The sequence below is a fragment of the Spirillospora sp. NPDC052269 genome, assembly GCF_040679435.1.
Lineage (GTDB): Bacteria > Actinomycetota > Actinomycetes > Streptosporangiales > Streptosporangiaceae > Spirillospora.
This window is the reverse complement of sequence record NZ_JBFAUU010000007.1, coordinates 365,642-423,312: the sequence shown is the minus strand read 5'-3', so window position 1 is coordinate 423,312 and position 57,671 is coordinate 365,642. Positions and strand designations below refer to the sequence as shown.

Below are 57,671 nucleotides of genomic sequence, written 5' to 3'. Positions count from 1 at the left end.
AACTGGTCCTGAGCTCGGCGACGGCCCGGACGCACGTCAGCCGGGCCATGATCAAGCTGGGCGCGCGTGACCGTGCCCAGCTCGTCGTCTTCGCCTACCAGTCGGGACTGGTGCGTCCACCGCGGTGACGCGACGTGCCGCTGCGCGCTGCTACGTGCCGCCGCATGCCGCTGCGGGAGTCACATCGGGGCCGGTCGCCATGGCGCTTTTCCTCCGGTCCTACGACGAGGGACGTAGCCGATTGTGTCGATCCGTGACGGATGACGCCCCGGCGCCCGCGTGGCCAAGCTGAATGCACTCGGCCCCGCTGACGGGAATCACGGGCCCCTTCTCAAGGAGCACGCGACGTGACGTCCCGCGGCAGGTCGCAGCAGCATCGACGCCCTGGCCCCGCCACCGACAGGCACGACCACCTTCACCTCGGACGCCTCCGGGCCGGGGGCCGTCGCGGACGACGTCGCCTCCCAGTTCGACCGACACCACCGGCACAAGGAGGGCTGTCTCGTGACAGCGCGCACACCATCCCAGGATCACCCGTTGCCGGACTCCGCCACTTCACCCCGACGCGGCAGGGCCGCCTGGACCGCGATCGGACGGGCCCGCGGCCCACACCGGACCTTCTTGATCGCCACCTGCGGAGCCCTGGTTCTGGCCGCCATCGGCGACGAAGCCACCGGCTACGACGGGCCCGGACCCTTCATCGACCTCGCCTTCGCCGCGACGGCGGCACTGGTCCGGTGGCGGTTCACCCCGCTGCTCATCGTCGCCGTGAGCGCATTCCTCCTTTTCGGAGGACTCGCCACACCGGAGTTCACGCGCCACCTGATCCACCCTGACCACGCACTGGACTTCACCGCCGGCTGGCTGCAGATGCTCGGCTTCGTCGCCGCTGCCATCTTCGCCGTGACCTCGGCCGTCCAGGCCCACCGCACATCCCGTTGACCCCAGAGCGAAGGAGTCGATCATGCTTCGTCCGCCTCGTCCGAGCCGTAGCACCCTCATCACGTTCGCCGGTCTGCTCGTCGGTATCGCGGGCCTGGTCGTCCAGGCGATCGCCGACCCATCGAAGTTCACCGTGGCCGAAGGCTCCTACGGCATCGTCTTCCCGCCCGGGATCCTGTTCGTCGCCGCGGCCGGTCTGGCGATGCTGTTCACCGCCCGCTGGTGGTGGCACGCCGTCTTCGGGGTGTTCACGGCGTTCTGGATCGTCGGCGTCGGCACCCTGGCCGACAAGCTGACGCCCAACCTGACCTCCCACAACCCTGGAACCGTTGCCGGTAACGCCCTCATGGCCGCCAGCCTCGTACTCGCCTTCATCGCCGGCGTCCACAGCATGATCACCGCGCGGCGCACCCGACGGACCGCCCGGAGCAACCCGGACCTGGCCCGTCAGCGGTGACACCGGGCGTTCCCCACGCATCATCCCCGGATCCGCCCCCGGTCCCCCAAAGTGAGTGCCTCTGACGCCACATTTGGGGGAAGTGCCCGCCGGGCGCGGGCGGCCAGGGTGGACGCATGATTCGACGTTTGGTCCTCGGTGGCGCGGCGGCGTCCGTCCTGCTCACGGGGTGCGGTGGCGGCTCCGGCAACAGCGCCTCATCGAACGCTCCCACCGGCTCGACGCGGTCAGGGCACGAGCCGATCCAGCTCCAGGTCTCCAAGTGCTTCCGTGCGCACGGCCAGCCGAGCTTCCCCGACCCGACCCAGGATCCGAGCGGCAACTGGGCGATCCCCAACACCGGCGGCGGTGAGCCGAAGGTGCCGCCGCCCTGCGATTCGCTGGTCAGGCAGATGAAGCGGCAGGGCGGTGCGACCGGCAGCACCAACCAACCGCTCCCCGCCGGCGAGATCGTCAAGGCGCGCGACTTCGCCAAGTGCATGCGGGAAAAGGGGGTCACGGACTGGCCGGACCCCAACGCCAACGGCTACTTCGTTCTACCTCCCCGGCTGGGCCCGCCGAACGGCAAGCGGCTCTTCAAGCAGCAGATGGTGGCCTGCAAGCCGTACGAGCCCACCGGCGGCGCGCACATGGTTCTGCAGTAGCCCAGGCGGTATGGCGCTCCCAGGCAGGCCGGACGGTCTGGGCACACGCGACGTTCCACAAGGCGGAAGGCAGGGTTTTCGGTGCCCGTTCTTGAGCTGCACGATGTCCACAAGACCTATCCGGGTGAGCCACCGGTCAGGTCGGTGCGCGGGGTGAGCCTGAAGGTCGAGGCCGGGGACATGCTCGCCGTCCGCGGCGCGTCGGGTTCCGGAAAGTCGACTCTGCTGAACCTGATGGCTGCCCTGGACCGGCCCACCAGCGGTTCGGTCCTGCTGGACGGGCGGCCCGTCGAGAAGCTGGACGACCGGGCACTGGCCGGGTTGCGCGCGCACCGCGTCGGCGTCGTGTTCCAGCAGTTCTTCCTGCTGGAGTCGCTCACCGCGATCGACAACGTCGCCACCGGCCTGCTGTACCGGGGAGTGTCCAGGGACGTCCGCCGCACGGCCGCGGCCGAGGCGCTGGAGCGGGTCGGTCTCGGGCACCGGGTGCGGCACAAGGTCACGAAACTGTCGGGTGGGGAACGCCAGCGGGTGGCCATCGCCCGGGCCCTGGTCGGCCGGCCCGCGATCGTGTTCGCGGACGAGCCCACCGGCAACCTCGACTCGACGAACGGCGCGGAGATCCTCAAGCTGATCCGCGAGCTCAACGACGAGGGCACGACGCTGGTCATCGTCACCCACGAGGAGGCCGTGGCCGACGCCTGCCGCTCGCGCATCGTCATGAGCGACGGTCAGGTCGTCGGCTGAAGCGGGTGTCACTCCTCCTGCTGCAGGGCGTCGCCCAAGGGGACCAGTCCCTGCTGCAGCCCGAAGATGGCGGCCTGGGTGCGGTCCTGCAGCCCGAGCTTGGCCAGGATGCTGGACACATAGGACTTGACCGTCTGCTCGCCGAGGGACAGCGTCCGGGCGATCTCCCGGTTGGAGCGGCCCCGCGACAGGACCGCGAGCACCTCCCGTTCCCGCAGGGACAGCCTGCCCAGCGGGCCGTCGTCCTTGTTCTCCCGGACCTGGCGCACCAGGAGCGCGGTCACCCCCGGATCCAGCACGCTGCCGCCGGCCACGGCGGCCCGCACCGCCTCCACCACGCGTTCGGTGCCGGTCGTCTTCGACACATACGACGAGGCGCCGGCGCGCACCGCCTCCAGCGCGCCGTCCTCACCTGGCGTGGAGGACAGGATGATCATCGCGGGCGTGTCGTCCCGCCCGCGCAGCGCGTGCAGGACGCCCATCCCGTCGAGCCCCGGCATGATCAGGTCCAGCATGACCACGTCCGGGTGGACGTCCCCGATCGCCGCGAGCGCCGCGTTCCCGTCCGCGCACTCGCCGACGACCTCCAGGTCGGGTTCCTGCTCCAGGACGAACCGCAGTCCCTGCCGGACGACCTCGTGGTCGTCGACGATCAGGATCCGGATCACTTCGTTCCCCCCGGCAGCAGCACCCGCACCGTCGTGCCCCGCGCCGGAGCACTCACCAGCTCGAAGACGCCCCCGAGCTCACCGACCCGCTCACGCATCAGTTCCAGACCCATTCCATGTCGCCCCGCCACCAGATGAGGATCGAAGCCGCGCCCCTCATCGCGCACCATCACCACGACCTGACCGCCGGTCTCGTTCACGCTGAGCTCGATCTTCTCGGACTCCCCGTGCCGGACCGCGTTGCCCAGCGCCTCCTGGACCACGCGCAGCACCGCGTGCTCGATCTGCGGCTCCAGCCTGAGTTCACCGAGGTCGGTGGAGATCGAGATGCCCAGTCTGGCCTCGTAGGCCTGGCACAACTCGGTCAGCGCCGCCACCAGGCCCGAGTCCTCCAGCTTGATCGGCCGCAGCTCCAGCAGCATCGCCCGCATCTCCCGCATCGTCCGTTCCAGGGCCGTCTCCATCGACTCGGCCTGGTGGCGCAGCTGCGAGCCGTCGGGCAGCGCCTTGCGCAGGCCGCCCGCCAGCAGGCTCGCGGAGAACAGATCCTGGGAGATCGAGTCGTGCAGCTCGCGCGTGATCCTGGACCGCTCCGCCCGCCGCGCCGCCGCCCCCGCCGCGGCACGCTCCCTGCGGACCGCGGACTCGAGCCGCTCGGCCATCGAGTTGAACGACTGCTCCAACCGGCCGACCTCGTCGCGGCCCGACACCGGGATCCTGGACCGCAGATCGCCCTCGGCCATCCTCGCGGTGCCGAGCGACAGGAGCCGGATGCGCCGGATCAGCCGGCCCGTGCTGAACAGGCCGAACAGGGCGCCGACGGGCACCAGCAGGATGAGGATCACCAGGCCGGGCAGCAGCACCGATCCGAACCCGTGGACGATCTGGCCGGTGCCCGTGGCCTTCTCCGAAGCGCCCGGCGCGACGGAGCCGGGTCGCGACAGCTGCCGGTAGGCGATCCCGATCGTCCGCCGCCCGGCCGGAGACCTGTCCACGATCTCCACCGGATGCGAGGCCCATCCGACCGACTGGCCGTCCACCGTGGTCATCCCGTTGCCGATCCGTGGATCGAACGCCGCCGCGGGCACGTCGGCGGCGTCCATGCCCACGACCGCCACCACATGGCCGTCCAGCGTGGCCAGCGCTTTGACCGCGTTGGACGGAGGCTGCCCCGGCGAGCCGAGCGTGTCCTCATTGAACCCGTGCTTGGCCGCGAAGGCGAGCATGGCGCGGTCGCTGAGCCCGGGCCGCGCCGAGGACGCGAGGCTGGCCGAGGTGCCCGTCGCGGAGGCGGTCTCCAGCGCCAGCGTCGCCACCTTCGACTGGAGGTTCCGCGCGTCGGCCGCCGCCGCCCGCTGCCGGGCCTCCCGCAGACTGTCGTCGGCGGACCGGATCCGCGGCAGGAAAAGGGCGAGCAGAACCGCCTCGACCAGCACCACCGCCGACGCCGAGACGATCACATAGGAGACCGCCATACGAGAACGCAGGCCAAGACGTGAGAACATCGGCCGACCCCACCAACAAAAGCCGCGAAGTTGTGGAATCACAGTACCCGACGATCCTCGTTCGCGCCTGCGTCACCGATCAACGACCACTGCCGAGTTCACATCTTCCGCATCACTGATCCCTCTTCGAGAAATACGTTGCCCTGGATGGAGAAAGGCTTGACGTAGAGGCTGTCGAGCGTCATCGACTTCGCATGCGCCCGTCTCTTCGACGATCTCCTCCTCGCTGAGGGCGAGGAGGCCGCCTGGACCTTCGAGAAATTGTGTGAGATAAGCAGCGCGTTCTTCTTCTCGTGCAGAACACGCGCGCGCTCGAAGAGGGATTTCTCAGGCTGCACGTCCAGCGAGGCGGTCGAGCTCGTCAAGGACGATCACCGGGACGCTCCGGAAGAACACCCTGGTCAGAACCATCGGCTGCCACTGCTTGAGGAGGCATGGCGAATGAAGTCCCGGTAGAGCAGGACGGCCGAATCCGGCCAGGCGTTGAGACTCATCTCCGCGGAGTCGCCACGGTCGATCCTGATGGCCCCTTCGCGCCGAATGCAGAGGACCGCAACCAGCTTGGCGGGCGCGGTCTTCTTGGATTCCTCTCACTCACGGAACGCGACGACTTCACTGGGGTAGATGGTCAGCGAAAGATGCTCGATAGCCCGCTTCCCGGCATCACGATGGTCTGAGGATATGCCGTCCAGCACGATCTGATCGAAGCCGCCTTCGAGGACGACGACGCTGGATCTGTGCTGGACCAGGGAGGGTTCCAGCGCGAGATAGTCGTTCACATCGTTGGCGGCCGGCGGCGTCGATTCGGGTGGCCCGCGATCCATCGGGCATCCCCCCAAATTGGGTACCGGGCCGGGCACATTTGGGGGAGGTGCGGGCGTCCGGCGAACGTGAGTCTGGGCCCATGACCGATTGCATGGATGCGCCGACCGGGTCGGACCGCCGTCTCCGGATCGCGGCGCGCGGTGGCAGGCGACATGAGCCGTAAGCGCAAGATCGTCGTAGCGGGCGTCACGCTGACCACGGTGGCCGGCGCCGTCGGCATCGCGGTGGCGAACGGCCAGGCCGACTCGGGCAGGGCCCCGGTAGTCGGCGTGACGACGGGTACCGCGGAGGTGACCAGCACCGAGGTCGCCGAACGCCAGCAGGTCAACGGCACCCTCGGGCACGCCGGGACCTTCGACGTGGTCTCCTCGGGACAGGGCGCGCTGACCCGGCTGCCCAAGGTCGGCCAGGTGGTGGAGCGCGGCGACGCCGCGTTCGAGGTCAACGGCGTCCCGGTGACGCTGCTGTACGGCAGCCGCCCCGCGTGGCGGGGTTTCGAACTCGGCATGACCAGCGGCAGCGACGTCCAGGAGCTGGAGGCCAATCTCCAGGCCCTGGGCTACGGCGACGACCTGACCGTGGACAAGCACTTCACCTCGGCGACCTCCTGGGCGATCCGGCGGTGGCAGACCGACACGCACGTGCCCGTGACGGGAACCCTGCCGCTCGGGCAGGTCGTCTTCATGCCCTCCTCCGTCCGCATCAGCGGCGACGACGTGAAGCTGGGCGTCCAGGTGCAACGCGGCACCCTCGTCGCCCACGGGACGAGCGAGGAACCGGCCATCACGGTGCAACTCTCCCCCGCGCAGCTCCCCACCGTCCGGGTCGGGGACTCGGTCGTGGTGACCCTGCCCGACGGACGGACGCGCACGGGGTGGATCACCGCGATCGGCGGGGTGGCGTCGACGCCCTCGGCCGGCGGCTCCGGCTCCGGCTCCGGCTCGTCCAACCAGCCGGGAGCCGGCCCGTCGTCCGCGACCCAGTCGACGGCGCCGGTCACCATCAAGGTCAAGGACCGCATCCGCGGCTTCCTCGACCAGGCTCAGGTGCAGGTCGCGATCACGGTGGAGGCGCACAAGAACGTCCTGGCGGTGCCGACCACGGCGCTGCGGGCGCTCCCCGGCAACAAGTACGAGGTCGTCGTGATCGAAGGCACGGCCAAGCGGCACGTGGTCGTCCAGACCGGGCTGTTCGACGAGACGACCGGGCTGGCGGAGGTCAGCGGCCAGGGCCTCGCCCAGGGGCAGAAGGTCGAGGTGCCCCGTGACAACTCCTGACCGCCGCGGCGGCGCACCCGACGGACAGGTCCGCCCATGACGAACACGACCACCAAGCCCGGGCAGAGAAGCGTGCTGCGCGCCGCCGACCTACTGCCGACCGGGACGCTCGGGCTGCGGTTCCGCAAGGTCCGCGCGCTGCTGTCAGGACTCGGCATCGCCATCGGCATCGCGTCCATCGTGGCGGTGCTCGGTGTCACCCGCTCCAGCGAGTCCCACCTGCTCGCCCAGATCGACCTGCTGGGCACCAACATGCTGACGGTCGTCAACGGGCAGGACCAGTCGGGGACGGAGGCCGAACTGCCCGTCGCCACCGCGCCGATGGTCCGCCAGGTGCCCCATGTGGAGGCCGTGGCGCCGACCGCCCAGATCGCCACCGCCAACGTCTACCGCAACGACCACATCGCGGGCGGGCAGACCGGCGGAAGGGCCGTCCGGGCGTGCGACGCCACCCTGATCAGCACTCTCGACGGCCGGCTCCTGACCGGACGCTTCCTCGACCCGGGCCCCTACCCGGTGACCGTCCTCGGATACGACGCGGCCACCAGCCTCGGAGTGTCCCAGGCCGGGACGGACGAGAGGGTGTGGCTGGGCGACCACTGGTTCACCGTCGTCGGCATCCTCAAGCCGTTCCCCCTCGCCCCCGAGATCGACCGGTCCGCGCTCGTGTCGTTCGCCTCCGCCACCCGGCTGCTCGGGTACACCGGCCATCCGAGCCGCGTCTACCTCCGTGCCGACAAGGACCATGTCAAGGACGTGGCGGCCCTGCTGGCCGCGACCGCCAACCCGCCGGACCCGTCCCAGGTCTCGGTCAGCCGTCCGTCCGACGCCCTCACCGCACAGCTCGCGGTCAAGGAGAACGGCAGCTCGCTCATTCTCGGGCTCGGCGCCATCGCCCTCCTGGTCGGCGCCATCGGCATCGCCAACGTCATGGTGATCTCCGTGCTGGAGCGGCGGACCGAGATCGGGCTCCGCCGGGCTCTCGGAGCGACCCGCAAGCACGTCGCCGCGCAGTTCCTCACCGAGGCGCTGGTCCTGGCGACCCTCGGCGGTGCGGCGGGGGTCGCCATCGGGGTCGGCGTCACCGCCGGAATGGCCTACTTCCGAGGGTGGGCCGTGCTGATCCCGCCGCAGGCACTGTGGGGTGGCATGCTGGTCGCCGTCGCAGCCGGAGCCGTCGCGGGCCTCTACCCCGCGCTCCGCGCCGCCCACATTCCGCCGACCGACGCTCTCCGCACCTCCTGAAACGCACAGCCCGCGCGGTGTTGTCACTCACGTGAGCTGAGCCGCTCTTCCGGCAGGGCCTCACCCAGGCCCTGCCGGTATTTGGACGCGGGTGTGGGGCGGGTCAGGTGCTGCCGCGGAAGCCGGTTGCCGCGGTGATGGCTCCTAGACCGGCTAGGACGCCGATGGCGGCGAAGGCTGTGTGGAAGCCGTCCAGGCCGGTCCCGCGAGGACGGCGGTCAGCCGTTGCGGCAAGAGCCCCGCCAGCGTCCGCAGCGTCAGGGCCGCCTTCCGGGCCTTCTCCATCCGGCCGATCGCGCGGGGTGGGTTCCGGACTCAGGACAGTCTGGCGCTCGGGGCGAAGGCGGGGAGCTTCTCGAGGCTGGTGCGCACGGCCTCGGCGCCGTACTCGAACATCTGCCGCTCGTAGTCGTCGACCGCGCTGAGCAGATCCTGGCGGCCTTCGTCGGCCTCGATCAGGCGGCGGCGCAGCAGGTCGGCGTCGCGCAGCGCGGTGCTCGCACCGTTGCCGCCGGTCGGGGAGGTGGCATGGATGGCGTCACCGAGCAGCGTGACCGGGCCGGACGTCCAGCGCTCCCCGGGCTTGACCACCCGGATGGACAGCAGCGTGCTGTTGTCCGGATCGGCCTGCTCGACCAGCGCACGCAGCTCCGGGTGCCAGCCTTCCGTCCTGGACAGCACGGCGTCCTGCGCGGTCAGGCCCTCCGGCGAGCCGTCCGGCGGCAGGATCATGGCCCAGCGTACGTAGTCACCGATGTCGGGCAGCGTGACTTCGGGGGCCAGTCGCTCAGCGGCCCGCTTCGGCGGGGTGCGGAAGCGCATCGCGCCGAGCAGCAGGCTGACGCCGTCGCCCGTGATCTTCGAGCCGTAGGCCTTGGACAGGCCGGAGAACTCGTCGGTCAGTGGAGTGCGGCCGATGACGAACCGGACGCCGGTGTCGGTCGGGGTGGTCCGCGGCGACAAGGCGCCGCGGACCGTGGAGGTGACGCCGTCCGCGCCGACGAGCAGGTCGGCGGTGGCCGGGGCGCGCCGGGCGAACCGGGCTTGGGCACGGCCGTCGGCCAGCACGTCGTATCCGGTCAACGCGGCGTCGGTGTGCACGGTGAGGCCGGTCAGCAGCAGGTGTCGCAGCACCTGCCGGTCGACCACGATGCCGGTCCGGCCCGCGCCGAGCCTGCCGATCTCGTTCAGCCGCGGGTCCAGGATCAGCTGCTCGGCGGAGGCGTCCATGGCGATCTCGTCCAGCAGCGGGTGCCAGCGCGTCGGCAGGCAGTCGCGCAACGCCTGGAAACCGATCGGGTTCAGCACGAGCCGGTAGCCCTGAAACCGCGCGGCGATCCCGGGGTCGCGCTCGAACACGTCGACGTCGATACCGGCGCCACGCAGGCCCTGCGCGAGAGCCAGACCTCCCAGTCCGGCTCCGGCAATGGAAACTCGCATCACACACCCCCAGGACATCGATACGAACTTAGATCGTGTTGACGATCTAAGTTCTACTCAACGAACTTAGATCGTGTCAACGCTAGAGTGGCCGGCATGTCCGCCGATCCCCGTCAACGCCGCGCAGCCCGCCACGCCCAACCCACGGAGGAGGCCACCGCGCCGGCACCACGCAAGAAGCCGATCACCGTCGAACGGATCACCGACGCCGCCCTGGAGGTCGTCGCCACCGAGGGGTATGACGCGCTGACCATCCGACGGGTCGCCGCCGTGCTCGGCACCGGCCCGTCGTCGCTGTACGCGCACATCGTCAACAAGGCCGACATCGACGACCTGCTGATCGGGAGACTGTGCTCGGAGCTGGTGATGCCCGAGCCCGATCCGGCGCGGTGGCGTGAGCAGATCCGGGACGTGTGCGCCCAGATCCGCGACCGGTACCTGAAGTACCCGGGCATCTCCCGGGCCGCGCTCGCGATGGTCCCGACCAACCTGGAAACCCTGCGGGTGAACGAGGGGATGCTCGCGATCCTGCTCACCGGGGGCGTCCAGCCGCAGACCGCGGCGTGGGCCATCGACGCCCTCTCGCTCTACGTCGCCGGCTACGCACTGGAGACCTCCATGGTCCAGCAGCGGCAGAAGGGCCCGGACGCGACCTGGGTCCTGACCCGGGACCAAGTGGTCGACCGCTTCAACGCCCTGCCTCCGGCCGCCTTCCCCAACACCAGGCGGTACGCGACCGAACTCACCTCCGGCACCGGACACCAGCGCTTCGACTTCGCCCTCGGGCTACTCATCGACAACCTCGCCACGCAGGAACCACCCGCCTGATCACGACGAGCGGGTCCACCGACGGGCAACGAGAGCAGCCCCCACCCCGCGCCCCAGCGGCGTATCGCGGCGGGGCAACCCAAAGGCGTCCAGGGCAGCATGTTGCGACGCCGCCATCCACAAAGCGGAACAAGTGGCTTGCTCGGGCGCTTGTCGGGCAGGTGTCAGTGGGGGCTGAGATCGTGCCTCCGTGGGTGAACTGGTTGAGCATGTCGATGAGCATGACCGCGTGCTGGGAGTCGTCGACCGGGATGAGGCGGTGCGTGAGAGCTGGCCGCATCGCATTGCAACGACGATCTGCCGCGATCGCGATGGACGGATCCTGGTGCTGCGACGGGCCGAGACGATGCCCCGGTTCCCGGGCTACTACGACGTGATGGTCGGCGGTGCCGTGAACGTGGGCGAGTCGTATGAGCAGGCGGCACTCCGCGAGCTGACCGAAGAGCTGGGCGTTCGTGCGCCCGTGCGTTTCATGTTCAAGTTCCTTTGCCGGAAGGGGATCGGCCCCGTGTGGTTCGGGGTGCACGAGGCTGTCGTGGCGGACCCTTTGGTCCCGGACCCAGGTGAGATCGCCTGGCAGGACTGGATGGCAGTGGACGAACTGCGTGAAGTCGCTGACGAATGGCTCTTCGTTCCGGGAGGACGGGAAGCCCTCCGCCGATATCTGGAATCCGGATTCGGCAGCGGTGCGGGCAAGCCAGCAGCCGGTTGATCGGCGATACCTGGTCGCTGCGGGTTCAGTGCGAGCATCAGCCGCAGGAGCCGATGACGGGTCGGATTCATGAGACCAAGATGCCGACCAAGAATCCTTGAGGCGCACGTTTTGGGGCGCGGGTCTTTCGAGATGCCGTCTTGAAAGACCCGCGGACCATTTGTGGCGCCGCGTCGCCCACATCATCTCAACGTTGAGGTCGCGAGACTCGGCCGGCGCGCAGGGCGATCGTCTCGTGGTCGCGGTCGAAGGCGGGCCGGGAGCCGGGCGGGCCCGCTCACGCAGGGTCGTGGCCCGGGTCGGGCAGTGCTTCCGCGAGCTGCTGGCGGGAGGTGATGGCGAGCTTGGCGAACACCTTGCCCAGGTGGTACTCGACGGTGCGCGGGCTGAGGAAGAGCTGGGCGCCGATCTCCGGGTTCGACAGGCCCGTTCGGGCCAAGCGGGCGACCTGCCCCTCCTGAGGGGTGAGGCTGCGGACGGGGGTGCCGGGGGTGCGCTTGCGGACGGTCTCGCCGGTGGCCAGGAGTTCGCGTCGGGCGCGGTCGGCGAAGGCCGTGGCACCGAAGCCCTGCAGCATTCCGTAGGCGGTGCGCAGGTGTTCACGCGCGTCGAGCCGCCGGTTCTCGCGACGCAGCCACTCGCCGTACACCAGGTGGGCGCGGGCGAGGTACACGGCGGCCCGGGTGCGCTGAAGGCGCTCGATGGCCTCGCGGTACAGCGGCTCGGCGGCCTGGCCGTCGGAGAGCAGCGCCTTCGACCGGGCGAGCAGGCCGAGGGCCCAGTCGGTGCCGCTGGCGGTGGCGCGCTCGTCGAGCTGCCTCAGCGCGGCCGCGGCCGCTTCGGGCGTCTTGCCGTAGGCGGCCGCCTCGACCAGTTCGACGAGGGCGAACCCGGTGACCCCCAGATCGTCGTGTTCGCACGCCTGTTCCGCACGGGCCAGGGCCTCCTGGTACCGGCCGAGCGAGTTGTACACCAGTGCGCTCAGGTAAAGGCTCTGGTTGATCGCTCGCCCCTCACCCCAGGCGCCCGCCGACTCGGCGGCGGCCTCGAGCTGCGCCGGCGCCTCGTCCCCTCCACGCCAGCCCCGGAGCAGGTTGACGGCGAAGCCGAAGTAGGAGTTCCCGGTCACCTTCAAGATCGCGTCGGACTCCTCGACCAACGTGGCCGCCGCGTCGAACCGGCCGGCGTAGACGTGGACGGCGGCGCGGTAGGTGAGGGTTTGGGGAAGGAAGTTGAGGGCGCCGACCTCGCGAGCCGCCTGGACCGCGTACTCGGCCAGGTCATGCAGGGCCTCGTCGTCCCACATGTCCGCGGCGACCAGGTAGGTCAGCCAGAGCCGGCGCATGTTGTCGTCCGGATCGCTTCGGGCTCCCTCCCGGAACACCCGCAGCACGCTTTTCAACCGCGGCGCCGATTCGCCGAAGCCCTCGGTGAACCGTGCCACCAGCGCGTCGAGCAGTATGTCGGCCGGCCGCGCCGGCAGTGGCCCCGCGGGCGCCGTGCTCGCGGCCTCGGCCACCGTTCGCAGGAGGTCGGGTCGGCCCAGCCTGCTGGCGAAGACCGCCGATCCGATGGCGTCCACATAGGCCTCGCGCGCCTGTCCCGCGTCGACGTGGGACAGGCGATCGGCCGCCTCCAGCAGTGGCCGCAGGGCTTCACCGCCGCGCTTGCGCGCGAGGACGATCCGGGCCCGCAGCCAGGCCACCCGTCCGCTCTGGAGTTCGGTCAGCGGGCCCCTCTCCGCGGAGCCGAGCAGCTCCAGCGCCATGTCCGGGGCACCGGCGTCGAAGGCGGCCTGAGCCGCGGCCAGCGCTCTCGCCCCGCGTCTGGCCTGATCGGGCGTCAGCTCGGTCGCGCGCCTCAGGAACGCCGCCGCGGCGGCGATGCCGCCGCGCACCTGGGCCCGGTCGGCCAGCCGCTCCAGCTCCCCGGCCACGGACTCGTCCGGCTCCAGCGCCGCGAGCGCGCGATGCCAGGCCCTGCGTTCGGGGTCGGACGCGGGGTCGGTCGCCTCGGCCAGCGCGGCGTGCGCCGCCCGCCGCTCCGCCAGCGACGCGGCCGAGTACACCGCCGACCGCACCAGCGGATGCCGGAACCGCAGCCACGTCCCGATCTCCAGCAACCCGTCGGCCTGCGCGGGCTCCGCCGCGGACCCCGGGACGCCGAGCCGCCCGGCCGCGCACCGGATCAGGACAGGATCGCCGGTCGGCTCGGCCGCCGCGACCAGCATGAACGACCGGGTCTCGGCCGGCAGCGCCGCCAGCCGCCGGCGGAAGCCCTCTTCGACCCGCGCCGGGACCGCCTGGGCCTCCACCAACCCGAATCCGCCCGCCAGCTGGGCGGGGCTCAGCCCTCGCGGCAGTTCCAGCAGGGCCAGCGGGTTCCCGTTCGTCTCGGCCAGAATCCGGTCCCTGATCCGTTCGTCCAGCGGAAAGCGGACCACCGAGCGCAACAGCGCCTGCGCGTCCTGCCTGGCCAGGCCGCGCACCTCCAGGTCCACCAGCCCGCGGAACTGCCGGCCCGGCTCGCGCGCCGCGAAGATCAGCCCCACCGGCTCGGCCAGCAGCCGCCGGGCGACGAACGCCAGCACCTGGGCCGACGACTGGTCCAGCCACTGCGCGTCGTCGATCACGCAGAGCAGCGCGCGTTCCTCCGCCGCCTCCGCCAGCAGGGTCAGGACCGCCAACCCGACCATGAACCGGTCGGGCGCGTCCCCCTCGCGCAGCCCGAACGCGACCGCGAGCGCGTCGCGCTGCGGGCCGGGCAGCTTCTCGACCCGGTCCAGGAGCGGCGTGAGCAGGAGATGCAGGCCGGCGAACGCCAGCTCCATCTCTGATTCCGTCCCCACGGTGCGGACGACTCGCATATCGGCCGCCCGTCCGACCGTGTGGCGGAGCAGGGCCGACTTGCCCACGCCCGCCTCTCCACGCAGCATCAGGGCCCGCCCGCGTCCGGAGCGCACATCCCCGAGCAGGCCATCCAGCTCAGCACGCTCCCGATGCCGGTTCAGCAGCGGCATGCCCCCAGATAGCGTCCCCATGCCCGTCTACGCTCCCGTTCGGCGCCGGATCCGTCGGCGCGGCCAAGTCAGCGGCCATCGGGCAGTGCGTCGGGATGCCATGTCCGTCTGGTCCCGCTGAAGACCCGCCCGATATCGCCCTAACTGTATCGATACGGGCGCTCTCCGTTCCTCCACAGCGCCGCCGACGGCGGGCTGCGCCCAGGCGGCACGCGGGCGGGAACGCGCGCTGATCCGCTGCGGGGGTTCCGGGACACCCGATCAGGGAACACCCCTCACCAGGGCGAGGAATCGAACACCATGCGTTGGCAAAATCACAGCTCAGCGGCTGTTGTGGCGCTTCCGGGCATCGTCCTGAACACCTACGACGGCGCCCGCCGCCTCCCCCACTACGGCCATTGGGCCGCCGCCATCGGTCTCACGGTCATCGCCGTCATCATCATCTCGATGCTGATCGCCACCCTCCTCCGCGGCCGGCGACGGCGATGAGCCGCCCGTTGATGCCCGCGGCCCCGTAGCGGTCGGGGGGGCTTGGTCAGCGGGTCAGGACGCCGCGGCCGTCCCGGACTTCGAAGACCAGCTGGGTCTCGGTCTGCCTGACCATCGGGTGGACGGTCACGTGTTCGAGGATGAGGTCCCTGAGTTCCTGGGGGCTGGCCACGGCCACGTGCAGGAGGAAGTCGTCGTCGCCGGCGACGTGGAGGACCGTCAGGGCGCCCGGGACGTCGACCAGCCGGTCGTACAGGGTGCGGACGTGGTCGCGGCTGTGGCTGCCCAGGCGCACCTTGATGATGGCGTTGATGGGGTGGCCGAGGACGCCGAGGTCGAGTCGGGCGGTGATGCTCGTGATCACCCCGGAGTCCCGCAGGGCGCGGACGCGGTAGGCGCAGGTCGACTCGGCGATGCCCACCCGGGTCGCGAGCGCGGCGTTGGTCATCCGCCCGTCGTCCACGAGGGCGGCGAGGATCGCCAGGTCCGTGCCGTCGAGAGGGGCCGGAGTGGGTTGTGGTTTCTTCGGCTGCTGCCCGGCCACGCGTCCTCCTCTTGCGGAATCTGCACTGATATCCGTGCATAACCGATTTTTCATCAAGGAGTCTTGCAGATCACTGTGGATCAGCCCAGTCTTCCGTCATGACTTCGCCGCATCTGCAACTCGACTCGGTCGCCGTCCACGCGGGCCGCGAGGACCTGGCCGAGCTCGGCGTCCACGCGCTGCCGATCGACCTCTCCACGACCAACCCGCTCTCCAGCATCGAGGCGGGAGGCCTGTCCTACGAGGCCATGGCCGGTGGAGGGGAGCCGATTGCCGAGGGCGGATCCGTCTACGCGCGGCTCTGGAATCCGACGGTGGCACGGTTCGAGTCGGCGCTGGCGCGGTTGGAGCACGCCGAGGCCGCCGTGGCGTTCTCGTCCGGCATGGCGGCGGTGACCGCGGCGATCCTGGCGAGCTTGAACGAGAGCGGCCGCCGCCACGTCCTGGCGGTGCGTCCCCTCTACGGGGGGACCGACCACCTGCTCGCCTCGGGCCTCCTCGGAGCGGAGGTGACCTACTGCTCGGCGTCGCAGGTCGCCGCCGGGCTTCGCCCCGACACCGCGATGGTCGTGCTCGAGACGCCCGCCAACCCGACCCTGGACCTGGTCGACATCCGCGCCGTCGTCGAGGCCGCCCAGGGCGTCCCCGTCCTGGTCGACAACACCTTCGCCACCCCGGTCCTGCAGAATCCGATCGACCTCGGCGCCGCGATGGTCCTGCACAGCGCGACCAAGTACCTGGGCGGACACGGCGATGTCATCGGCGGCGTCATCGCCTGCGGCCGGGAGCAGGCGGCCGCCCTGCGCCGCGTGCGCGCCGTCACCGGCGGACTGCTCCACCCCCTGGGCGCCTACCTCCTGCATCGGGGACTCGCGACGCTGCCGGTGCGGGTGCGGGCCCAGCAGGCGAACGCCCAGCGCGTCGCCTCGTGGCTGGCGACCCATCCGAGCGTCGCGCGGGTCTACTACCCCGGCTTCGACGGGGACCCGCAGGGGCTGCTCGGGCGGCAGATGCACGGGACCGGCGCGATGCTCTCCATCGACCTCCACGGCGGATACGAGCAGGCCGAGCGCGTCACGGCGGCGACCGGGCTCTTCACCCACGCGGTCTCCCTCGGCGGTGTCGACTCGCTGATCCAGCACCCCGCGGCGCTGACCCACCGGCCCGTCGCCCCGGAGGCCCGTCCGGCCGCCAGCCTGGTCCGGCTCTCCGTCGGGCTGGAGGACGCCGAGGACCTCATCGCCGACCTTGACCAAGCCCTCGCCGCACCCCACTCGATATCCTTCTCCGCAACCGCTGCCCCCGCGCAGGCCACCCCAGAGACACGGCAGGAGTCGGACCGTCCCCTCGTGGAAGCCGCCGACCAGGCGGGCCGCTCGTAGCCACGGGGCACGCGCGGTTCCCCGCCCGGACCGGCCGCCACCGTCGGCGACCGGCCCGGGCCCGGCCTCGTTCTCGCCGTCCACCGCTGTGCCCGCACCAACGCCGCTCGGACCACCACCGTCAACGTCACCGCCGGGACCGTGCCATGACTGATCAGATCTCCACACCCGTGACCGACACCAGCCTGGACACCTTGCGCGAAGTGGAGCAGCGCGTGCTGTGGCTGTCCACCGCGATCGTCGACCACGCCAACCGCGTCCGCCCCAATCCCACCGGCCTCAAGGTGGGGGGACACCAGGCGTCCAGCGCCTCCATCACCAGCATCATGACGGCGCTGTGGTTCGAGCACCTGCGGCCGGACGACCGGGTGTCGGTCAAGCCGCACGCCTCGCCGGTCCTGCACGCCATCGAGTACCTGCTCGGCTCGCTGGACGAGCGGCATCTGACGACCCTGCGCGCCTTCGGCGGGCTGCAAAGCTATCCGTCCCGCACCAAGGACCCGGTTCCGGCCGACTACTCCACCGGCTCGGTCGGGATCGGCGCCACCGCTCCCATCTGGGGCGCGATCTCCCGCCGGTACGTCGGCGGCCACTTCGCCCCCCAGGCGTCCGGACGCCAGTACTCGCTGGTCGGGGACGCCGAACTCGACGAGGGCGCGGTCTGGGAGGCGGTCCTCGACCCGCGCGTCGCCGAGCTCGGCGAGCTCGTGTGGATCGTCGACTTCAACCGGCAGTCCCTGGACCGGGTCGTGCCCGTCGCGGGCGCGACCCGCATGGAGTCGATGTTCGCCGCGGCCGGCTGGCAGGTCATCACCGTCAAGTACGGCGCGGAGTTGGAGGAGCTGTTCCGGCGGCCGGGCGGCGACGCGCTGCGCGAGCGGATCGACACCATGACCAACCCGGAGTACCAGCGCCTGCTGCGCCACGCTCCGGACCGGCTGCGCGAGCTCCTCCCGGGCACGGGGCCCCAGGCGGGGGCCATCCGCGACCTGCTCGCCGGTGTCGACGACGATCGGCTGGCCGAGGCCGTCCGCGGCCTCGGCGGGCACGACCACGCCGCGCTGCGGCAGGCGTTCCGCGCCATCGACGACACCCGGCCGACCGTGATCATCGCCTACACGGTCAAGGGGTACGGCCTGCCCATCGAGGGCCACCCGCAGAACCACTCGGCGCTGCTGACCGGTCCCCAGGTCGAGGAGCTCGCCGCGCGTGCGGGGGTGTCCGCCGACGCGCCGTGGCAGCGGTTCGCGCCCGGGAGCGAGGCCGCCGTGCTGTGCGCCGGGGCCGCCGAACGGCTGCGCCGTCCGGTCACCGCGCCCGCCGCGCCGCCCGCCGTCCCCACCGACCTCGGGCGCACTCCGTCGGGAACCGCGACCACCCAGTCCGCGCTGGGACGCGCCCTGCTCGACCTGAACCGCGCCGCCCCGCAGGCCGGCGCGCGGGTCGTCACCGTGTCACCGGACGTCAGCTCCAGCACCAACCTGGGCGGCTGGGTCAACAAGGTGGGCGTGTGGTCGCCCCAGGAGCACCTCGACTGGTTCGCCGACGACCGCGAGACGATCCTGCACTGGCGGGAGGGGCCCGCCGGCCAGCACATCGAGCTCGGCATCGCCGAGGGCAACCTGGTCGGCCTGCTCGGCGAGCTGGGCGCGACCTGGAGCCGCTGGGGCGAGCCCCTGCTGCCGATCGGCGTGCTGTACGACCCCTTCGTCACCCGGGCGCTGGAGCCCTGGTCGTTCGGGATCTACGCGGGCGGCCAGTCGATCCTGGTCGGCACCCCGTCGGGCGTCACCCTCGCTCCGGAGGGCGGGGCCCACCAGTCGATCGTCACCCCGTCCATCGGCATCGAGCAGCCCGGATGCACCACCTGGGAGCCGGCGTTCGCCCTGGAGACCGAGTGGTGTCTGCTCGCGGCGCTGGGACAACTCGGGCGTCCCGGCGGATCCTCGGCCTACCTGCGGCTGTCGACGCGTCCGGTCGATCAGCGGCTGGCGGCGATCCCCGCCGACCCCGCCGCCCGCGAACGCCGCCGGCGCCAGGTGGTCGCCGGCGGCTACGCGCTGCGGCGCGCGTCCGGAGCCCCGGACGCCACCATCGTCGCCGTGGGCGCCCTCGTCCCCGAGGCCCTCGAGGCCGCGGAGCGCCTGGAGAAGCTCGGCACGGCCGTGGACGTGCTCTGCGTCGTCAGCCCCGACCTGCTCTTCCGCGCGGTCCAGGCGCGACGCGGCCTGGACGACGCGCCGACGTGGATCCTGGACACGCTCTTCCCCGCCGATCGCGCCGCGCCCCTGGTGACGGTGCTGGACGGGCACCCGCACACCCTGGCCTTCCTGGCCGGGGTGACCGGGACCCCGGCGACGCATCTGGGCGTCAGGGCGTTCGGCCAGTCCGGGGACATGGACAGCGTGCACCGCGCGCACGGGATCGACACCGACAGCATCGTCGCGGCGGTTCTCGACCACACGGACTGACCCAGCCACACGGACTGAATCAAAAGACCGGGTGCCCTCGGCATCGCCTCAGGCACCCGGTCATCGATCACGACTCAGCGGTCAGCGCTTGCCGTGGTAGCGGTCCCAGAGGGCCTTCATGTGGCCGGTGTACACCACGACGTTGCCGTCGTTCTGGACGGCGAGCCAGGTGCTCTTGTGCCAGGTGTGGGTGGACCAGAGCGCCTTCTTGGCCTTGCTGTACACGACCAGGTTCCCGTCGGTCTGCATCACCGTGTACGCGCCAGGGTGCCCCGACGTGCGGGTGTGCCACGCGAGCTTGCCGTACCGGTACAGCGCCAGGTCACCGTTCGGCTCCTGACGCAGCTGGTAGGCGCGGTTCTGCGAGACGACCTTCTGGTACGGGTAGAGCGTCACACCGTTCGACAGCGTCGAAATCCACTGGTAGCTCGACCACACCGCGGTCTTGCCCTTGTAGACAACGGCGTTCCCGTCGTTCTGCAGCGACAGGTAGGCGCCCTTGTCACCGTCGGTGTGGCTCCTCCAGTACGTACGGGTTCCCTTGGCGACCGCCAGGTCACCGTTGGTCCGCATCGTCGCAGCCGAACCCTTGACCCAGGTGTGGGAGCTCCAGATGGACTTGGAACCCTTGTAGACCACCAGGTTGCCGTCGGACTGCATGGCCAGCTTGTACCGGCCGTCAGGCGAACGCAGATACTGCCCCGCCTTGAGGGTCTGACCGGACTTGAGCACCGAACGCACCGCGCTCGCGTCGACCTTGGTGCCGGAGCTCGCGGCGCTCGCCTCGGCCTTGGTGCCGGACTGCGAGGCGAAGACGGGCACCGCGGCCGCCACGGCGGCCGTCGCCAGCGTGGCCGCGGCGACCGCGGCCAGCTTGATCTTCATCTGTGCTTCGAGGCCCTTCTGTCGTTGACGTCGCAAAAAGCGACATGGACGACATGGGAGCCTAGAGCCCGCGGGTGCTGCCGATGTGTGCGAAGCATGCGGTCCTGCTGTGCAATGCGTGCGCCGATGCCGCCGACGGCGGGCGCCGGTCAAGCGAACGACGGCCAAGCGGACGGCGGCGAAACCTGGCAAGAAACGCACTTTTGGCACGTCGGAGCCGTCTTGTACCGTGCACCGCGTGCACAACGGGGCGAATAACGCGTCGCTGGAACGGTGCGGCGGGGCGTTCGCAACCGACTCGGCGGCGAACGGGGTCGAATGGTTCACCGAAGCGGTGTCGCGCGCGTTGATGCCGTCGGAGTTCAGTCCGCTGGACTCGGATGGCAGGTTCCACGCCGAGGGAGCCCAGTTGGACCTTGGAGCGATCCAGGTGTCCTGGTTCGCCTACTCGCCGCTGCGCTCGCGCCGGACGATGAAACTGATCCGCGCCGGGGACCCGGAGCAGTACCAGCTGGGCATGGTCGTCAAAGGCAACGCGTGGTTCGCGCAGCACGGGGCCGAGGCGGATCTCCGTCCACGGGAGATGGCGCTCTGGGACACCTCCCGTCCCTATGAGTCCTGTTCGGGGCTGGACGGCCGCGACGTCGAGATCGTCGTCCTGCAGATCCCCAAGGCCATGATGCCGATGCCGTCCCAGCAGGTCACCCGGCTCCTCTCCCAGCGCATCCCCGCCGGGAAGGGGCTGCCCGCCGTCCTGTCGGACTTCATGCTCTCACTCACCGCCAACGCTCCCGACGCCTGTCCGGGCAGCCGGGCCGCCCTGGGGCACATGGCGGTGGAACTGACCGCCGCGTGCCTCGCCCAGCGGTTCGGAGGCCTCCGGGAGCTGTCCGCCGAGGTCCGCGCCCACGGGCTGCTCCGCCGGATCGACGCGTTCATCGACCAGAACCTCGGCGACCCCGCCCTGACTCCCCGCATGATCGCCGACCACCACCACATCTCGCTCCGGACGCTCTACACCCTCTTCGAGGGCGAGCCCGAGGGCGTCGCGGCGTCGATCCGCCGCCGCAGGCTCGAACGCTGCCGCGCCGACCTCTCCTCCCCCGAACTGCGGGAACGTCCCGTCCAGGCCATCGCCGCCCGCTGGGGCTTCACCAGCGCCGCCGCCTTCAGCCGCACGTTCCGCGCCGCCTTCGGCACCAGTCCCCATGATCATCGCCATCACGCCCTCGGCGCACAGAGGAAGGCCGCCGGCCCCACCGGCCCCGGAACCGCCAGGCCCGCCGCCACCGAGCCTGGTGCCGCCGAGGGCGTCAGCCGTCCCTGATCTCCTGGATAAACTTGCGGCATGCCGGATACGCAGTACGAAGACCTGCTCAGCCATGTGCTCGCCACGGGCGCCCGCAAGGAGGACCGCACGGGGACGGGGACGCGGTCGGTCTTCGGGCACCAGCTGCGCTACCGGCTGTCGGACGGCTTCCCGTTGATCACGACGAAGAAGGTCCACTTCCGCTCGATCGCCTACGAGCTGCTGTGGTTCCTGCGGGGCGAGTCGAACGTCACCTGGCTCCAGGAGAACGGCGTCACGATCTGGGACGAGTGGGCCGCCCCGGACGGCGAGCTCGGCCCGGTCTACGGCGTGCAGTGGCGGTCCTGGCCGACCCCGGACGGCGGGCACGTCGACCAGATCGGCGAGGTGCTGCGCACGCTGCGTGAGAACCCCGACTCCCGGCGGATCATCGTGTCGGCGTGGAACGTCGCCGACATCCCGCGGATGGCGCTGCCGCCCTGCCACGCGTTCTTCCAGTTCTACGTCGCGGACGGCGAGCTCTCCTGCCAGCTGTACCAGCGCAGCGCGGACCTGTTCCTCGGCGTGCCGTTCAACATCGCCAGCTACGCCCTGCTGACGCACATGATCGCCGAGCAGGTCGGGCTCGGCGTCGGCGACTTCATCTGGACCGGCGGCGACTGCCACATCTACGACAACCACCAGGACCAGGTCCGCACGCAGCTCGCCCGCGAGGCGCGGCCGTTCCCCACGCTGAGCCTGAAGCCGGCCGAGAGCCTGTTCGACTACACCTACGAGCACATCACGCTCGACGGGTACGACCCGCACCCCGGCATCAAGGCGCCGGTGGCGGTGTGATCGGGCTCGTCTGGGCGCAGTCGTCCAACGGCGTCATCGGCCGCGACGGCACGCTGCCGTGGCACCTGCCGGAGGACATGAAGCACTTCCGCGCCCTGACCGCGGGCGCGACCGTCCTCATGGGCCGCCGCACCTGGGAGTCGCTGCCGCCGCGGTTCCGGCCGCTGCCGAACCGGCGCAACCTCGTGCTGTCGCGCACACCCCAGGACGGCGTGGAGACCTTCCCCGACCTTCCGCGGGCGCTCGCCGCGGCGAGCGGGGACGTGTGGGTGATCGGCGGCGCGGCCGTGTACCGCGCGGCGCTGCCGCTGGCCGACCGGATCGTGGTCACCGAGATCCGCGAGTCGTTCGAAGGGGACACCTACGCCCCCGACACGGGCCGCTCACCGGACTCCGCCGAGCCGTGGCAGGAGTCCTCGACCGGCCTGCACTACCGCTTCCTGACCTGGAACTGAGACCACCGGACCGGCGGTCCCGGCCGCGACCCGGATCGCGGCCCCGGCCGTCCGGTGCGCTCACTCGGGGCCGGAGCGGACGTCGATCAGCGGGAGCCGCGTGAGGCGGGCCCGCTCCTCCGCGGCGATCTCGGCCTCGCGGTGGGCGCCCAGCTTGGTGTTCTGGACCTTGTCGTGCAGCTTGACGATGGCGTCGAGCAGCATCTCCGGGCGGGGCGGGCAGCCGGGCAGGTAGACGTCGACCGGGACGATGTGGTCGACGCCCTGCACGACGGCGTAGTTGTTGAACATGCCGCCGGACGACGCGCACACGCCCATCGCGATGACCCACTTGGGTGAGGCCATCTGGTCGTAGAGCCGCCGCAGCACCGGCGCCATCTTCTGGCTCACCCGTCCGGCCACGATCATCAGGTCGGCCTGCCGGGGCGTCGCCGAGGCGCGCTCCATGCCGAACCGGGCGAAGTCGTGGCGCGGGTCGCCGACCGCCATCAGCTCCATGCCGCAGCAGGCCAGCCCGAACGTCATCGGCCACATCGACGACCGGCGCGCCAGTCCGGCCATCTTCTCGACGGTCGTGAGCAGGAAGTCGCCGGGGAGGTGTTCCTCGAGTCCCATGTCCATCCAGGCTGGTCGAACGCGCGAGGGTGATCAATCGCCTATTCCGCCATGATCGTTTCGCCGCGCGCCACAATGGGCGCATGGAGATGCGCGAGATCGAGGCGTTCCTGGAGGTCGCCCGGGAGCTGCATTTCGGCCGCGCGGCGGAGCGGCTGCGCGTGTCGACCCCGCGGGTGAGCCAGGCGGTGCGCGCGCTGGAACGCCGGGTCGGCGCCCCGTTGTTCGAGCGGACGACCCGGCGGGTGCGGCTGACGCCTCTGGGCGAGCGGCTGCGCGCCGAACTCGCGCCCGCGCACGACCGGATGGAACGGGCGCTCACCGAGGCACGCGACAGCACCGGCACCGGGGTGCTGCGCGTGGGCGTCGCGACCAGCCTGCCCACCGCTGTGGTCGAGGCGAGGATCCAGGCGTTCGAAGGGACTCACCCGCGCTGCGCCGTGGTGCGCTCCGCACACCCCAACTCCGAACCGTCCCGGTGGGCGGACGAATGGCCGGTGGACGTCTTCGTCGGCTGGCTGCCCAGCGATCCCGCGTCGATCGAGGCCAGGGGCTACCGCCTGGGCCGGGCATGGCGTCGTGAGGACAGGGCGGCCCTGCTGGCGACCGGGCACCCGCTGGGACGGCACGTCACGATCGACGCCGAGGAGCTGGCCGACCACGACGTCCTGTACCCGAGCAGCATGCCGCCGGACCTGGCCGACCTGTGGGTGCCGCCCGCCACCCCCGGCGGCCTCCCGCTGCGCCGGGTGCCGCGGCACAGGTCCGCGTCGCTCGAGGAGGCGGTCGTCCTGGTCGCCCAGGGGGACGTGATCCACCTGACGGTCGCCTCGGTGCGTCCGGACAACCCTCATGTCGTCACGGTGCCGGTGTCCGGCCTACCCCCGGTGGTCTGCGCCCCGATCTGGCCCGCCGGCACGGAGAGCGCCCTGATCCGCGAGTTCGCCGGTGGCACCGCGCCCGACGCGCCCTAGCCGGGCCGGTGTCCCTCACCCCCGGCGGTCACGAAACGCCATTACATCGTTCCAATAGTGGCGGGCGAATGATACAGGCCATCAATGGCGGTGAGTGAATCCGATGTCGCTTTGGGCAACCCTGGAGGCGCACGCAATTCGGGGAGCCGTGGACGGTCATCGCGTGAACATTGAACGACAGTCACGGCACATGCGCGCTAAATAGGGCAATGGCTCTCCCAAGGGAGGAACCCCTACATGGACGCTGGACTATACGCCCATATCACCCCCATTACAAGCATGTGACCATCGGTGCATACGGCCTCGAATGCGGTGTCGTCGGACGTGGTGCCGCGCTCTGGAGCACTGCGCCCCAAGCTGATGGAGCGTCGGGCCACCAGAGCCGGGTCCGGATTCTGAGGGGGCTCAGAGAAATCTCTGAATGTGCAGCTCAGGCCGCACGGCTTGGCTTTCGAGGCCACAACGGGGGCCGGTGCGGGCCTGGACGTCCGCGCCCGTGCGTGCGCCCGTGAAGTCCTCGCCTTGAGCGTCCACTTTTGGCCAGAGATAAAAGATTCAACTCTTTCAGAGCGCATCTGACCAGGAACTTATCTCCACATTGGCCATAGCGTCTGGTGAGAGATTGTCGACAGCGGACACAGCGCTGTGATAGCACCAGTCTGCCGCACTCTGTTCACCCCTGCCCCGGCGCTCCCTTCTCTTTGCGATTCGAACGTCCACCCCAGGGCACCGCCATGCCCGAAGGCCCCCTTCCGAGGTTCGGATGAAAAAGACGCAGATGACGACTGACCTGCACGGCCGCGACCTGGTACTCGGCCTGACGCCCTTTCACGAGCCCAGCGCGCCGCTCACCGTGGCCGTCGGACGGGCCGGAGGGCTCGGTGTCCTGGACCTCGGCCGGGACGCCTCCCTGGCACGTGACCACCTCGAACGGGTCACGCGCCGCTGGGACGGCGCCTTCGGGGTGCGGGTGTCGGCTGGATGCCCGCTCTCAGCCGAGCACCTGCCTCCCCCGGTCGACCTCGTGGTCCTCGAAGCGGGACTGGACGTCCTGCCGTGGTGTGGCGAAGGCCGCCGGGTTCTCGTCGAGGTCGTCTCGGCGGCGGAGGCTCGCGCGGCCGTCACGCAGGGAGCGGCGGGAGTCATCGCCAAGGGCGCGGAGTCGGGCGGACGGGTCGGGGAGCCGAGCACGTTCGTCCTGCTCCAGCGGCTGGTCGCCGAGCTCGACGTCCCGGTCTGGGCGCAGGGCGGCATCGGCACGGCCACCGCCGCCGCGGCGGTGGCGGGCGGTGCCCGCGGCGTGGTGCTCGACTCCCAGCTGGCCCTGGCCGCCGAGATGGACCTCCCGGAGACGGTCGCAGCGGCGATCACCGCGATGGACGGCAGCGAGACGACGATCGTCGACGGCCATCGCGTCTACACACGTCCGGACCTGCCGATCTCTGAGCTGGCAGAGCGCGGCGTCCCAGACCGCCTCGGCGGCCGCGACCTGCGCGAGCAGTTGCTGCCCATCGGCCAGGAGGGTGCGTTCGCCGCCTCCCTGGCCCGGCGGCACAGGACCGCGGGCGGTGTCGTCCAGGCGATCCGCGCCGCGATCGGCGCCGGGATCGCCGCGGGCAGGGAGCAGGCCCCGCTGGCGCCGGGGCGGGGCATCGCGCGCGAACCGCGCGGTCCGCGCTACCCGATCGCGCAGGGCCCGATGACCCGCGTCAGCGACCGCGCCGCCTTCGCCGCGCGGGTGGCCGAGGGCGGCGGCCTGCCGTTCGTCGCGCTCGCCCTTCTCAACGGCGAGGACACGCGCCGGCTGCTGGACGAGACCGCCGAACTGCTCGGCGACCGGCCGTGGGGCGTCGGGGTCCTCGGCTTCGCCCCGGAGGAGATCCGGGCCGCTCAGCTCGACGCCGTCCGGGCGGTGCGTCCGCCGTACGCGCTGATCGCCGGAGGGCGTCCTGCCCAGGCCGCGGCGCTGGAGTCCGAGGGCGTCGCGACCTACCTGCACGTCCCCTCCCCCGGCCTGCTGGCGCGGTTCGTCAAGGAGGGCGCCCGCAGGTTCGTCTTCGAGGGGTCGGAGTGCGGCGGGCACATCGGCCCGCGCGCGAGCTTCCCGCTCTGGCAGGCCCAGATCGACTGCCTTCTCGAGCACGGCGACGCGCTGCCCGAGATGAGCGTGCTGTTCGCCGGGGGCGTCCATGACGCGCGATCGGGCGCGATGGTGTCGGCGCTCTGCGGTCCCCTCGCCGAGCGCGGCGCGGCGACGGGCGTGCTCATGGGCACGGCCTACCTGTTCACGCGGGAGGCGGTCGACTCCGGGGCGATCCTGGCCGGGTACCAGCGGACGGCCCTGGAGTGCCGGGACACGGCTCTGCTGGAGACCTCGCCCGGCCATGTGACCCGATGCGCGGACACCCCGTACGTGGCGGCGTTCGAGGAGACGCGGCAGCGCCTCCTCGACGGCGGCGCCACGGTCCAGGACGCCTGGGCGGAGTTGGAGGGGCTCAACCTCGGTCGGTTGCGCATCGCCTCGAAGGGCCTGCGGCGCACGGAGGACGGCCTGCGCACCGTGGACGGGCGGGAGCAGCTCGACGAGGGCATGTACATGCTCGGCCAGGTTGCCACGCTCCGTTCGGACGTCACGACCGTCGCCGAGTTGCACGAGGACGTCGCGGACGGATCGGCCCGTCTGCTCGCCTCGTTCGCGGAGCCGGACGCCGAGGAGCGGGAGACCCCGGCGACGCCGCTGGACATCGCCGTCGTAGGCATGGCCTGCGTGTATCCGGGCGCGAGCGACCTCGGCGAGTACTGGTCGAACATCGTCCACGGCGTCGACGCGGTCACCGACGTGCCCGCCGAACGCTGGAACGTCGAGCGGTACCACGACGCGGAGGCGGGCGCGCGGCCCGAGGGCCGGACGCCCTCCAGGTGGGGCGGCTTCATCCCGCGGGTGCCGTTCGACGCGCTCGAGTACGGGATCCCGCCCACGTCCCTCGCCAGCATCGAGCCCGTCCAGCTGCTCGCCCTGGAGGTGGCGGCGCGGGCGCTGCGCGACGCGGGGTACGCCGAGCGGGAGTTCGAGCGCGAGCGCACCTCGGTGATCTTCGGCGCCGAGGCGGGCAGCGGCCTGTCGGCGGCCTACAGCCTGCGCGCGGCGCTGCCCGCCTACACCGGCGAGGTCCCGCCCGCCCTGGACCGGCACCTGCCCGAGCTCACCGACGACTCCTTCCCCGGCGTGCTGAGCAACGTGATCGCCGGGCGGATCGCCAACCGGCTGGACCTCGGCGGCCCCAACTTCACCGTGGACGCGGCCTGCGCGTCGAGCCTCGCCGCGCTGGACCTGGCCTGCAAGGAGCTGTCCGCCGGCGGCAGCGACATGGTCGTGTGCGGCGGGGCGGACCTGCACAACGACGTCCAGGACTACCTGCTGTTCGCCTCGGTGCGCGCGCTGTCGTCCCGGGGCAGGTGCGCCACGTTCGACTCGGCCGCCGACGGCATCGTGCTCGGCGAGGGCGTGGCCTGCGTCGTCCTCAAGCGCCTGGAGGACGCCGAACGCGACGGCGACCGGATCTACGCGGTCGTCAAGGGCGTGGGCGGGTCCAGCGACGGACGCTCCCTCGGCCTGACCGCGCCGCGTCCCGAGGGCCAGCGGCGCGCGCTGGAGCGCGCCTACGCCGCGAGCGGGGTCTCCCCCGCCGACGTCGGGATGGTCGAGGCGCACGGCACCGGAACGGTGGTCGGCGACCGCACCGAGCTGGCCGCGCTCACCGAGCTGTTCACCGAGGCCGGCGCGGAGCCCGCGCGCTGCCGGATCGGGTCGGTCAAGTCCCAGATCGGGCACACCAAGTGCGCCGCCGGCCTGGCCGGACTGATCAAGGCCGCCTACGCCCTGCACACCGGGACGCGTCCGGGCGGCCTGCACATCACCGAGCCGAACCCGTTCTGGTCGCCGGAGACCAGCCCGTTCGCCTTCGGCTCCGCGCCGTGGGAGGCGCCGCCGGGACGCCGGTACGCGGGGGTGAGCGCCTTCGGCTTCGGCGGCACGAACTTCCACGCCGTCCTCAGCGGCTACGACGGGGTGGACGAGCCCGCGCACGGCCTGCCGCGGTGGCCGGCGGAACTGTTCCTCTTCCGCGGGGACGGCCCGGACGGGATCGTCCGGGAGGCCGACCGCCTGGCCAAGGCGCTCGACGCCGACGGGGACACGAAGCTGCGCGAGCTGGCGGCGGCCCACCTGCGCGGCGCCCCCGACGCCCCGGTCCGCGCCGCGATCGTCGCCTCCGGCCGGGACGACCTGACGGCCAAGCTGGCGGACCTGCGGGCCGGGAAGGCCGGACGGGGCGTCCACCTCGCGCCGGACGAGGCCGCGACCGGCGGGCTGGCGTTCCTGTTCCCCGGCCAGGGCAGCCAGCGGCCGGGGATGCTGGCCGACCTGTTCACCGCCTTCCCCCGCCTGCAACGCCTGCTCCGGTTGGCGGACGGACGGTTCGCGCCGGCCATGTTCCCGCCGGCCGCGTTCGACCGTGCCGAGACCGCCCGGCAGAAGGCCGCGATCACCGACACCCGCGTCGCCCAGCCCGTCCTGGGCATCGCCGGACTGGCCATGGCCGAGCTGCTGGGCACGCTCGGGGTCCGTCCCGACATGGCCGGCGGCCACAGCTATGGGGAGCTGGTCGCGCTCTGCACGGCCGGGGCGTTCGGCGAGGACGACCTGATGGCCCTCAGCGAGCGCCGCGCGGGCGCGATCCTCGCGGCGGCCGGTGAGGACCCGGGGACCATGGCCGCCGTCACGGCGACCGCCGCCGACGTGCGCACGGCGCTCAAGGAACTCGGCCTCGGCGACGAGGTGGTCGTCGCCAACGACAACGCTCCGGCGCAGGCCGTCATCTCCGGTCCGACGGTCGCGGTCGAGCGCGCCGTGGCCGCGCTCGAGGAGCGCGGGATGCGGGCGCGCGGTGTGCCGGTCGCCTGCGCGTTCCACAGTCCGCTGGTCGCCTCGGCCTCGAACACGCTCGCCGCGGCGCTCGCCGGCCACGACGTGCGGCCTCCCGCCCGTCCGGTCTGGTCGAACGGCACCGCCGCTCCCTATCCCGGCACGGCCGAGGGCGTCCGGGATCTGCTCGCCCGGCAGGTGGCCGAACCGGTGCGGTTCGTGGAGCAGGTCGAGGCGATGTACGCGGCGGGCGCGCGGGTGTTCGTCGAGGCGGGGCCGGGACGCGTCCTGACCGGGCTGGTCGGGCGGATCCTGGGCGACCGGCCGCACACGGTCGTGCCGTGCGACGTGCCCGGCGAGAACGGGATCGTCCGGCTGCTGGAGGCGCTCGCCGCGCTCGCCACCGCCGGGGTCCCGGTCGATCTGCGCCCGCTGTTCGCCGGACGTGCCGATCCCGCCGCCGCTGCCGCCTCCGCCGCGCCGGGGCGTCCGCGCTGGCTGGTGGACGGGCAGCTCGTCCGCACCGCGTCCGGAGAGTGCGTGCCGGGCGGGCTGCGGCCCGCGACCGAAGCGCCCCAGGTGGGTCCGAACCTGACAGGAGAGTCCATGGACAACGGCAACGGTGCGGGCCGCGACGCCGCGGTGATGGAGTTCCTGCGGACGTCACGGGAGCTGGTCGCGACCCAGCGCGAGGTCATGCTCGGCTACCTGGGGACCACGCCGTCCGCGCCGGTCCTCCCGGCCGCGCCCGCGTCTCCGGTCCCGGCGCTCGTCCCCGAGCCCTCGCCGGTTCCCGTCCCCGCGTCCACGGCGCCGGAACCGGAGGTGGGGCCGAGGGACCCGCGGCAGGTCCGCGAGGTCGTGGTCGCCACGGTCAGCGCCCGCACCGGCTATCCCGCCGACATGCTCGGGACGGACCTGGACCTGGAAGGCGACCTGTCCATCGACTCGATCAAGCGCACGGAGATCATCGGGGAGCTCGCCGACCAGCTCGGGCTCGCCGGCGGCGACGCGCCCCTCGACGAGGACGTCGTCGCCGAACTGGCCCGGATCAAGACCATCGGCGGCATCGCCGACTGGCTCGGCGGCCACCTCTCCGGACGGGTCGAAGCGGCCACCCCGGCCGAGGCGACCGCGCCCGCATCCGGACCCGTCCGGGTGGAGGCGGTCGAGCCCGGACGCTTCGTGGTCGAGCCCGTCGTCGTCCCCGCCCCCGACGGTGACGGCGACCCGCTCGCCGACCGCCGGGTGGTCATCGTGGACGACGGCCGCGGGGTCGCGCTCGCGCTGGCCGACGTGCTCGAACGGCGCGGCGCCGTCCCGCGCGTCGTGGCGGCCCCGGAGTCCGAACCCGCCGACGCCCTCGTGCATCTGGGCGCGCTGGGCCCCGGCGCCGGGCCTGTGCTCCCCGGCGCGTTCGAAGGGATCCGCCAGGCGCTGCTCAGCGGCGCCGACCGGCTGGTGGTCGCCACCGCGACGGCCGGACGCTTCGGGCAAGGCGACGACGCCGACACCGGCACGGCCGACATCGGCCTGCGCGGGCTCGTCCGCGCGCTCGCGCGCGAGTTCCCCGACGCGGTGGCGCGCGCCGTCGACGTCGACCCCAAGGAGGACCCGCGCAAGATCGCCGAGCACCTGGCGCTCGAGCTCGCCGGTGGCGACGGCCGCACCGTCGTCGGGTACAGCAACGGCACCCGCACCACCCCGCGGGTCCGCCGCGCCGACCTCGACGGCGAGGCGACCGCGCCGCCCGGCCTGGACGCCGGGTCGGTCGTCCTGCTGACCGGCGGCGCGCGCGGCATCACCGCGACCGCCGCACGGGCCCTGGCCCGCCGCACCGGCTGCCATGTCGAGCTCATCGGCCGCACCCCGCCCCCGTCGGGCCCGGAGGACCCGGTCACGGTGCCCGCCGCGGACATGACCGCCCTGCGCGGCGTCCTGGCCCGCCAGGGCGGTACACCAGCCGAGATCGACGCGGCCGCGCGACGCGTCCTCGCCGAGCGGGAGATCCGGACGACGCTGGCGGACCTGCGGGACGCCGCGGCGTCGGTCCGCTACCACGTCGCCGACGTCCGCGACGCCGAGGCCGTGCGGGCCGTCGTCGCCGACATCCGCGCGCGGCACGGACGGCTGGACGGCGTCGTCCACGGCGCCGGGGTGCTGGAGGACAGGCTGCTCGCCGACAAGACGCCCGACTCGTTCGACCGCGTCTACGGGACGAAGGTGGACGGCTTCCGCGCGCTGCTGGACGCGCTCGCGTCCGGTGGCGAGGCGACGCCCCCTCCCGGGTTCGTCGTCGCGTTCGGCAGCGTGTCCGGGGTGTTCGGCAACCGCGGCCAGACCGACTACGCGGCGGCGAACGACGCGCTCGACTCGCTCGGCCACGCCTGGGCCGCGCGGCTGCCCGGACGCGTCGTGGCGATCGACTGGGGGCCGTGGGCCGGCGGCGGCATGGTCTCGCCCGAGCTGGAACGCGAGTACGCCCGGCGCGGCATCGCCCTGATCACTCCGGACGCCGGGGTCGACTGCCTGCTGCGCGAGCTGTCCCACGGCCGGGACGCGCAGGTCGTCTACATGTGCGGCGAGGCCGAGGATGCCTGAGGACGTCGCGATCGTCGGCGTCGGCGCGGTGTTCCCCGGCGCGGCGGATGCGACGGCGTTCTGGCACAACATCCGGACCGGGGTGGACGCGATCTCGGACGTGCCCGCGCACCGCTGGGATCCGGACGTCTACTACGCCCCTGAGGCCGCGGCCGCACCGGACCGCTTCTACTGCCGCCGGGGCGGGTTCGTCGACGAGCTCGCCGACTTCGACCCGACGAGGTTCGGCATCATGCCCGCCGCCGTGGACGGCACGGAACCGGACCAGCTGCTGGCCCTGCGCGCCGCCGCCGAGGCGATCTCCGACGCGGGCGGCGAGGAGCGGCTCCCCGACCGCTCCCGCGTCGGGGTCGTCATCGGCCGGGGCGGCTACCTCACCCCCGGCGTCGCCCGGCTCGACCAGCGCGTCCACACCGCCCACCAGCTCGTCGCCGTCCTGCGCGACCTCGCGCCCGGCCTCTCCGCGGACCGGCTGGCCACCGCGCGCGAGGCGTTCCAGAAGGCCCTCGGGCCGGAGGAGTCGATCGGGCTGGTGCCGAACTTCGCCGCGTCCCGGGTGGCCAACCGGTTCGACCTGCGCGGCCCGGCCTACACCGTGGACGCCGCGTGCGCGTCGTCGCTGCTGGCGGTCGACCACGCCGTCCGCGACCTGGCGTCCGGGCGCTGCGACGCGGTGCTCGCGGGCGGGGTGCACCACTGCCACCACACCACGCTCTGGAGCGTGTTCACCCAGCTCCGCGCGCTGAGCCCGACCGAGACGATCCGTCCCTTCGACGCCCGGGCGGACGGCACGCTGCTGTCGGAGGGCACCGGGGTCGTGCTGCTCAAGCGCCTCGCGGACGCGCTCGGGGACGGCGACCGCGTCTACGCGGTGATCCGCGGCGTCGGCGTCGCCAGCGACGGGCGCTCGTCCAGCATGATGAACCCCTCCTCGGACGGCCAGGTCGTCGCCGTCGAGCAGGCCTGGCGGGCCGCGGGTGTGGATCCCTCCGAGGGCGGCGCGGTCGGGCTGGTCGAGGCGCACGGCACCGCGACGTCCGCCGGAGACGCCGCCGAACTGGAGACGCTGCGACGCGCGTTCGGCTCCGGCGGCCCGCCGATCGGCCTGGGCACCGTCAAGTCGATGATCGGCCACACGATGCCCGCCGCAGGGGTGGCCGGCCTGATCAAGGCGGCGCTCGCCCTGCACCACGAGACGCTCCCGCCGACCCTGCACATCGAGGAGCCGCACCCGGCGCTGGCGGGCACGCGGTTCACGCCCGTCCTCCAGGCCGCGCCGTGGGACCGTCCCGCCGACGCGCCGCGCCGCGCGGCCGTCAACGCGTTCGGCTTCGGCGGAATCAACGCCCACGTCGTCCTTGAGGAGGCACCCCTGGCCGCTGCCGGACGTACGTCCTCCGCGAACCGCCGACCCGCCGATGAACCGATGCTGCACGGCGCCGCAACCGACCGCCGACCTGGCGATGAACGGATGCCGCGCGTCTCCGCGACGGACCGCCGACCCGAGGGGGAGCCGGTGTTGCGGGTCGCCAGGGCCGACCCCCGCGACATCGCGACCATCCTTGACGCCCCTGACGCCGAGCTGATCGAGGGAGCGGGTGGGACGGTGCCGCCCGGGGACGGGGACTGCCGGCTCGCGATCGTCGCTCCGGACGCCCGCCGGCTCGCGCTCGCACGCAAGATCGTTTCCAGGGGACGGCCCTGGCGGGGCCGCAGCGATGTGTGGTTCACCCCCCGGCCGCTGCTCTCGGGACCGGAGCAGGTGGCGTTCCTGTTCCCCGGCTTCGAGCCCGACTTCACCCCGCGCGTCGCCTCCCTCGCCGAGCACCTCGGCCTGCCCGCCCCGGCGCTGTCCGGCGGCGCCGACGTTCTCGAGCACGCCCTCGACGTGGTGGCGGTGAGCCGCCTGTACGCCGCCGCGCTCGCCGGGATCGGCGTCACGCCCGGGGCGCTGGCCGGACACAGCCTCGGCGAGTGGACCGCGATGATCGTCGGCCGGATCTACCCGCGGGTCGACGACTTCATCGCCTCGATGCGGCCGGGCATGGTCGAGGTGCCCGACCTGGTGTACGCGGCGTTCGGCGCGTCGGCCCAGCGCGTCGTCGGGGAGCTCGACGGTCTCGACCAGGTGCACCTCACCCATGACAACTGCCCGCACCAGGCGGTGGTCTGCGGTCCCGCCGACCAGGTCGCGCAGCTCGTGGACCGCCTGCGCGGGCAGGGCGTGCTAACCCAGACCATGCCGTTCCGCACCGGGTTCCACTCCCCGGCCTACACGCGGTATCTGCCGTCCGCCCGCGCGATGCTGGAGCGGCTGGAGGTGAGCCGGGCGACCGTGCCGGTGTGGTCCGCCGCCTCGCTCGCGCCCTTCCCGGACGACACCGGCGGCGTGCGCGACCTGGTGCTGCGCCACCTGGTCGAGCCGGTGCGGTTCCGCCGCCTCACCGAACTGCTCCACGACTCGGGCATCCGCGCGTTCGTCCAGGTCGGGCAGGGCAGCCTGGCCGGCTTCACCGAGGACACCCTGCGGGACCGCGACCATCTGACGATCAGCACCGCCGTGTCCGCCCGCGACGGGCTCGACCAGCTGCGCCGGGTGGCGGCCGCCCTGTGGGCCGACGGCCTGGACCCGGACTTCGCCCGGCTGCCCGCCCCGTCCGGGCGGTCGGCGACCCCTGCCCGTCCCGCGGGCCCGGACCGGACGGCGGCCCCGGACCGGTCGGTGCGGCTGCGCCTCGGCACGCCCATGGTCCGGCTGCCCGAGCTCAGCGGCCTGCTCGGCGTGGCCACCGCCGAGGTTCCTCCGACGGCCCTCGAGGGCGGTTCCCCGGTGCTCAGCGAACTCGGCGCCGTGCTCGCCGACACCACCGCGGCCGCGCGGGACGTCGGCGACGCCTGGCGCACCGGAGCCGCCGCGATGCCCGTCGCGGTGGGCGGCGCGGCGCCCGCGGACGGCACCGCGGAGCGACCGCGTTCCCTCACCCTGACCCAGGTGTTCTCGCTGGCGACGATGCCCGACACCGCCGACCACTGCATCTTCCCCCAGGCGCCGGGCTGGCCCGACATGACCGACCGGTTCCCCGTCGTCCCGCTCACCACGATCCTGGAGGTGATGGCCCGGGCGGCGAGCGAGCTGGTCCCGGACGCGACGGTGGTCGCCATCGAGCAGGTCAGGGCGCTGCGGTGGATCTGCACCGCCCCCGAGACGAACGCCGCGACGCACGTCGCCCGCGGCGCCACCACGCCGGACGGCGACATCCCGGTCAAGGTGCAGATCGAGGGCTACGCGAGCGGCGTCGTGCGGTTGCGCGCGGACGGCCATCCGCCCGCCCCCGAACCGTCCCCAACGCCGCCCGAGGCACTGCGGCCCCCACCCGTCTCCGCGCGGGAGCTGTACGACGGCAACTGGATGTTCCACGGACCCCGGTTCGCCAGCGTCGCCGGCATCGACGGGGTCGGACCCGACGGCATCACCGGAAGCCTGGCCAACCTGCCCGCCGAAGGGGCCCTGCTGGACGGCGCGGGCCAGCTCATCGGCCACTGGATGCAGGTCACCCTGACCGTCGACCAGACCGTCCTGCCGACGGGCATCCGCGCGGTGCGGTTCTACGGGCCGCCGCCCGAGGCCGGCGCGCGGATCGAGTGCGCCGCGTGGATCCGGGAGATCACCGACACCGAGGCGCGGGCGGACGCCGAGCTCCGCGACGGCGACGGACGCGTCTGGTGCCGGATCGACGGCTGGACGACCCGGCGCTTCGCCACCGACGAGCGGATCTGGGCGGTGAAGTTCCATCCGCAGAGCCAGACGCTGTCCGAGCCGCACCCCGGCGGCTGGTGCGCCGTCCGCGAGCACTGGCCCGACACCGGCTCGCGCGAGCTGATCATGCGCCGCCACCTGGGCGCCTCCGAGCGGTCCCGCTACGAGGCGCTGGCCCCGGACGCGCGGCGTCCCTGGCTGCTCGGCCGGATCGCCGTCAAGGACGCCGTCCGGCGGCGGCTGTGGGACCTCGGCGCGGGCCCCCTCTACCCGGCCGAGATCGCGGTCGAGGACGACGCCGACGGACGGCCGCGCGCGGCCGGGGCGTTCCGCGCGCCGCGGGTCTCGCTGGCCCAGTGCGCGGGCCGGGGACGCGACCCCGGCATCGCGGTGGCGCTGGCCGGGCCCGGCCGGGTCGGCATCGACATCGCGCCGGTCGTCGAACGCGACGCCGCCGCGGAGGAGGAGGCGTTGACCGCCGCCGAACGCGGGAGGCTCCACGGCCTGACCGGCGCCGACCGGGACGAGCGGTTCACGCGGATGTGGACCGCCAAGAAGGCCGTCGCCAAGTCCCTCGGCCTCGAACTCGAAGGTCGGCCGCACGCCTTCGAGACACGGCCGGCAACCGATACCGGCGGCGGCGACGCAGGCCCGGAGTTCGAGGTGACCGCGCCCGACGGCGGCGTGCACCCGGCCGGCAGCACAGTGATCACCAATGGGGCGGCGCGATACGCCGTGGCGTGGACGCACGGAGGGAACGCTCAGTGAACAAGGAACGCACAGCGGACGCGGCGGACACGGCGGACATGGTCCTCGCCGAGGTGACCCGCATGCTCGTCGAGGTCGTCGGGGAGGACTTCCTGCTCGACGTCGAGATCACCGGGGACACGACGTTCAGCGAGGACCTCGCGCTGGAGAGCATCGAGTTCGTGGCGCTCGCCGAGAAGCTCCAGCAGCACTACGGCGACCGGATCGACTTCGCCGCCTTCATCGCCGACATGGACCTCACCGAGATCATGTCGATGGACGTCGGCACGCTGGTGGACTATGTCCAGGGGCGCACGACGCCCGTCCCGTGGGAAGACCGAGCCCGCTGATGCCGTACACGAACGTCCGCGGGGCGCGGTTCCACATCGCGGACCTGGCGCCGCGACGGCCCGGCGAGCCGGTGGTGATGCTCCACGGCCTGTTCACCGGCAGCATCGCCTCCTGGTACCTGACGGCGGCCCCCGCGATCTCCGCGACCCGCCGCGTGCGCCTCGTCGACTGGCGCGGGCACGGCCTCAGCGAACGCACGCCCAACGGGTACGGCACCGCGTCCATGGCCGCCGACCTGGAGGCGCTCACCGCCGACCTGCCGCCCTTCGCGATCGTCGGGCACAGCTACGGCTGCCTGGTCGCGCTGCGTTTCCTCCAGACGGTCCCGGGACGGGTCCGGCGGATGGTCCTCGTGGAGCCCCCGTTCAACGAGGTCGGTCTTTCCGAAGGCCTCCGGGCCGTCCGGGGCGAGCCGTCCGGGCGCCTGCGGAACGGCTCGGCGGAGCGGCGGATGCGGGCGCTGGCCGACACCACCACGGTGCTGACCGACCTCGCGGCGGAACCGCCGGTGACCGACGCGGACCTGCGGTCGCTGGACGGCGGCCCGTGCCTGGTCATCGGTGGACGGAACTCCCCGTTCATCTCCTCGGTGGACCGCGTCCGGCAAGCCTGCCCCCACGTGCGCGCGCACGAGCTGGCCGGCGGCCACGAGATCCACGTGAGCCACGCCGACGAGGTGACCGCCCTGGTCACCGGCTTCCTGGGACCGGCGCGCGCCGAGGTGGCGCATGGCTGACGTCCACGCCAACGGCCTGCGCTTCAACGCGCAGGTGATGGAGCCCCAGAACCGCGCGCCGGACGGCCCGACGGTCGTGTTCGTCCATGGCCTGGTCACCGACAACCTGTCCAGCTTCTACTACACCCTCGCCGGGCCCGCCGCCGTCGCCGGGACCCGCGTGATCCTCTACGACCTGCGCGGACACGGCCGTTCGCACCGGCCGGAGCGCGGCTACACCGCCGACGACGGCGTCGCCGACCTGTGCGCGCTGCTCGACGCGCTCGGCGTCACCGGCCCGGTCCATCTGGTCGGCAACAGCTACGGCGGCGTCCTCGCCGCGCGCATGGCCGTGACCGCGCCCGACCGTGTGGCGGGGCTGATGCTGATCGAGGCGAGCTGTTCGGGCCCCGGCGCCGCCGCCTGGTTCGAGGACATGGCCAACACGCTGTCGGTGACCGCGCTGCGGCTGGAGCACGACGGGGCACGCGACCAGTACGCGAAGGCCGGGCAGCGGCGCATGGCACGCCTCGTCCGGCACGTCGACGGTCTGCTGAACCAGACCAGCCTGGTGGACGACGTGGCGGCCGAGCGCCCGCTGCGCGACGCCGAGCTGGCCGCGATCCGCTGCCCTGTCCTCGCGGTGTACGGGGAGCGGTCCGAGCTGGTCGGAGCGGCCGCCGAGCTCGAACGCCATGTGCCGGACTGCACGGTCGAGATCCTGCCGGGCCTGGCGCACACCGTCCTGCGCGAGGCGACCGGCGTGCTCCGCGACATCCTGCTCTCCTGGCTCGCCGAGCAGCGCGTCCGGACAGCGGAACACCCTGCTTTGGAGGGCGCGTGAGCCGATTCCTGTTCACCGCGCCGCCGCTGGCGGGCCACATCAACCCGACCGCAGCGGTCGGCGCGGAACTGGCCCGGCGCGGCCACCAGGTGGCCTGGGCCGGGCACCCCGGCACGCTGGAACCACTGCTACCGACAGGCGCCCGCGTCCTCCCGGTCATCGATGACGCGCTCGACGACCGGCTGCGCGAGAAGCGATCGGAGTGGATGGCGCTGCGCGGTGCCGCGGAGCTCAAGTTCCTGTGGGAGGAGTTCATCGTCCCCCTCGGCCACGCGATGCTCCCCGGCGTGGAGGCGGCCATCGCGGACTTCTCCCCCGACGTGCTGGTCGCCGACCAGCAGGCGCTCGCCGGGCCGGTCGCCGCCCGCCGCGCCGGGATCGCCTGGGCGACCTCGGCGAGCACGCCCGCCGAGGTGCTGCGTCCGCTGGCGGGCATGCCGAAGGTCGAGGCCTGGATCTCCTCGCTCATGGACGGCTTCCAGACCGCGTCCGGCCTGGACGACCCCGTCGACCTGCGCTTCTCCGACCGTCTCGTCCTGGTGTTCACGACCGCCGCGCTCGCCGGTGACGTGTCGCGGTTCCCCGGCCACTGGGTCTTCGCGGGCCCCGCGCTGGCCGGACGTCCCGACCGCGGCGAGTTCCCGTGGGACTGGCTCGACCCCGGCCGCCGCAAGGTGCTGATCTCACTCGGCACCCTGAACGGCCCGGCGGGCGAGCGTTTCTACCGTGCCGCGCTCGAGGCGCTCGACGGGTGGGAATCCGACGTGCAGGCGATCGTCGTCGCCCCTCCCGGCATGCTCGAAAAGCCGCCGCCGCACGTCCTGGTCACCGGCCACGTCCCGCAACTGGCCCTGCTCCCCCACCTGGACGCGGTCGTGACCCACGGCGGCCACAACACCGTGTCGGAGGCGCTCGCGCACGGGCTTCCGCTGGTCGTGTGCCCGATCCGCGACGACCAGCCGATCATCGCGGGGCAGGTCGTCGCGGCCGGGGCCGGGACGCGCCTCCGGTTCGGGCGGGTCCGTCCGGCGGACCTGCGCGCGGCGCTGGCCGCGGTGCTCGACACCCCCTCATTCCGCGCCGCCGCCGAGCGCGTCCGAGACTCCTTCGCGGCCGCCGGCGGCGCCGCGACGGCAGCAGACCACCTGGAGGAACTGCCGTGATCGCCATCCCCCTCGCCGTCCTGCTCATCGCGGGGCTGCTCCTCAACGTGCTGCGCATGCGCGGTCGCGCGACGGCCCTGTCCGCGCTCGGAGCGCCCGGCGACGCCCCCGAGCGTTCGCCGGACGGTGCCGAGCGTTCTCAGGGCGGTGACGACGGCCTCCGCTTCCTGGTCGCCGAGGGCGTCGTCCTGGACGAGGAGAGCCGCTTGGCCGCCATCGCGCACGCCCGCCGGCACGACGTCGACCTCGTCGACCTCGTCCCCCGGACCCTGCCGGCGGCGGCCGCGCGCGACCTCGTCCGGCACATGTCACCGCCGGACGCCCAAGGCCCCGACAACGGACGCGGCCCGGGCGCGGCCCTGCTCGTCACCGCCGACGTGCTCGAACGCGCCGAGGCCGACGTGCCGGACACGATCTCCCCGCCCGACCTGATCGTCCTGGCGCGGCGGCTGAAGCAGTTCGCGCGCGACCGCGACTCCCTGGTCGTCTCCCCAACGCTGCGTCCGGCGCCGGGCGATCTGGAGCGGCGCCGGTCCCGGCTGCGCGCGAGCGGCACGATCGTCCCGATCGACCTCGCGCTGGCCGCCATCCCCTTCGCGCTGCTCGTCGTCGAGGCGTTCGTCTCCTGGCCGCTGGCCCTGGCGTGCCTGGCGGTCTACTGCCTCCAGCCGTACCTCGTCTTCGCGGGCACGGCGCTGCGTCCGAGCGGCCTCCACCTGGCCGCCCTGGGGCGTCCGCTGTACGAGCCGTACGTGTGGGTGCGCACGGCGACCAGCCGGTGGACCTCGGAGACCGATCAGCGGGACGCCGCCATGCGCACGGACGCGCGGCCGAACTACGAAGCGGAGCTGGCCAAGGGCGTCGAACGCTTCCTGGAGGCGCGGCGTGACACCTGCCCCTGGTGCGAGGCGGACGACCTGTCGGTCATGCTGCGCGGCAAGGATCTCGTCTACCACAAGCCCGGGGACTTCACGCTGGAGCGATGCGGCGCCTGCGGGCACATCTTCCAGAACCCGCGGCTGACCCCGGACGGCCTGGACTTCTACTACCGCGACTTCTACGACGGCATCGGCGCGGCCACCGCCGAGACCATCTTCACCACGTCGTCGCACGACTACCTGGGCCGCGCCCGGATGCTGGAATCCGCCGCGACACCGAAGCGCTGGCTGGACGTGGGGGCCGGGCACGCCCACTTCTGCGCCGCCGCGCGCGAGGTCTGGCCCGACACCGTCTTCGACGGGCTGGACTGGGGCGCGGAGATCGAGGAGGCCGTCCGGCGCGGCTGGATCGAGCGCGCGCACCGCGGGATGTTCACCGACCTGGCCGACGAGATCCAGGGCGTCTACGACGTGGTGAGCATGCACCACTACCTGGAGCACACCCGCTCCCCGTTCGCCGAGCTGGACGCCGCGGCGAGGGTCCTGCCGCCCGGTGGGCACCTGCTGATCGAGCTGCCCGACCCCGAATGGCGGCTCGGGCGGCTGTTCGGCCGGTACTGGGTGCCGTGGTTCCAGCCGCAGCACCAGCACATGATGCCGATCGGGAACCTCAAGCGGGCGCTCGCCGACCGCGGCCTCACCCCGGTCGCCGAGGAGCGCGCCGCCGCCCACCAGGGCAACGACTTCGTCCTCGCGGCGTACCAGTGGTTCGCGCACCTGGCCCCCGACCGGAACCTGCCGTGGTCGGCGAAGCGCCGCACGGCGACGTGGCGGGTGTGGCGCGGCCTGGTCTGGACCGTCGGTGTTCCGGCCGTGCTCACCGGTCTTCTGCTGGACCATACGTTCGGCGCCCTGGCGTCACGCCGGACCGGCACCGGCAACGCCTACCGGGTGCTGGCGCGCAAGGACGACCCCGCCGATGGGTGAGGCTCCGCGCCACGGGGACGCCCTCGCGGGACGGCTGGACCTCGCGCCCGAGGTCCGGCTCGTCCCGGCCGCGTTCCACGAGACCTACGGGTACGGGGCGAAGGGGGTCTGGCGTGCGCCCGGCTCGGTGACGCTGCTGTCCGATCACGGGGCGAGCCTGTCCATGGCGGCGCGCTGGGGAACGATCGTCGCGGCGTCCCCCCGTGAGGACGACACGATCGAGCTGGCGTTGATGAACAGGCCCGCCGACCGCGAACGGATCGACCTCGGCGCCCTTCGTCCCGGCGCGACCGAGCCGTGGGCGGCGGCCGCCCTCAGCGCGGCCTGGGCCTTGCAGGTGGCCGGGTGCCCGAGCCCGATCGGTGGCGCGACCCTGCTGGCGGGCGTGGACCTGCCCGACGGCACCGGGCTGGGGGCCTCCACCGCGACGGCGTGCGCGGTGGCGCTGGCCCTGCGCGACCTGTACGCGCCGTACCTCCCGCTGGACACCCTGTCCACACTGGTCGCCCATGGTCTGCGCGCCTTCGGCGCGGCGGACGACCACCAAGCGGACCAGTGCCGCGCGACGCTGCTCGCACGTCAGGGCACGCTGCGCCTGGACGAGGGATCCGACGTCGGTTTCGTCCCGCTCGACCTGGAGGCCGCCGGGCTGCGGCTCCTCCTGGTCGACACCCGAGTGCGCGCCGAACCGCTCAGCCCTGTCGTGGAACGGACGCCTCTCCGCGAGGTGGCGTCGCGCCTGAGCAGCGGCGACCTGGCCGTCCTGGGCGCCGAGTTCACCGCCGCCCACACCCGGCTGTGCGAGGCGGGCGTCCCGTCCAGGGAACAGCGCACGGTGGTGACCGCCGCCCTGGACGCGGGCGCGTTGGGCGGCCGCATGATCTGGGACGGTCCGGGCCGTCCGGCCCTGTTGCTGGTCCGGGCGGCTGACCTGGGCCCGATCCGCACGGCCATCACCAGGGCCTGCCTGTACCAGCGCCTGCGCTCGCCGCGTTTCCTCACCGTGACCCCCTACGGCCCCGCCGCCCAGAACTAAGACCGCATGTGACGTGCACCACTAAGTGTCACTTCCGACCGGGCCGGAGCCTCTTGGGGGCATGGTCGAACACACCCGCAGAATCACCGCGCTGCCAGCCGGCAGGGTGGCCAAATGGATCGTCCTTGCCCTCTGGATCGCGTTGCTGGTCCCCGCGGCGATGTTCGCCGGGAAGCTCGGGGACGTCCAGAAGAACGACTCGTCGGCCTGGCTGCCCAAGAACGCCGAGGCCACCAAGGTCCTCGACAGGGCGGCCAAGTTCCAGCCGGGCGACACTCTGCCGACGGTCGTCGTCTACGACCGGCCGGGCGGCGTCACGCCCGCGGACATCGCGAAGGCGAAGGCCGACGCGACCGCGTTCAAGGGCGTCAGGAACGTGGTGCCCGACGTCCGCGGCCCCATCCCGTCCAAGGACGGCAAGGCGCTGCAGACGTTCGTGAAGGTCGAGACCCGCTCCGGCGGCTGGGCGGCGGCCACCAAGGCCGCCGACCAGATGATCGACATCGGGAGGGCCGGTTCGAACGGCCTCGGGATGCACGTCACCGGGGCGGGCGGGTACGCGGCGGACTCCTCGAGGATCTTCACCGGGGGGAACTCGCTGCTGATGATCACCATGCTGGTGGTCGTCGCCATCCTGCTGCTCACCTACCGCAGCCCGATGCTCTGGCTGTTCCCGATGATCACCGCGGGCATCGCGCTCGCCTGCTCCGAGGCGGTGGTGTACCTGCTGGCCGAGCACGCGGGGCTGACCGTGAACGCGCAGTCCTCGTTCATCCTCGCCGTGCTGGTCATCGGCGCGTCGACCGACTACGCGCTGCTCCTCATCGCCCGCTACCGGGAGGAACTGCGGCGGCACGGGGACCGGCACGCGGCGATGGCCGAGGCGCTGCGCCGCTCCGGCCCGGCGATCGTCGCCAGCGCCGCCACGGTCGCGATCAGCCTGATGGTGCTGATGCTCGCCACCCTCAACTCCACCAAGGGGCTCGGGCCCCCGTCTGCGCGATCGGCGTCCTGGTCGGCCTGCTCGCCATGGTCACCCTGATGCCGGCCCTGCTCGTCGTCTTCGGCCGCTGGATCTTCTGGCCCAAGCGGCCCGCGCACGGCTCGCCCGAGCCGACGAGCACTGGCCTGTGGACGCGCGTCGGCAAGGCCATGTCGGGACGCCCGCGGATCGTGTGGATCGGCACCGCCGTGGTGCTCGGCGCGCTGTCGCTCGGCCTGGCCGGCATGAAGGCCGACGGCATCCCGCAGAAGGAGCAGTACACCAAGAAGACCCAGGCCGTCACGGGCGAGGAGATACAGGCCGCGCACTTCCCGGCCGGGTCCGGCGACCCGATCTACGTCATCGCCAAAGCGCCCACCGCGCCCCAGGTGAAGACCGCTCTCGAAGGCGTGTCCGGCGTCGACTCGGTCGAGCGGCCGGTCGTGAAGGACGGCGACGCGTTCATCCTGGCCACCCTCAAGGGCGCGCCGAACAGCAAGGCCTCCAAGGACACCGTCAAGCGCGCGAGGACGGCCGTCCACAGGATCGGCGGTTCGGACGCGCGGATCGGCGGCGGCACCGCGATCACCCTGGACATGCAGAACGCGGCCGCCCGCGACTCCAAGCTGATCATCCCCGTGGTGCTCACCGTGGTGTTCCTCATCCTCGCCGCGCTGCTGCGGGCGATCGTGGCCCCGCTGCTGCTGATGGCGACCGTCGTCCTGTCGTTCGGCGCGGCGCTCGGGGTGAGCTCGCTGGTCTTCGACCACGTCTTCCACTTCGGCGGAATGGACGCCTCGTTCCCGCTGATGGCGTTCGTCTTCCTGGTCGCGCTCGGGATCGACTACAACATCTTCCTGGTCACCCGCGTCCGCGAGGAGGCCGCACTGCGGGGCACCCGGCGCGGCGCCCTCGCGGGCCTGTCGGCCACCGGCGGCGTGATCACCTCCGCCGGGCTCGTCCTGGCCGGGACATTCGCCGCCCTCGCCTCGATGCCGCTGGTGTTCGCCGCCGAACTCGGCTTCACGGTCGCGTTCGGCGTGCTCCTGGACACCCTGGTCGTCCGGTCCGTCCTCGTCACCGCGCTCACCCTGGACGTCCGGCGGCACATGTGGTGGCCGAGCGCCCTCGCCCGCAAGAACGCCGAACCCCCGACCCCCGCCCCGGACTCGTCCCCCGCCCTGGCGGGCAAGTAGCCCCACCGGCCGGCCGCTCCGGCGCCCCCGGAGCGGCCGGCCTCGAATCCCAGCCGCCTCAGACCCGTTGCGGTCCTCCCGGACCGGGTGCCATCATCGGTGGATGATCCTTCATGGAAAGGGCGTCCTGCGCCCCAGCCGGTGAACCCCGGCAAGTGGGAGCCGGACGGTGGTCCCCTCGATGAGCCGACCACGTTCCTGTCCCACGCTCTGGCCCTGAGCGCACTGCACGGCCCCGGCCCCTGGCCGGACGGCGGCGGTCCGCTCCCCGACGAACGACCTCGCCCCGACGGCGAGGACGGTCCGCGCCTGACCAGCCTGGTGCTGGACGGGGTCCGGACCCACGGATTCGGCGTCAACCCCGAACCGGTGGCGGCCAGGGAACTGGCCGACCTTCTCGAAACGGCCGCGTCCGCGCCCCTCAGTACCGAGCCTCTGGCCCGACTCCACGACACCCTCGCCGGGCAGTCCGCCCTCGACCTCGTGGACGTCCTGCTCAAGGACCTGCGAGGACGTGGTCTGCCCCAGCACGCACTCCACGAGGTCGCGCGGCACCTGGTCGAGCACGGCTCGGCCCGCGACACGGTCAAACTCGGCATCGCGCTCCTGGGGGAATGCGGCGGCGAGGACGACCGCGACCTCCTCCTTCTCCTCGGCGCGCTCGAGGAGTTCACCCTGTACGCCGTGGTGGCCCTGGTGAAGACGCAACCCGACCGGCAACGCGCCGCCTACGAACTGGCCCGGCGGGTGCAGGGCTGGGGACGGATCCACGCGGTCGAGCGCCTGAGGGGGTGCGGCGATCCCGAGATCAAGGCGTGGCTGCTCCGCGACGGATTCCGCAACGACATCATGAACGAGTACCTCGCCCACCTCGCCGCCACGACCGGCGACCTCTACTCCGCCCTCCTCGAACCCGACGTGGACGACGCCCTGCTGGAGGGCGCCGGCGACATCCTCAACGCGCTCGCCCGCGGCGGGCCGTCCAAGGACGTGACCCATTACGACGAAGCCGTTCCCACCATGCACCGCTACGCCGAACTCGTCAGCATGGCCCGGCCGACCGTGGTGATGCTCGACCACCTGCTCACCATCAGACGACGTGTCCTGAAGCGCAACAGCGGCGTCGCCTGGCCCGAGGGCGAACCCGAAGGCCTCATACGCCGCTACGACGCGCTGCTGGCCCGGCCCGTCTGGCGGGAGGTGACGCTCACGTGCTTGAACGATCCGAGCCGCACGCCGCACCCCTATGGTTTCAACATCGCCCTCTCATGCGCCGGCCGTATGAAGATGCCGGTGATGCCCGCGGTGCTCCGGCACCTCGAACAGAACCCCCCCGACGAGTACGCCTGGCAGTGGGCGGTCCAGCACTCCGACAGCCGGACCATCACCTCTGTGCTCACGCTGGCCGCGCGGCTGCTCCCCCTGGACACGCTGACCAGCGGACCGGCCAACGGCACATGGTTCGGCCCCGATCGCGCACCCGACCGTGTCCTGTGGACCATCGTCGACGGCCTGAGCGAACACCCCGGGGTCGGCCTGGATCTGCTGCGGGCCTCCCTGTCCAGCCGGGTCACCAACGTTCGAAACAGCGCCTGCAAGACCCTGACGGGCTGGCCGCCGGAGTCCCGGCCGAGCCGACTCCGGGACTGGATCAGCGTCGCCGCGGCGGCCGAGCCCGATGAAAGGCTCCGGGACGCAATGCTCGCCTTCCTGGAACCTCCCACACCTCCAGCCCCGTGAGCGATGAGGATCGTCGCAACCGCGGTCGCCCCGACGTCCGCGCGGTGACCCCCGCGAGCATCACCGGCCGACCCCGACGAGTTGCCCGGCCGTTCACCACGGCCGGGCAGCCCACTCGGCGTCCAGCGCCGTTCCACCGGGTCAGCGGAGGCGGCGTAGGTAGGGGTCCCAGACGCCGTGCGGGGCCAGGCGGACGCGGGCGTCGACGGCGATGACGCCGTCCGGGCGGACGATCAGGGGGTTGAGGTCGAGTTCGGCGATCTCCGGGTGGTCGGCCACGAGCCGGGAGAGGCGGAGCAGCGTGTCGCGCAGTGCCGGGAGGTCGGCGGCGGGCCGGGCGGCGTGCCCCACCAGGAGGGCCGACACGCGGGTCCCGGCGGCCAGCTCGTCGGCCTCCCGCTCGGTGAGGGGCGCCAGCCGGGCGACGCGGTCGGCGAGGGCCTCGGTGTCGACGCCGCCGGACCCGAAGATCACGACCGGGCCGAAGACGTCGTCCTGGACGGCGCCGCACAGCACCTCGACGCCCTGGGGCGCCATCAGCTGCACGATCACCCCTCGGAGCCGGTCTCCGAAGCGGCCGGCCAGCGTCCGGTAGGCGTCGCGGACGTCCTCGGCCCCGCGGAGGTCGAGGTGCAGCGCGCCGGCCGCGGTCTTGTGCACGACGCCCTCGACGTCGGCCTTCAGGGCCACCGGGCCGCCGAGCTCGGACGCCGCCGCGACCGCCTCGTGCTCGGTGCGCGCCGCCCGCCATGGCGCGAGTGGCAGCCCGTAGGACTCCATGAGGGCGAACGTCTGACCGGGCGGAGGCCAGCCGCCGTCCGGTGTGTCCTTCAGGAACTCGTTGATGAGGCGGGTCGCCTCGCCGCCGCGCAGACCCGGCAGTTCGGGCGGCAGGCCGCGGACCCGGTCGCGGCATCGCGTGTAGGACCAGGCGTGCGCCAGCGCGCGAGCGGCGTTCTCCGGGTAGGCGTAAATGGGAACGCCCCGGTCCGAGATCAGCACGCTCTCCGGCTGGCCGAGGACGACGGCGGCGACCGGCTTCGTGGAACCGGCCAGGGCGCGGGTCAGATCGTCCAGGGCGGTCGGCGCCACGACGGCGATGACGGCGTCCACCGCCGGATCCGCGGCGACCAGGTCGGTCGTCTTCTGGAAGTCCTCGGCGGAGACGGCCGCGGTGGTGTCCACGGGATCGGTCACCGCGGCGGCTGCCGGGAGCATCGCGGCCAGCTCGCTCCGGGTGGACGCGTCGAGGCCGGGAACCGTCAGGCCGACGTCGCCGCAGGCGTCGGCGGTGAGGACGCCCGCGCCCCCGGCGTTGGACACCACCGCCACGCGCGGCCCGGCCGGTGGCTCCTGGCCGGCCAGCATCGCCGCGGCGTCCACCAGCTCACCCAGGTCGTCGGTCGCGACGATGCCCGCCTGGTCGAACAGCGCCCGGCGGGTGGCCTCCGGCGTGGCGGCGGCGGCCGTGTGCGACGCCGCCGCCCTCGTCCCGGACTCCGACCGTCCCGCGAGGACGGTCAGCAACGGCATCCGCGCGGCGACCCGGCGGGCCGTGCGGGCGAACTTGCGGGGGTTGCCGAAGGACTCCACGTGCAGCAGGCCCAGCCGCGTGGTCTCGTCCGACTCCCACCACATGAGCATGTCGTTGGTGCTGACGTCGTACTTGTCCCCCAGGGACGCGAAGGACGACACGCCGATGCCCAGGCGGGAGAGGTGGTCGATCAGGGCGATCCCGACGCCGCCCGACTGCACCGCGACCCCGGCGACCCCTGCGGCGGGACGGCGGGCCGCGAACGTCGCGTCCAGCGCGCCGACCGTGTCGGCCACTCCCAGGCAGTTGGGGCCGACCAGACGGATGCCGTGCCGGTGGCAGACCTCCCGCAGCTCGTTCCCTTGCTGCTCGGTCAGGCCGGACGTGATCGCGACGATGGCGCGGACGCCGTGCTCTCCGCACTCGGCCGCGACGTCCGCCACCGCGCCCGCGGGGACCGCGACGACGGCGAGGTCGGCCCGTTCGGGCAGGTCGGACAGGGACGCCACGCAGGGCACCCCGTGCAGGTCGGTACCGGCGGCGTGCGGGTTGACGGCGTGCAGGGATCCGGCGAAACCGCCCGTCTTGGTGGCGCGCAGCAGTGCCGCCCCCACCGTCCCGGCTCGGCGGCTCACCCCGATGACGGCGACGCTCCGGGGCCTGAACAGCGGCATGAGGCTGGCCACGTCCGCGCCGCGCTCCCGCTCGGCCACCACGTCCAGATAGTGCTCGTCGGGCACCAGCGGCATCGTGACCTCGACGACGCCCGCCGTCGCGCGGCGCTTGGCGGGCATCCCGGCGTCGGCGAAGACCCGCAGCATCGGGCCGTTCTCCACGAGGGTGTCGGCCCGGAACGCCACGACCCCGCTCTCCCGGGCCAGCGAGCCCAGGTGTTCCAGGAGCAGGGTGCCCACACCGCGGTGGTGCATCCGGTCGGCGACGACCATCGCGATCTCCGCCTCGTCCGGCGCCTCGGACGGCTCGTACTCCGCGACCCCGACGAGCTCGCCGCCGAGCCAGGCCCCGAGGGCCGCGTGCCCGGAGCCGCGCGGACGGCAGATCTGACCGGCGATCTCGTCCGCCATGGCCCGGTTCACCCCGAAGAAGCGCCGGTAGAGGCTCTCGTCGCCGAGCCCGCGGTGCAGCGCGCCGACCGCGTCGCGGTCGGCCGCGGTGATCCGTCTGATCTCGACCTGCGAACCGTCGGTGAGCAACGCGTACACCGGGCCGCCGGCCGCTCGTGTCGTCATAGTCCCAGCCTCCGGCGGCGGGGGCCGCGAGTCACCTCCCCATGGTCACCACTTCGAGGGACCTTCGGCCCTCGACTCAGCCGTCCTGGAGGGGGACGCGCCAGATCAGGACCGTGCCGCCGCCCGGTCGCGGCCGGGTGGAGAGGGAGCCGCCGCGCGCCTCGGCGCGTTCGCCCATGTTGCGCAGGCCGCTGCGCCGGCCGCCCTCGGGGATGCCCACACCGTCGTCCTCGACCCGGAGCGTCAGATCGCCGCCGGCGTCGACGGCGACGAGGACCTCGGTGGCCCGCGCGTGCCGCGCCACGTTCGACAGCGCCTCGCGGACGACCGCGAGCAGCTGCTCGCCGAGCTCCTCGTCGACGTCGGTGTCGAGGTGGCCGTCGAGCCGGACCGAGGGCGAGAACCCCAGGTGCTCGGCGGCGGCGTCGACGAGGGTGTGGACGCGGCCGCGCAGGGAGTCCTCGTCCCCCTCCGCCTGCAGCGCGAAGATCGACGAGCGGATCTGGCGGATCGTGGCGTCCAGGTCGTCCACGGCGTGCTGGACCCGCACCGCGACCTCCCGCCTCTGGGTGATCTTGATCGCGGCCATCAGCGACATCGCGGTGGCGAACAGCCGCTGGATGACGGTGTCGTGCAGGTCCCTGGCGATCCGGTCGCGGTCCTCCAGCAGGGCCAGGCGCTCGGCGTCGCGGCGGCGGTCGGCCAGCTCCAGCGCCACCGCGGCCTGTCCGGCGAACGCCTCCAGCAGCCGCTGCGTCCCCTCGGAGAAGGTCGGCGCACCGGGCGCGTTGACGACCGTGAGCGCGCCGCGGGCGAAGGCGCCGACGCCCAGCGGGACCACCAGGAGCGGGCCGATCTCCAGGTCGGCCGGGGCGCCGACCTCGCGGACCACCGCCGCGCCGTCGGCCAGGCGCAGGGCCGCGCCCTCCTCGAACACCTTCCCGGCGATCGAGTTCCCCCGGGGCAGCCGCGCCCCGCGGATCCGGTCCGCGCCCGCGCCGTCCGCGGCCTCCACGGTGAACTCGCGGCCCGCCTCGTCGATCAGCGCCACGATGGCGAGGGCGGCGTCGGCGACCTGCCGCGCGCGTTCGGCCACCAGGGAGGTGACCTGGTGCGAGTCCGTCCCGGAGAGCAGGCTCGTGGAGATCTCCGCGGACGCCTCCAGCCACCGTTCGCGCCGCCGGGCCTCCTGGTACAGGCGGGCGTTCTCGATCGCCACCCCGGCCGCCGTCGCCAGGGCGGTGAGGACGACCTCGTCCTCCTCCTCGAAGGCGCCGCCGTCCACCTTCTCGGTCAGGTAAAGGTTGCCGAAAACCTCCCCCCTGACCCGGATCGGGACGCCCAGGAACGTGCGCATCGGCGGATGGCCCGCCGGGAAGCCGGAGGACTCGGGGTGCTTGGACAGGTCCGCCAGCCGCAGCGGCCGCGGTTCCTTGATCAGCAGGCCCAGGATGCCGTGACCGCGCGGCCAGTGGCCGATCGCCGCGATCTCCTCCTCGGCGACCCCCACGGTGACGAACCGGACGAGCCGCTCCCCCTCGTCCCCGATCACGCCGAGCGCGCCGTAGCGGGCGTCGACGAGCTCGGCGGCGGCTTCGGTGATGCGCCGGAGGACCGTCTCCAGGTCCAGCTCGGCGCCGATCGAGACCACGGCCTCCAGCAGCGCGTGCACCCGGTCACGGGTCGCCCGCGCCGCCTCCAGCCGCGTCTGGACCTCGGCCAGCAGGTCGTCCAGCCGCAGCTGAGGGAGGATCAACCGGGCCCTGTCCCCTCCCGGCCCGGACTCGTCGGTCACGCCTCCAGTATCGCCGACCGCGATCCCGCATCCGAGGCGAGCCCACCCCCGATCCCCAGGTCGGAGAGGTCCGGTCAGGGCTCGTCGATCATGGCGGACGGGACGATCGCGACCGTGCAGGGCGCGTGCTGGAGCATCGCCGAGCTGGTCGCCCCGAGGAGCAGGGGATCCAGGCCCCCGTTGCCGCGGTCTCCGACCACCAGCAGATCGGCGTCCTTCGCGGCCTCCAGCAACGCCTCGCGCGGCCGGTCCGGAACCACCGAAAGCCGCAGGTCGACCTTCGGAAAGCGCTCACGCCAGGGCGCGACGGCCCGTTCCAGCATTTCGGTGCGGACGCGGACGAGCCGTTCCCTGTCGGTGAACAGGGGCAGCTCGGACTCGTCGACGGCCCCCGGTTCCCAGACCCCGAACACGACCCGGACGCTCCATCCGCGCAGCAGCGCCTCCTCCAGGGCGAAGCCCAGCGCCGCGTCACCGCCCGCGGACCCATCCACCCCCGCGACCACGCGGCCGTGGCCGAGGCCGTCCCGCCGGGCGGCCACCACGGGACGTCGCGACCGGGCCGGCAACTGCACCGCGGTGGATCCGACCGGCAGGTGGTGCCGCTCATGCGAGCCGATCACGATCAGCTCCGCCTCGTCGGACTCCCCCACCAGCGCGTCCGCCACGGGCTCGGCTCTCAGCCGCTTGACGACGGTCCCCGGCGCGCCCAGCCGCCGCGCGCTCTGCTCCCCCTCCTCCAGGAGCATCTCGCCCGCGCGCTTGACGATCGCCTCGACGTCGCCGTCCACGTAGGAGGCGGAGTAGGGCCAGTGCCAGCAGTGGCAGAGGACCAGCTCCAGTCCGCGCAGGCGGGCCTCCTCGATCGCCCACCGCAGGGCGGGCTCGTTGTCCTCCGAGGCGTCATAGCCGAGCAGCACCTGCGGCCTTTGGGTCCTGTCCAGTCCGACCATTCCCGCCCCTCCCCGAGACTGCACCCCCTAAATACCCAGTGCCGAAATGGGAATCCTCGGAGAAGCGGCGATGAGCGACAAGGCAAAAGAGAACCCATGAACCAGTGGATCCTGGCCTATGACGGCTACGACCCCGCCTCGGAGGGCCTGCGCGAGGCTCTCTGCACGCTGGGCAACGGCCGGTTCGCCACGCGCGGCGCCGCGCCCGAGTCGTCCTCGGACGACGTGCACCACCCGGGGACCTATGTCGCGGGGTGCTACGACCGCCGGTCCACCGAGGTGGACGGACACCACGCCGACAACGCCGACATGGTCAACGTCCCGAACTGGCTGCCGCTGACGTTCCGCGCCGCCGGGGACGAGTGGTTCGACCTCGATCGCGCGTCCGAGGAGGGGCGGCTCCTGTCGTACGAGCAGGAGCTCGACCTGCGCCGCGGGGTCCTCACCCGGCTCCTGCGCTGCCGGGACGCGGCGGGCCGGACGTTCCGCCTGGCCCAGCGCCGGATCGTCTCCATGGACGATCCGCACCTGGCCGCCCTGGAGACCACGATCGTGCCGGAGGACTGGACCGGCACGCTGGAGATCCGTTCGGCGCTGGACGGCCGGGTCGCCAACACGGGGGTCGCCCGCTACCGGAGCCTGCCCGAGGAACACCTCATCCGCGAGAATCCCGACCAATCGGACCATCCCGAGCTGTCGTCGGTGACGACCACGACGATCTCGTCGAAGATCACCATCGCCGTGGCGGCGCGCACCCGGGCGTCCGTCCCCGCCGGACGGTCCCGGCACGCCAGGCCGGGCTGGACGGCGCAGGACCTCCGCTTCGAGGCGAGGGCGGGAGAGCCCGTGACGGTCGAGAAGGTCGTGGCCGTCCTCACCTCCCGGGACCGCGCGATCGAGGAGCCCGGCGAGGCGGCGCTGGCCGCCGTCCGGAGGGCGGACGGCTTCGACGCCCTGCTGGAACGGCACGAACTCGCCTGGGCGCACCTGTGGCGGCGCGCCCAGCTCAGGCTCGACCACTCCGACGTGCAGCGGATCCTCAACCTGCACATGTTCCACCTGCTGCAGACGGTGTCGCCGCACAGCGTGGACCTGGACGTCGGCGTGCCCGCCCGCGGCCTGCACGGGGAGGCGTACCGCGGCCACGTCTTCTGGGACGAGCTGTTCATCCTGCCCTTCCTGAACATGCGGTTCCCCGAGATCGCCAAGGCGCTGCTGATGTACCGGTACAGGCGGCTGCCCGCGGCCCGGCGCGCGGCGTCCGCGGAGGGCCGCCGGGGCGCCATGTACCCGTGGCAGAGCGCGGCGGACGGCCGCGAGGAGACCCAGCTCGTCCATCTCAACCCGCGGTCGGGACGCTGGCTGCCCGACCACTCGCGCCTGCAGCGGCACGTGGGGCTGACGATCGCGCAGAACGTCTGGCGCTTCCACGAGGCGACCGGCGACACCGAGTTCCTCGCCGAGTACGGCGCCGAGATGATCCTGGAGATCGCGCGGTACTTCGCCGACCTGGCCCGCTACGACCGCTCCGCCGACCGGTACCGGATCCTCGGCGTCATGGGCCCCGACGAGTACCACGACGCCTACCCCGGCCGCGAGGAGCCGGGCCTGGACGACAACGCCTACACCAACGTCCTCACGGCATGGGTGCTGCACAGGGCCCTGGACGCGCTGGCCCTCATCCCCGAGGACCGCCGCACCGAACTGCGCGAACGCCTCGCGCTGACCCGCGAGGAGCTCAGCCGTTTCGAGGACGTCGGGCGGCGGATGCACATCCCCTTCCACGACGGCGTGATCAGCCAGTTCGAGGGCTACGGCGACCTTGAGGAGCTCGACTGGGACGGCTACCGCGAGCGCTACGGCGACATCCGCAGGCTCGACAGGATCCTGGAGGCCGAGGGCGACACGCCCAACCGCTACAAGGCGTCCAAGCAGGCCGACGTCCTGATGCTCTTCCACGTCCTGTCGCCCCACGAGCTCGACGACGTCCTGCAGCGCCTCGGCTACGAGCACGGGCCCGACCTGGCGGCGCGCACCACCGCCTACTACCTGCCGCGGACCTGCCACGGATCCACCCTCAGCTTCCTCGTGGACGCCTGGATCCTCGCCGGCGACGGCGACAGCACCGGCGACGGCGAGGCCTGGCGCGTCTTCCGGGAGGCGCTCGAGTGCGACATGGTGGACGCCCAGCACGGCACGACGGCCGAAGGAATCCACCTGGGCGCCATGGCCGGCACCGTGGACCTCGTCCAGCGCCGCTACGCCGGGCTGAGCACGCGCGGTGGCACGCTCCACCTGGAGCCCCGCCTGCCCTCGGCGATCGGCGAACTCCGGCTGGGGCTGCGCTTCCGCGGACACTGGGGGGTCGACCTCACCTGCCGCCAGGACCTGCTCCAGGTCTCACTGCGCCCCGCCGCCGCGCTGCCCATCCGCATCGTCTTCGGCGACGAGGACGTCCTCATCCAGCCCGGCGCCTGCTGGGAGACCCCCCTCCGACGCGGCAGAGCGGTCCCGAGGGAATGAGCCCGCTCGTCCCGGCGAAAGGGGACGTCAGGAGTCGTCGCCGGGATCGGCGCCGTCCGCCTTGAGCCGGGCGGAGTAGGCGGCGGCCTGGGTGCGCCTGCTCATCCCGAGCTTGCCGAACAGGTTCGAGACGTAGTTCTTGACGGTCTTCTCCGCCAGGTGCATCCGGTCGCCGATCTCCCGGTTGGTCAGGCCCTCGCCGATCAGGTCGAGGATCTCCCGCTCCTGATCGGTCAGGCCCGCCAGGGGGTCGCGGCGCTCCTGGCGGCGGCGGACGCGATCGAGCATGCGGGCGGTGCTCCGCGGATCGAGCAGGGACTGCCCGGAGGCGACCGTCCGGACGGCGCCGACCAGGTCCGAGCCGTGGATCTGCTTGAGCACGTATCCGGCGGCCCCGGCCATCACCGCGTCCATGAGCGCCCGGTCGTCGTCGAAGGAGGTCAGCATGAGGCAGGCCAGCCCGGGCACCCGCGACCGGACCTCGCGGCAGACGGTGACGCCGTCGCCGTCCGGCAGCCGCACGTCCAGCACGGCGACGTCCGGCCGGACGGCCGGGATGCGGGCGATGGCGCCGTCCGCGGTGCCCGCCTCGCCGACGACCTCCAGGTCCGGCTCGGCCGACAGCAGCGCCGCCACGCCCCGGCGGACCACCTCGTGGTCGTCCACCAGGAAGACCCGGATCGTGCGCGGATCCTGCTCCCCACCGCTCATGGACGCTCCTTGGATCGGCCAAGGTCCATGCCGTCAACACTAGTCGGAGCCCCGGTCCGCGAGCGGAGGCGGCCGGGACCCGTTGACAGGACAACGACCCTGGTCACCGGGGGGATCGGACGCGTCGGTCACGAAGGGGCGGCGCCTCCAGGGGGTTCACTGGTCGGACTGCGCGACCGGGTACCGTTCGTCGGCGGTCCGGAGCGACCGCGCGTCCACCCGGACCACGCCCTCCACGTCCTCGACGGCACGGACCAGCCGCTCGACCGCCGCGTGCGTCGGCACCGTGCCGCGCAGCGTCACCACGCCTTGGTCGACCTGGATCCGGACGTGCGGCAGGTCGGTCAGCAGCTCGCGAGCGATCTGGCGGTGAAGGTCGGTGTCGGGGCGGGCGAAGACGCGGAGCAGGTCCGAGCGGGTGACGATGCCGACCATGCGGCCGTCCGACGCGCGCACCACCGGCAACTGGTGCACCCGATGGCGGCGCATCAGGTCGGCCGCCTTGCCGACGGTCTGTCCCGGGAGCACGGTGCGCACAGGGCCGCTCATCAGCTCGGCGGCGGTCGCGGCGACCGCCCGGCGGTGCTCGCGACCGCGCCGGCCGAGGCCCGGAAGCCGTCGTGCGCGCAGGCCGGGGATCTCCTTGAGCACCAGGTCGGCCGACGACACGATGCCGTGCACGGCCCCGGCGGCGTCCACCACCGGCATCGCGTTGATGTGGTTCATCCGCATCGCCAGCAGCACCGTCTTGAACGGGGTGTCGGGCGCGACGGCGATCACGCGCCGCGTCATGACCTCCTCGACCAGCGCCTTCGCCGGGTATCCCATGACGACCTCCTCGACCGGTCCGGTCGGCCGCGCCGCGAGGCGGCCTTCCACCGCGCCGGATCCGGCTCCTGCCACCAGCGTCTCCGGTCGGTCGCCGGTGTTCACGTGCCGAAGGTCCCCGAAGTGACGGCCACACGCGGCCTGGACGGCCCGGAAGTCCCGCGCGCACGCGTAGGCAGGCGGCCAGGGCGTTGAATCGCCGGGGGCCGAAGGTCCCATCGGCCCCCGACTCTCGGCCCTGCCGGGGTCGCCGCCCGGCGCAGAGACTTGGGGTATGGCGAAGGGGTCTGGGAAAGCCGGCGCGGCGGCGAAGGTGTCGCCGTCCTTGGGAGCGGAACGGCTCGTCCAGGGGCCGCGGGCCGACGGGGACACGGTGGCCGGTCGGAAGGCCCTGATTGAGGAGTGGGTGAGATGACCCCTGTCCTGGCGTCCTCGCTGGAGCGCCATTCCTTCCTGCGGGACCTGCGGGAACCGCACCTGCAGCGGCTGTCGACGGCGGCCAGGCGGGTCGAGATGCCCGAGAAGCACCGCTTCTTCGACGAAGGCGGACACGCCGACCGGTTCTGGCTGGTCGAAACCGGTCGGGTCGGGCTGGACGTGCACATTCCGGGGCGCGGACTGGTGGTGATCGAGACGTTCGGACGCGACTCGGTGCTGGGCTGGTCGTGGCTGTTCCCGCCCTACCAGTGGCGGTTCGGAGCGCGCGCCCTCGAACCGGTGAGCGCGATGGAGTTCGACGGCAGGCTCGTCCGGACGCTGTGCGCGGCCGATCCCGAACTCGGGCACGAGCTGACCCGCCGGTTCGCCGAGGTCATGCTCGACCGGCTCCAGGCCACCCGGCTGCGGCTCCTGGACGTCTACCTCCATCCCGGACAGACCCGTCCCGGGGAGACCCTCTGGCCGGACGTCTGAGCACGACGCCGCCCGAAGTCCTGGAGCGTCAGCGGCCGCCTCGCCTGTGCGACGTCCAGGAGAGGTCCTGACCCATGTTGCCCGCCGCGCCCCGGTCCCAGGCCTTCATGTCCCGGCGGTTGTTGCGAAAGGCCTTCAACATTCTCTCGGTGTCGTGCGCGCGGTGCCCCCTTCGGCGGCTCCGCCTGTCGTACACCAGGGTGACCACGACCAGGACGGCAAGAATCCCGCCAACGAACACGACAAACCACATGAACCCATCATCGTCCACCCCAAGGCGAACCGCCAGACCGACCACCTCAGCGGCCGCCGACCGTCCCGCTTCCCGCGCCGATCAAGAATGATCTCCCTGCGCGGGGTCCGGGGCGTCCCCGGTGGCTTCGGCGTGCAGTGCGGCGGCCTCCTCGGTGAGGTCGATCCCGACCGGGCACCACACGATGCACCGGCCGCAGCCCACACAACCGGACGACCCGAACTGGTCGTGCCAGGTGCCGAGCTTGTGGGTGAGCCACTGCCGGTAGCGGCTGCGGGGAGAGGCCCGGACGTCGCCGCCGTGCAGGTGGGAGAACGCCGGATCGAAGCAGGAGTCCCACACCTGCCAGCGCTCGGCGTGGTCGCCGGTGAGGTCGGTGGTGTCGGTGACCGTCGTGCAGAAGCAGGTCGGGCAGACCATCGTGCAGTTCCCGCAGCTCTGGCAGCGTTCGGTGACCTCGTCCCAACGGGCGGCCTCCAAGGTGCCCGCCATCAGCTCCTGCAGGTTCACCGGGGGCATCGCCCGGCCCATCCGGTCGGCGGCCGCGGCCACCTCCGCCCGCGCTCGATCCACGTCGCCGGACGCCGCGGGCCCGGCCTCGATGCCGTCCATCACGAGGGAGCCCGCCTCGGTGCCGACCTCCACGACGTAGCGGGGACGGCCGTCGTCGCCGGTCAGCTCCGTGAGCGCCAGGTCGTATCCCGGTCCCGCCTCCGGGCCG

Annotated in this window: 45 protein-coding genes (2 of these 45 running past the window's edge); 29 read left to right on the top strand and 16 right to left on the bottom strand. The window is 72.6% G+C overall.

All coding sequences use genetic code 11. The annotated features are described in order from the left end of the window. The 5 genes from AB0L06_RS18100 to AB0L06_RS18080 all read left to right on the top strand — a co-directional run. Window positions 1-128, top strand: the final stretch of a protein-coding gene (locus AB0L06_RS18100) for a response regulator (protein ID WP_500232197.1). 535 nt of this gene lie to the left of the window's left edge; only the last 128 of its 663 coding nucleotides appear in the window; its start codon lies beyond the left edge, outside the window; the stop codon is at window positions 126-128. A 493-nt stretch (window positions 129-621) separates the two neighbouring features. Beyond that, window positions 622-942 (top strand): hypothetical protein, encoded by a 321-nt coding sequence (locus tag AB0L06_RS18095; protein WP_500232150.1) that lies wholly within the window; start codon window positions 622-624, stop codon window positions 940-942. Window positions 943-964: 22 nt separating this feature from the next. Then, on the top strand, window positions 965-1,399 hold the full coding sequence (locus AB0L06_RS18090; protein ID WP_500232149.1) for a hypothetical protein: 435 nt from the start codon (window positions 965-967) through the stop codon (window positions 1,397-1,399). 116 nt (window positions 1,400-1,515) lie between these two features. Beyond that, entirely contained in the window at window positions 1,516-2,043 is a 528-nt protein-coding gene (locus AB0L06_RS18085) for a hypothetical protein (RefSeq protein WP_500232148.1), read from the top strand. Window positions 2,044-2,124: 81 nt separating this feature from the next. Then, on the top strand, window positions 2,125-2,790 hold the full coding sequence (locus AB0L06_RS18080) for an ABC transporter ATP-binding protein (protein WP_500232147.1): 666 nt from the start codon (window positions 2,125-2,127) through the stop codon (window positions 2,788-2,790). 8 nt (window positions 2,791-2,798) lie between these two features. Here the strand turns inward: AB0L06_RS18080 and AB0L06_RS18075 are convergent, their stop codons facing one another. From AB0L06_RS18075 to AB0L06_RS18060, 4 genes are all read right to left on the bottom strand, one after another. After that, entirely contained in the window at window positions 2,799-3,458 is a 660-nt protein-coding gene (locus tag AB0L06_RS18075; protein WP_500232146.1) for a response regulator transcription factor, read from the bottom strand. Then, window positions 3,455-4,963: a HAMP domain-containing sensor histidine kinase gene (locus AB0L06_RS18070; protein WP_500232145.1), complete on the bottom strand. Its 1,509-nt coding sequence runs from the start codon at window positions 4,961-4,963 to the stop codon at window positions 3,455-3,457. The genes AB0L06_RS18075 and AB0L06_RS18070 overlap by 4 nt, the downstream gene beginning before the upstream one ends. Window positions 4,964-5,061: 98 nt before the next feature. Beyond that, window positions 5,062-5,328, bottom strand: a complete 267-nt coding sequence (locus AB0L06_RS18065) for a hypothetical protein (RefSeq protein WP_500232144.1) — start codon at window positions 5,326-5,328, stop codon at window positions 5,062-5,064. A gap of 225 nt (window positions 5,329-5,553) precedes the next feature. Next, window positions 5,554-5,787, bottom strand: a complete 234-nt coding sequence (locus tag AB0L06_RS18060; RefSeq protein WP_500232143.1) for a hypothetical protein — start codon at window positions 5,785-5,787, stop codon at window positions 5,554-5,556. Between the two features lie 153 nt (window positions 5,788-5,940). Between AB0L06_RS18060 and AB0L06_RS18055 the strand changes: the two genes are divergently transcribed. Continuing rightward, window positions 5,941-7,065 (top strand): peptidoglycan-binding protein, encoded by a 1,125-nt coding sequence (locus AB0L06_RS18055; RefSeq protein WP_500232142.1) that lies wholly within the window; start codon window positions 5,941-5,943, stop codon window positions 7,063-7,065. Window positions 7,066-7,101: 36 nt separating this feature from the next. Further along, a complete protein-coding gene (locus AB0L06_RS18050; protein ID WP_500232141.1) occupies window positions 7,102-8,310 on the top strand; it encodes an ABC transporter permease in 1,209 nt (402 codons plus the stop codon). Window positions 8,311-8,625: 315 nt separating this feature from the next. On the opposite strand, the gene AB0L06_RS18045 is transcribed toward AB0L06_RS18050, so the two are convergent. Beyond that, window positions 8,626-9,750: an FAD-dependent oxidoreductase gene (locus AB0L06_RS18045; RefSeq protein ID WP_500232140.1), complete on the bottom strand. Its 1,125-nt coding sequence runs from the start codon at window positions 9,748-9,750 to the stop codon at window positions 8,626-8,628. 96 nt (window positions 9,751-9,846) lie between these two features. Between AB0L06_RS18045 and AB0L06_RS18040 the strand changes: the two genes are divergently transcribed. Both AB0L06_RS18040 and AB0L06_RS18035 read left to right on the top strand, forming a co-directional pair. Next, window positions 9,847-10,578, top strand: a complete 732-nt coding sequence (locus AB0L06_RS18040) for a TetR/AcrR family transcriptional regulator (RefSeq protein WP_500232139.1) — start codon at window positions 9,847-9,849, stop codon at window positions 10,576-10,578. A 190-nt stretch (window positions 10,579-10,768) separates the two neighbouring features. Then, window positions 10,769-11,290, top strand: a complete 522-nt coding sequence (locus tag AB0L06_RS18035; protein WP_500232138.1) for an NUDIX hydrolase — start codon at window positions 10,769-10,771, stop codon at window positions 11,288-11,290. Between the two features lie 277 nt (window positions 11,291-11,567). Here the strand turns inward: AB0L06_RS18035 and AB0L06_RS18030 are convergent, their stop codons facing one another. Then, on the bottom strand, window positions 11,568-14,330 hold the full coding sequence (locus AB0L06_RS18030) for an AAA family ATPase (protein ID WP_500232137.1): 2,763 nt from the start codon (window positions 14,328-14,330) through the stop codon (window positions 11,568-11,570). Window positions 14,331-14,609: 279 nt separating this feature from the next. Between AB0L06_RS18030 and AB0L06_RS18025 the strand changes: the two genes are divergently transcribed. Continuing rightward, window positions 14,610-14,798, top strand: a complete 189-nt coding sequence (locus AB0L06_RS18025; RefSeq protein ID WP_500232136.1) for a hypothetical protein — start codon at window positions 14,610-14,612, stop codon at window positions 14,796-14,798. 46 nt (window positions 14,799-14,844) lie between these two features. On the opposite strand, the gene AB0L06_RS18020 is transcribed toward AB0L06_RS18025, so the two are convergent. After that, window positions 14,845-15,342: an Lrp/AsnC family transcriptional regulator gene (locus AB0L06_RS18020; protein WP_500232135.1), complete on the bottom strand. Its 498-nt coding sequence runs from the start codon at window positions 15,340-15,342 to the stop codon at window positions 14,845-14,847. Window positions 15,343-15,440: 98 nt separating this feature from the next. Here AB0L06_RS18020 and AB0L06_RS18015 point away from each other — a divergent pair, with 98 nt between their 5' ends. Both AB0L06_RS18015 and AB0L06_RS18010 read left to right on the top strand, forming a co-directional pair. Beyond that, window positions 15,441-16,724: a trans-sulfuration enzyme family protein gene (locus AB0L06_RS18015; protein ID WP_500232134.1), complete on the top strand. Its 1,284-nt coding sequence runs from the start codon at window positions 15,441-15,443 to the stop codon at window positions 16,722-16,724. 146 nt (window positions 16,725-16,870) lie between these two features. Then, window positions 16,871-19,195, top strand: coding sequence for a thiamine pyrophosphate-binding protein (locus tag AB0L06_RS18010; RefSeq protein WP_500232133.1), 2,325 nt, complete (start codon window positions 16,871-16,873; stop codon window positions 19,193-19,195). Window positions 19,196-19,276: 81 nt separating this feature from the next. Here the strand turns inward: AB0L06_RS18010 and AB0L06_RS18005 are convergent, their stop codons facing one another. Continuing rightward, window positions 19,277-20,080, bottom strand: coding sequence for a hypothetical protein (locus AB0L06_RS18005; protein WP_500232132.1), 804 nt, complete (start codon window positions 20,078-20,080; stop codon window positions 19,277-19,279). Window positions 20,081-20,318: 238 nt separating this feature from the next. On the opposite strand from AB0L06_RS18005, the gene AB0L06_RS18000 reads away from it, so the two are divergent. The 3 genes from AB0L06_RS18000 to AB0L06_RS17990 are packed head-to-tail and all read left to right on the top strand — an operon-like array spanning window position 20,319 to window position 22,681. Then, complete coding sequence (locus AB0L06_RS18000) at window positions 20,319-21,407, top strand: AraC-like ligand-binding domain-containing protein (protein ID WP_500232131.1); 1,089 nt, start codon at window positions 20,319-20,321, stop codon at window positions 21,405-21,407. A gap of 21 nt (window positions 21,408-21,428) precedes the next feature. Beyond that, a complete protein-coding gene (locus AB0L06_RS17995; protein WP_500232130.1) occupies window positions 21,429-22,226 on the top strand; it encodes a thymidylate synthase in 798 nt (265 codons plus the stop codon). Continuing rightward, a complete protein-coding gene (locus AB0L06_RS17990; protein ID WP_500232129.1) occupies window positions 22,223-22,681 on the top strand; it encodes a dihydrofolate reductase in 459 nt (152 codons plus the stop codon). The genes AB0L06_RS17995 and AB0L06_RS17990 overlap by 4 nt, the downstream gene beginning before the upstream one ends. Window positions 22,682-22,741: 60 nt before the next feature. On the opposite strand, the gene AB0L06_RS17985 is transcribed toward AB0L06_RS17990, so the two are convergent. Then, window positions 22,742-23,296: an NADH-quinone oxidoreductase subunit B gene (locus tag AB0L06_RS17985; RefSeq protein WP_500232128.1), complete on the bottom strand. Its 555-nt coding sequence runs from the start codon at window positions 23,294-23,296 to the stop codon at window positions 22,742-22,744. Between the two features lie 83 nt (window positions 23,297-23,379). On the opposite strand from AB0L06_RS17985, the gene AB0L06_RS17980 reads away from it, so the two are divergent. The 12 genes from AB0L06_RS17980 (at window position 23,380) to AB0L06_RS17925 (ending at window position 46,191) form a co-directional block, all read left to right on the top strand. Continuing rightward, on the top strand, window positions 23,380-24,270 hold the full coding sequence (locus tag AB0L06_RS17980; protein WP_500232127.1) for a LysR family transcriptional regulator: 891 nt from the start codon (window positions 23,380-23,382) through the stop codon (window positions 24,268-24,270). A 778-nt stretch (window positions 24,271-25,048) separates the two neighbouring features. Beyond that, complete coding sequence (locus tag AB0L06_RS17975; RefSeq protein WP_500232126.1) at window positions 25,049-31,795, top strand: SDR family NAD(P)-dependent oxidoreductase; 6,747 nt, start codon at window positions 25,049-25,051, stop codon at window positions 31,793-31,795. Then, window positions 31,788-36,320, top strand: a complete 4,533-nt coding sequence (locus AB0L06_RS17970) for a beta-ketoacyl synthase N-terminal-like domain-containing protein (protein ID WP_500232125.1) — start codon at window positions 31,788-31,790, stop codon at window positions 36,318-36,320. The genes AB0L06_RS17975 and AB0L06_RS17970 overlap by 8 nt, the downstream gene beginning before the upstream one ends. Further along, window positions 36,317-36,649, top strand: coding sequence for an acyl carrier protein (locus tag AB0L06_RS17965; RefSeq protein ID WP_500232124.1), 333 nt, complete (start codon window positions 36,317-36,319; stop codon window positions 36,647-36,649). The genes AB0L06_RS17970 and AB0L06_RS17965 overlap by 4 nt, the downstream gene beginning before the upstream one ends. Then, window positions 36,649-37,386: an alpha/beta fold hydrolase gene (locus tag AB0L06_RS17960; RefSeq protein ID WP_500232123.1), complete on the top strand. Its 738-nt coding sequence runs from the start codon at window positions 36,649-36,651 to the stop codon at window positions 37,384-37,386. The genes AB0L06_RS17965 and AB0L06_RS17960 overlap by 1 nt, the downstream gene beginning before the upstream one ends. After that, complete coding sequence (locus tag AB0L06_RS17955; protein WP_500232122.1) at window positions 37,379-38,209, top strand: alpha/beta fold hydrolase; 831 nt, start codon at window positions 37,379-37,381, stop codon at window positions 38,207-38,209. Before AB0L06_RS17960 ends, AB0L06_RS17955 begins: the two co-directional genes overlap by 8 nt. Beyond that, window positions 38,206-39,372 (top strand): glycosyltransferase, encoded by a 1,167-nt coding sequence (locus AB0L06_RS17950; protein ID WP_500232121.1) that lies wholly within the window; start codon window positions 38,206-38,208, stop codon window positions 39,370-39,372. The genes AB0L06_RS17955 and AB0L06_RS17950 overlap by 4 nt, the downstream gene beginning before the upstream one ends. After that, window positions 39,369-41,237, top strand: a complete 1,869-nt coding sequence (locus AB0L06_RS17945) for a class I SAM-dependent methyltransferase (RefSeq protein WP_500232120.1) — start codon at window positions 39,369-39,371, stop codon at window positions 41,235-41,237. Before AB0L06_RS17950 ends, AB0L06_RS17945 begins: the two co-directional genes overlap by 4 nt. Further along, window positions 41,230-42,273, top strand: a complete 1,044-nt coding sequence (locus tag AB0L06_RS17940; protein WP_500232119.1) for a GHMP family kinase ATP-binding protein — start codon at window positions 41,230-41,232, stop codon at window positions 42,271-42,273. The genes AB0L06_RS17945 and AB0L06_RS17940 overlap by 8 nt, the downstream gene beginning before the upstream one ends. Before the next feature lie 61 nt (window positions 42,274-42,334). Beyond that, window positions 42,335-43,315 (top strand): MMPL family transporter, encoded by a 981-nt coding sequence (locus tag AB0L06_RS17935; protein ID WP_500232118.1) that lies wholly within the window; start codon window positions 42,335-42,337, stop codon window positions 43,313-43,315. Next, on the top strand, window positions 43,315-44,451 hold the full coding sequence (locus AB0L06_RS17930) for an MMPL family transporter (RefSeq protein ID WP_500232117.1): 1,137 nt from the start codon (window positions 43,315-43,317) through the stop codon (window positions 44,449-44,451). The genes AB0L06_RS17935 and AB0L06_RS17930 overlap by 1 nt, the downstream gene beginning before the upstream one ends. A gap of 141 nt (window positions 44,452-44,592) precedes the next feature. After that, complete coding sequence (locus AB0L06_RS17925; protein ID WP_500232116.1) at window positions 44,593-46,191, top strand: hypothetical protein; 1,599 nt, start codon at window positions 44,593-44,595, stop codon at window positions 46,189-46,191. Between the two features lie 141 nt (window positions 46,192-46,332). Here the strand turns inward: AB0L06_RS17925 and AB0L06_RS17920 are convergent, their stop codons facing one another. From AB0L06_RS17920 to AB0L06_RS17910, 3 genes are all read right to left on the bottom strand, one after another. Then, window positions 46,333-48,975, bottom strand: a complete 2,643-nt coding sequence (locus tag AB0L06_RS17920; protein WP_500232115.1) for a bifunctional acetate--CoA ligase family protein/GNAT family N-acetyltransferase — start codon at window positions 48,973-48,975, stop codon at window positions 46,333-46,335. A gap of 76 nt (window positions 48,976-49,051) precedes the next feature. Then, window positions 49,052-50,770: a GAF domain-containing sensor histidine kinase gene (locus AB0L06_RS17915; RefSeq protein ID WP_500232114.1), complete on the bottom strand. Its 1,719-nt coding sequence runs from the start codon at window positions 50,768-50,770 to the stop codon at window positions 49,052-49,054. Window positions 50,771-50,844: 74 nt separating this feature from the next. Then, window positions 50,845-51,723 (bottom strand): universal stress protein, encoded by an 879-nt coding sequence (locus AB0L06_RS17910; protein ID WP_500232113.1) that lies wholly within the window; start codon window positions 51,721-51,723, stop codon window positions 50,845-50,847. Between the two features lie 96 nt (window positions 51,724-51,819). Between AB0L06_RS17910 and AB0L06_RS17905 the strand changes: the two genes are divergently transcribed. Further along, complete coding sequence (locus AB0L06_RS17905; protein ID WP_500232112.1) at window positions 51,820-54,246, top strand: glycoside hydrolase family 65 protein; 2,427 nt, start codon at window positions 51,820-51,822, stop codon at window positions 54,244-54,246. Window positions 54,247-54,273: 27 nt separating this feature from the next. Here the strand turns inward: AB0L06_RS17905 and AB0L06_RS17900 are convergent, their stop codons facing one another. Continuing rightward, window positions 54,274-54,957, bottom strand: a complete 684-nt coding sequence (locus tag AB0L06_RS17900; protein WP_500232111.1) for a response regulator transcription factor — start codon at window positions 54,955-54,957, stop codon at window positions 54,274-54,276. A gap of 156 nt (window positions 54,958-55,113) precedes the next feature. After that, window positions 55,114-55,890: a CBS domain-containing protein gene (locus AB0L06_RS17895; RefSeq protein WP_500232110.1), complete on the bottom strand. Its 777-nt coding sequence runs from the start codon at window positions 55,888-55,890 to the stop codon at window positions 55,114-55,116. A gap of 306 nt (window positions 55,891-56,196) precedes the next feature. Here AB0L06_RS17895 and AB0L06_RS17890 point away from each other — a divergent pair, with 306 nt between their 5' ends. Beyond that, window positions 56,197-56,697, top strand: a complete 501-nt coding sequence (locus AB0L06_RS17890) for a Crp/Fnr family transcriptional regulator (RefSeq protein ID WP_500232109.1) — start codon at window positions 56,197-56,199, stop codon at window positions 56,695-56,697. 28 nt (window positions 56,698-56,725) lie between these two features. On the opposite strand, the gene AB0L06_RS17885 is transcribed toward AB0L06_RS17890, so the two are convergent. Then, the gene (locus AB0L06_RS17885; protein WP_500232108.1) at window positions 56,726-56,950 is read right to left on the bottom strand and encodes a hypothetical protein; all 225 of its coding nucleotides are present in this window, start codon (window positions 56,948-56,950) and stop codon (window positions 56,726-56,728) included. A gap of 81 nt (window positions 56,951-57,031) precedes the next feature. Beyond that, on the bottom strand, window positions 57,032-57,671 hold the 3' portion of the coding sequence (locus AB0L06_RS17880) for a 4Fe-4S dicluster domain-containing protein (RefSeq protein WP_500232107.1). The gene runs 503 nt beyond the window's last position; the window shows 640 of its 1,143 coding nt (coding positions 504-1,143); its start codon lies beyond the right edge, outside the window — the gene reads right to left on this strand; its stop codon occupies window positions 57,032-57,034.

Bases quoted from the DNA above. Each gene is read 5' to 3' on its own strand.
- AB0L06_RS18090 (WP_500232149.1), top strand. From the start codon at position 965: ATGCTTCGTCCGCCTCGTCCGAGCCGTAGCACCCTCATCACGTTCGCC.
- AB0L06_RS18085 (WP_500232148.1), top strand. From the start codon at position 1,516: ATGATTCGACGTTTGGTCCTCGGTGGCGCGGCGGCGTCCGTCCTGCTC.
- AB0L06_RS18070 (WP_500232145.1), bottom strand. From the start codon at position 4,963: ATGTTCTCACGTCTTGGCCTGCGTTCTCGTATGGCGGTCTCCTATGTG.
- AB0L06_RS18060 (WP_500232143.1), bottom strand. From the start codon at position 5,787: ATGGATCGCGGGCCACCCGAATCGACGCCGCCGGCCGCCAACGATGTG.
- AB0L06_RS18055 (WP_500232142.1), top strand. From the start codon at position 5,941: ATGAGCCGTAAGCGCAAGATCGTCGTAGCGGGCGTCACGCTGACCACG.
- AB0L06_RS18050 (WP_500232141.1), top strand. From the start codon at position 7,102: ATGACGAACACGACCACCAAGCCCGGGCAGAGAAGCGTGCTGCGCGCC.
- AB0L06_RS18045 (WP_500232140.1), bottom strand. From the start codon at position 9,750: ATGCGAGTTTCCATTGCCGGAGCCGGACTGGGAGGTCTGGCTCTCGCG.
- AB0L06_RS18040 (WP_500232139.1), top strand. From the start codon at position 9,847: ATGTCCGCCGATCCCCGTCAACGCCGCGCAGCCCGCCACGCCCAACCC.
- AB0L06_RS18030 (WP_500232137.1), bottom strand. From the start codon at position 14,330: ATGGGGACGCTATCTGGGGGCATGCCGCTGCTGAACCGGCATCGGGAG.
- AB0L06_RS18025 (WP_500232136.1), top strand. From the start codon at position 14,610: ATGCGTTGGCAAAATCACAGCTCAGCGGCTGTTGTGGCGCTTCCGGGC.
- AB0L06_RS18015 (WP_500232134.1), top strand. From the start codon at position 15,441: ATGACTTCGCCGCATCTGCAACTCGACTCGGTCGCCGTCCACGCGGGC.
- AB0L06_RS18010 (WP_500232133.1), top strand. From the start codon at position 16,871: ATGACTGATCAGATCTCCACACCCGTGACCGACACCAGCCTGGACACC.
- AB0L06_RS18005 (WP_500232132.1), bottom strand. From the start codon at position 20,080: ATGAAGATCAAGCTGGCCGCGGTCGCCGCGGCCACGCTGGCGACGGCC.
- AB0L06_RS17995 (WP_500232130.1), top strand. From the start codon at position 21,429: ATGCCGGATACGCAGTACGAAGACCTGCTCAGCCATGTGCTCGCCACG.
- AB0L06_RS17985 (WP_500232128.1), bottom strand. From the start codon at position 23,296: ATGGGACTCGAGGAACACCTCCCCGGCGACTTCCTGCTCACGACCGTC.
- AB0L06_RS17980 (WP_500232127.1), top strand. From the start codon at position 23,380: ATGGAGATGCGCGAGATCGAGGCGTTCCTGGAGGTCGCCCGGGAGCTG.
- AB0L06_RS17975 (WP_500232126.1), top strand. From the start codon at position 25,049: ATGACGACTGACCTGCACGGCCGCGACCTGGTACTCGGCCTGACGCCC.
- AB0L06_RS17970 (WP_500232125.1), top strand. From the start codon at position 31,788: ATGCCTGAGGACGTCGCGATCGTCGGCGTCGGCGCGGTGTTCCCCGGC.
- AB0L06_RS17960 (WP_500232123.1), top strand. From the start codon at position 36,649: ATGCCGTACACGAACGTCCGCGGGGCGCGGTTCCACATCGCGGACCTG.
- AB0L06_RS17955 (WP_500232122.1), top strand. From the start codon at position 37,379: ATGGCTGACGTCCACGCCAACGGCCTGCGCTTCAACGCGCAGGTGATG.
- AB0L06_RS17940 (WP_500232119.1), top strand. From the start codon at position 41,230: ATGGGTGAGGCTCCGCGCCACGGGGACGCCCTCGCGGGACGGCTGGAC.
- AB0L06_RS17935 (WP_500232118.1), top strand. From the start codon at position 42,335: ATGGTCGAACACACCCGCAGAATCACCGCGCTGCCAGCCGGCAGGGTG.
- AB0L06_RS17930 (WP_500232117.1), top strand. From the start codon at position 43,315: ATGCCGGCCCTGCTCGTCGTCTTCGGCCGCTGGATCTTCTGGCCCAAG.
- AB0L06_RS17920 (WP_500232115.1), bottom strand. From the start codon at position 48,975: ATGACGACACGAGCGGCCGGCGGCCCGGTGTACGCGTTGCTCACCGAC.
- AB0L06_RS17910 (WP_500232113.1), bottom strand. From the start codon at position 51,723: ATGGTCGGACTGGACAGGACCCAAAGGCCGCAGGTGCTGCTCGGCTAT.
- AB0L06_RS17905 (WP_500232112.1), top strand. From the start codon at position 51,820: ATGAACCAGTGGATCCTGGCCTATGACGGCTACGACCCCGCCTCGGAG.
- AB0L06_RS17900 (WP_500232111.1), bottom strand. From the start codon at position 54,957: ATGAGCGGTGGGGAGCAGGATCCGCGCACGATCCGGGTCTTCCTGGTG.
- AB0L06_RS17890 (WP_500232109.1), top strand. From the start codon at position 56,197: ATGACCCCTGTCCTGGCGTCCTCGCTGGAGCGCCATTCCTTCCTGCGG.
- AB0L06_RS17885 (WP_500232108.1), bottom strand. From the start codon at position 56,950: ATGTGGTTTGTCGTGTTCGTTGGCGGGATTCTTGCCGTCCTGGTCGTG.